Raw genomic sequence first — 57,007 nt, forward strand, 5'->3', positions numbered from 1 at the left:
CTGCGCGCCCGAAGGCTGAATGGCTATAAGTTCATTCGACAAGAACCGATCGGACCGTACACCGTAGACTTCATTTGCCGTGAAGCCCGCTTGATCATTGAGGTGGACGGCGGGCAGCATGCGGACAGCTCGCACGACGCCGTGCGCGATAGGTGGCTGACCGATCGCAACTATCGGATCCTGCGCTTCTGGAATAACGACGTATCGCGCAACTTGGCTGGCGTCCTCGAAACGATTGTCACCGCCCTCGCGGAGGCTCCCCCTCACCCGGATCGCTGACGCGCTCCGGCCTCTCCCCGCAAGCGGGGAGAGGCGAAGAGCAGCACCGTTCGCGACAGCAGGCCGCATCACTCCGCAGCCTCCGCCATATGCCCATGTCCGCCGAGATCCACCACGCGCAGCGTCGTGCGCACCCTCTGCGTGGTGCCGTCCTGGAAGCGGATCATTGTGTCGACGGGGATGTCGGCATCGCCGCGGTAGATGGCGTCGATGATCCCAGCGTATTTCTCGTTGATGACGCTGCGGCGCACTTTTCGCGTGCGGGTGAGCTCGCCGTCGTCGGCGTCGAGCTCCTTGTAGAGCAGCAGGAAGCGCGAGATGCGCTGGGCCGGCGGCAGCGTGGCGTTGACGGTCTCGACTTCCTTCTTGAGCAGCGCATAGACCTCGGGGCGTGAAGCGAGGTCGCTGTAGGTGGTGAAGGAGAGGCGGTTCTTTTCCGCCCATTTCGAGATGATGGAGTAGCGGATGCAGATCATCGCGGCGAGCGCGTCGCGGCCGGCGCCCAGCACCACAGCTTCGGCGATATAGGGCGAGAACTTCAGCTTGTTCTCGATGAACTGCGGCGAGAAGCGCTCGCCGCGCGAGGTCTCGGCGAGATCCTTGATGCGGTCGATGACGACGAGCTGGCGGTTGGCGTTGAAATAGCCGGCGTCGCCCGACAGCATCCAGCCGTCCTTGATGTCGGCAACGCTCGCTTCGGGGTTCTTGTAATAGCCGAGGAACATGTTGGGATGCCGCACCACGATCTCGCCGACGCCGTGGACGTCGGCATTGTCGATGCGGATCTCGACGCTGTCGGCCATCGGCACGCCTGTCGTATCAGGGTCGACCTTGCCTTCGGGATGCAGTGTGTAGGCCCCCAGCAGCTCGGTCTGGCCGTAGAGCGTGCGCAGCGGCACGCCCATGGCCTGGAAGAATTTGAAGGTATCGGGCCCTAGCGCCGCACCGCCGGTCGCGGCCGAGCGCAGGCGGGTGAAGCCGAGCCGGTCGCGCAGCGCGCGGAACAGGATCGCATCGGCAAAGCCCGAACGCTTGCCATCCGCGAGCGCGGCGAGACCCGTCTTCATGCCGACATCGAACAGGCGCTGCTTGAAGGGCGTGGCGTCCATCACCTTGGCGCGGACGTCGGCGGCGATCGATTCCCAGACGCGCGGCGCAAAGAGCACGAATGTCGGCGCGATCTCGCGTAGATCGTTCATCATCGTCTCGGGCTCTTCGACGAAGTTGATCTTCATCCGGCAGAGCAGGCCTTTGCCGAGCACATAGACCTGCTCCATGATCCAGGGCAGCGGCAGCACCGAAACGTATTCGTCGTCGGGGCCCTTCGGATCGAAGGCGAGATAGGTCGCGCAATGTCCGAGCACGCGGCCGGCGGCGAGCATTGCCAGCTTCGGATGCGAGGTGGTACCCGACGTGGTGCAGAGGATCGCGACATCCTCGCCCTTGGTCGCGTCGACGAGGCGATCGTACAGCTCCGGCTCGCGCGCGGCGCGGGCGCGGCCGAGTTCGGCGAATGTTTCCGCCGACATCAGCCTGGGATCGTCATATTTCCGCATGCCGCGCGGGTCGGAATAGATGATGTGCTTCAGCCGCGGCACGCGCTCGGCGAGCGCCAGCAGCTTGTCGACCTGTTCCTCGTCCTCCGCGAAGACGAGCCGCGCCTCGCCATAGGTGAGGAGATAGGCCGCTTCCTCGTCGAGCACGTCGCGATAAAGCCCGAGGCTCAATCCACTGATCGCATGCGTCGCCACTTCGGCCGCGACCCAGTCCGGCCGGTTGTCGCCGATGATGCCGATGACGTCCTCGCGTCCCAGGCCCAATTCGATGAGGCCGAGTGCAAAGTCGCGCACGCGATTGTTGTAGTCATTCCATGTGAAGATGCGCCACAACCCGAGATCCTTTTCGCGCAAGGCGATCTCGCTGCCGTGCTCCCTGGCGTTGAGCCGGAGCATCTTCGGATAGGTGTCGGCCTGCGCAACGCGGCCTGCGTAATCCATCATGCCGCGCTCTCCTGCGCCGGCGGGGCATCATCAGGGTCGACCAGCACCTCGTCCTCTTCGCCGAGATAGGCGCGCCTGACGTGGGGATCGGCGAGGACCGCGGCCGGATCGCCCTCGGCGATCTTGCGGCCGAAATCCAGCACCATGACGCGGTGGGAGATGTCCATCACCACGCCCATGTCGTGCTCGATCATCACCACCGTCATCCCGAACTCCTCGTTCAGGTCGACGACGTAGCGGGCCATGTCCTCCTTCTCCTCGAAGTTCATGCCGGCCATCGGCTCGTCGAGGAGGATCAGGCGCGGTTCCAGCGCCATCGCGCGCGCGAGTTCCACGCGCTTGCGCAGGCCGTAGGAGAGCGTGCCGGCGGGGGCTTTTCGCACCGACTGGAGGTCGAGGAAGTCGATGATCTCCTCGACCTTGCGGCGGTGCGCGAGCTCTTCCTTGCGCGCGCCGGTGAGCCAGTACAGCGAGCCCGTGAGGAAATTGTTCTTTAGGAGGTGATGGCGGCCGACCATGATGTTGTCGAGCACGCTCATGTGGTGGAACAGCGCCAGATTCTGGAAGGTGCGGCCGATGCCGAGCGAGGCGCGGGCGTTCGGCGTCAGGCCGGTGATGTCACGCTCGCCATAGAACAGCTGGCCTTCGGTCGGCTTGTAGCGGCCGGAAATACAATTCACGATCGAGGTCTTGCCGGCGCCGTTCGGGCCGATGATCGAGAACAGCTCGCCCTCCCGGATGGCGAAGCTGACATCGGTCAGCGCACGGACGCCGCCGAATCGCAAGGACACGCCGCGCACTTCGAGACTGGTAGCCACCAAACGAATCCCTCCCGGTGATGGCGCATTCAGCGGCGCTCTTCGTCCGTACGTCGCGGGCAATCCTAGTACGGCCGTACCGGCGAGGCCATGCAGCAGATGGTCTCGACCGGAGCCGCACCGCTCTCGTTCCCGTTTGGGATCAAAAAGCCGCATCGCCCGAGGTGGCCCTCAATAAGGGAAAGCGCTATTGAGAAATGTCTCCCGGCTGACAATTCTGCGACAAAGTTTTTGGGGCGGCCGCGGCCTCCAATCTTTCGTTGGATAGCGGTCGGCATGGTCATGTTGCAGTGCAGCAGAAGAGTGGAGTGATCAGAACGGTGCGGCTGGCTTCGGGATCATGATTTCAGAGGATCAACTGAAGCGCGTCGCCGCCTGGTCGCGCGAGCTCACGCAAGCTGAGATCGAGGTCGCCCGTGCCGGCATCACGGAACGGTCTTACGGCACCGGCGAGACCGTGTTCATGCGCGGCGACACGTTCGACTATTGGGCCGGCATGGTCTTTGGCCTTGCCCGGATGGGCGGGGTCTCGCGCGACGGCAAGGAGACGAGCCTTGCCGGGTTGACGGCAGGGGCCTGGTTCGGCGAGGGCAGTGTGCTCAAGAACGAGCCGCGCCGCTACGACGTGGTCGCGCTGCGCAACAGCCGCGTCGCGCTGATGGATCGCACTGCCTTCATGTGGCTGTTCGAGAACAGCGTCGGCTTCAACCGCTTTCTGGTGCGCCAGCTCAACGAGCGGCTCGGCCAGTTCATCGGCATGCTCGAGGTCAACCGCACGCTCGATGCCACCGCACGCCTCGCCCGCGGCATCGCCTCGCTGTTCAACCCGATCCTCTATCCGGAATCGACCGCTCATCTGGAGATCACCCAGGAGGAGATCGGGGCGCTTTCCGGCATGTCGCGCCAGAACGCCAACCGCGCGCTGAACCGGCTGGAGAAGGAGGGGCTGCTGCGGCTCGAATATGGTGGCGTCACCATTCTTGATGTCGAGCGGCTGCGCGGGTACGGGGATTAGCGCGCATTGGCAGGCGCGTGCAGCGGCCAGAGGTCGGCGCGCCAGCGGATTGCGATCGCCAGCATCGCGATGAAGCCCGCGGCGGCATAGAGCGAGCCCGTCGCGGAATAGCCGATGATGTCGATCAGGCTGCCGGCCGCGAGCAATCCGAGCGGCAGGCCGTAGATCACCATCATGCGGACGCCCATCACGCGGCCGCGCAGATGCGCGCTGGCGGTGCGCATCAGGATCACGGCGGCCGAGATCATCGACATGCTCTGGGCGATGCCGGCGAGCACGAGGCAGGCCATTGCCACCGGCATCGTCCTGATCTCGACGAAGGCCAGCAGCATCGCGTACCAGGCCAGCGTCGCGCCGATCAGAAGCCGGGCAATGCGCAATCCGCCGACCAGGCTGAGCGTGATCGAGCCGATCAGCGAGCCGACGGCAAAACTCGCCGAGAGATAGCCGAGGCCGGTCTGGTCGGTGTGAAAGATTTCGCGCGCGATGTAGGGCAGCAATCCTCCGGTGAAGGGAAAGGCGGTGAGATTGGCCAGGAAGGCGACGCACAGCGCGGCGCCCATGCCCGGACCTTTCCAGGCGTAGACGATCCCTTCTTTCAGCTCGTCCAGGAATTTTGAAACGGCACGGCTGTTCGCCGGCAGATCAGTCGTGACGACGGACCTGTGCGGCCGGGTCAGGCAAGACATGAGAATTGCGGCCACGAAATAAAGGCTCGCGACCGCCGCATAGACGAGTCCAATGCCAAGCACGGCAAACAGTCCGGCGCCCGTCAGCGCTCCGGCAATGCGCGCGCTGTCCTGGGTCGTGCGTGACAGGCCGATTGCGCCGACCAACTGCTCGGCCGGCATGATGTCTGCGAGCAATGCGCTGCGAAGGCCGAGATCGGAGGAGCGGATCAGGCCCATGATCGTCACGATGATCATGACGTTGAACGGCGCCAGACGGCCGGTCAGCGCCAGCACCATGATGGTCGAGGCGAGCACCGTATAGGTAAGGCGCAGCATGACAAGGAGATCGCGATGACCGATGCGGTCACCGATCATCCCGAGCGCCGGTGCAACCAGCGTTCCGACATATTGCAGCGAGGCGAGAATGGTCAGCAGCAGCACCGAGCCGGTCTCGACCAGGATGTACCAGCCCAGCACCAGCGTCTCGATCTCGAACGCCCAGGAGGTGAGCAGGTCGGACGGCCACTGGAAGCGGTAGTTGCGGATGCGGAATGGTGCGAGTGCGGAAGGTCGCAGGCCTGTGCTCACGACGCGATGACGGGTGTCACGGCGATTCCCTTGCCCTTGTTGTTTCTTGTTTCTGTTCGGCAACGTAGCGCTGGCGATGTTCATGTCAATCGGAACTGCCGCAGGCCGCCCGCGCGTCCGGCTCCTAGCTAGCCCATCGTCGCGCTCGCACGCGTTTACAAAAGAGTATCGAAGGGAAACGTCCCGTTACAATGGGCGTGCTTACAATGAACATCGTGCAAGGTGCGTCGCGCCGAGAGCGGAAGGGAGTTCGGGAGGTATGTTGGAACAGATCTCGCGTCGCGGTATTTTCGCGCTCATTGGAGCGGCGGCAGCTCTCGTTGTGAATGAGGCTCGGGTCGAGGCCCAGCCGTTTCCTCCGCCTCCGCCTCCGCCCGGACCGCCGCCACCTCCACCGCCTCCCGGTTTTCGGCCTCCGCCACCGCCGCCACCTCGTCGTCGCCGATGGCGTCGCCCACCGCCGCCTCCACCTTTCCCGCCGCCTCCTCTTCGATAAGAGGCAGGTCGCATCAGCGGGCTGTGGCCGGCTTCCGCTCGGCGAGCGCGGCGGCCATCGCCGAGATCAACGGACGCATGAAATAGGCTTCATCGGCCGGCGAGACGTCAGTGCGCAGGCCGTGCGCGGCGAGCTCGCCCGAGACCGCAGGTCCCACCGAGGCGATCAGCGTGCGCTCGAAGCCTGTGCGCAGCTTCGCTTCGCTGCCATGCGCCTTGGCGGCTTCGATCAGGCGGCGGACCTGGCCGAGATTGGTCAGCGCGATGGAATCGATTCGTCCTTCCGCCATGTCGTCGATGGCGGCGACGATGTTGGAATCTGCTGCCTTGGAATCGTAGATGTAAGGCAGCACGGTATCGACCTCGGCGCCTTGCGCGGCGAGCGCGCCGGTCAGCGTGTTGTGGTCCTTGTCGGGATAGAGCTGGAGGCCGAGGCGGCGTCCCTTCAGGTCGAGCTTGCCCAGCATCTCGATCACGCCCTCGGTGGTCGGCTGCTCCGTGGTCTGCTGCGCCTCGAGCGAGATCTCCCGCAGCGCCTTGCCGGGCTTCGGCCCGCGGGTGAACTTTCGCGATCTGGCGAGGGAAGCGACCAAGGCCTGGTCGAGCCCACGGGTTCGCGCGAGCTTCATGATCCGCCGCAGGCCTTCGCCGGTCATCAGCACGAGATCGTCAAACGGCCTGCCGATGGCGCGGCGAATCCAGGCCTCGACCGGGGCGGGGTCTGGTGCATCCTCGATGGTGAACATCGGGCATTGCACGACCTCGGCGCCTTGCTCGGCCAGAAGCTTGGAAAACTGTGCCTCTTCGCGCGTTTCCAGGATCAGGATGCGGGTGCCGTTCAAGCGGTCGGCCATGGGGATGCTCCGGTCGGTCAAAATTGCAATGGACCATTCATCCTGGCTCCGCGGTTGGGATTGGCGCAAGGGCGGCGTCGGTGATAGAGCAGGGGTCAAATTGCGGGTTGTTCCGCGCACTGCTGCACAAACTTGATCCTGAGCCAATTCTTCAAAAGCCATGCCCGATCATCAATATGTCCTGACCCTGTCCTGTCCGGATCGCCCCGGCATCGTTTCGGCGGTGTCGACCTTCCTGGCGAATTCCGGACAGAACATCCTCGACGCCCAGCAGTTCGACGATGTCGAGACCAAGAAATTCTTCATGCGCGTGGTGTTCACCGCGGCTGATCTCGCCGTGGAGCTTTCAGCGCTCCAGACCGGCTTTGCCGCGATCGCCGAGCGTTTCGGCATGGCGTGGCAGATGCGCGATCGCGCCGCGCATCGCAAGGTGATGCTGCTGGTGTCGAAGTCCGACCATTGCCTGGTCGACATCCTCTACCGCTGGCGCACCGGGGAGCTGGCGATGGTTCCGACCGCGATCGTCTCCAACCATCCGCGCGAGGTCTATGCCGGGCTCGATTTCGGCGGCATCCCGTTCCACCATCTGCCTGTGACCAAGGAGACCAAGCGCGAGCAGGAGGCGCAGATCCTCGATCTCGTCGCCAGGACCGGGACCGATCTCGTCGTGCTCGCCCGCTACATGCAGATCCTGTCGGATGATCTCTCGGCCCAATTGTCGGGGCGCTGCATCAACATCCACCACTCGTTCCTGCCGGGCTTCAAGGGCGCAAAGCCCTACCACCAGGCCCATGAGCGCGGCGTCAAGCTGATCGGCGCCACCGCACATTACGTGACGCGCGACCTCGACGAGGGGCCGATCGTCGACCAGGACGTCGAACGCATCAGCCATCGCGACACGCCGGAAGATCTCGTCCGCAAGGGCCGCGACATCGAGCGCCGTGTGCTCGCCCGCGCGATCCGCTACCATCTGGACGACCGTGTCATCCTCAATGGCCGCAAGACCGTGGTGTTCATGGATTGAGTGACGCCCGTATTGTCGGTCTCGCTGGAAATACCCGCCGCAGATGAACATCAAGCTGATCGTCGAGTCCGGAAATGATTTCGCCGACAACGACAATCACGGCGACCGCGCGATCTTTGGTTGCACCGTGGCGCGGCTTCGCGAGGTATGGCCGGACTGCGAGATTCGCTGGATCACGGCGGAGGCGAACCTGGAGCGGGCACGGGGCGCCGGGGTTACGCCGATTTCCGCGAGCGAGCTTGCCTGTGACGCTGCCAGGACCGCGCTCCTGCGGGATTGCGATCTCGTGCTGGCGACGGGCGGCGGCTATTTCACCGACAGTTTTGCGTCGCACGCCTATAGGGTGCTGGACACGCTCGAAGCCGGTTTGCGGCTCGGCAAGCCAGCGGCGATTCTGAGTTGCGGCTTCGAGCCGACCAGCGACCGGCTCCTCACTGCGAAGATGCTGGCGGTCCTGCCGAAGCTCGGCCTGATCGTGTGCCGCGAGCCGCTTCAGAGTCCCGACGTGCTCCGCTCGGTCGGCGTTTCGGTTGACCGGCTCTGCATCGCCGGCGACGAAGCCGTTGCCTTCGCGTTCGACAGGCGCCCCGCGGCGCTCGGCGGCGGGCTTGGTATCAATCTGCGACGTGCCGATTATGCCGGTGTCGGCCTCGGCACCATCGCCGACCTCCGCGGCACGTTGCATGGCACGATCGCGGCGCTGGACGCGCCGATCGTTTCCGTTCCCATTTCGGCATTCGGTCCCTCTGACGTCGACGCCATCGACAGCGTGGTCGCCGATTTCGTCGACCGGGTCGATGATCGGCGCGGGCTCGGAACACCCGAGGACATCGTGGCGCGTGCCGGCGATTGCCGCCTGGTCATCACCGGCAGCTATCACGCGGCAGTGTTTGCATTGTCGCAAGGCGTGTCGGTGGTGGCGCTCGTCGGCTCGTCACACTATCGGTCGAAGTTCCGCGGTCTGCAGGCCGGGTTTTCCGGCACCGGCATTGAGATCGTCGAGCTGGGGCGGGCGAACACCGCTGCCGCCTTGACGCAAGCCATTGCGAGCGGCTGGCGAGACGCGCCCGCCGTTCGTGCGGATCTGTTGCGCGAGGCCGAGCGACAGGTCGGGCAAGCCCAAGAGGCCTACGAAAGGCTGCGCGGCCTCCTTGCCAAAGGGCGTCCGGCGGGGTTGGCTGCTGAGCTCAACCCTGTGAGGCGTGTTGCAGAGCCGGCATCAAATATGAGACCAGCAAAAATGCCTGAGACGATGCTGTCAAATTCTCTGCCTTCGCTCTCCGCCGGGGAGATCGATACCTTCCGAACGCAAGGCTATCTCGGACCGTTCACCGCCTTCGATCCGCAGCGGATGCAGCAGGCGCGGCAGACCATTCTGGAGCGTGTATTGACCACGCCAACGCGCTATTGCCCGTTCGGCCTGCGCGTCCGCCATCTCGACAGCAGGACCGTCTACGATCTCTGCTCCTCGCCGGAAATCCTCGGTCGCATGGCGTCGTTGTATGGTCCGGATCTCGTGTTGTGGAACTCGAACCTGTTCAACAAGCCGCCGGCCACGCCCGATCGGGTCGAGGAGTATCCCTGGCATCAGGACCACTACAATTGGAACATGGAGCCGGTGCTCAACATCTCGGCCTGGCTCGCAATCGGTGAGGCCACGGAGCAGAATGGCTGCGTGCAGGTGATCCCCGGCTCGCATCGCCAGATCGTTCCGCCGGTGATGGACACCAATCCGGACCTCTCCTTGCGCTTCGGCGGCGTGGCGTCCGATCCTCGCTTCGTCGATGAGACCAAGAAAGTCTCCCTGCCGCTCCGCTCCGGCCAGTTCTTCCTGTTCAACGAGCGTCTGCTGCATCACTCCAATCCGAACCGGACCAACGAGAACCGGCTGGGTTTGGCGATCCGGGTCACCGTGCCGATCGTCAAGGTGAGCGAGCCGTTTCCCTGTGTTTTGCTGAACGGCGAGGACAGGATGGGCTTCAATCGCTATGTCGAGCCGCCGCTCGATGAGCCCGACGCGGACTGGCTGGCCGCGCTGCCACTTAATCACGCCTTCGAGTTCGATCGGCCGATCCCGGGCATGGGCTGGCATCTGCTGGAGAACGACGGGCGCAATCGCTTCGCCTGGACGGGGCTGGAGCCGGCGGCATGGCTCGACTTCCGACCCGCAGGCATCGGCGATCATGTCGTGCGCTGGGAGGTCGTGCATGCGATCTCGCAGGCGGCGGTCGACAATGCCGTGCTGCGGGTCAATGGGATTGCGCTCGAAGTCCGGCGCGGTGAGGAAGGCGGCGTGGTCGTCTTGCAGGCCCGCGTTCCGGAGGTTGTGCTGGGGCGGCGCACTGATCGGATTCGGGTTCAGCTTGACGGCGAGGCGCTGCGCCCCTGCGACGTCAATCAGGGCAGCAGCGACAAGCGCCAATTGGGGCTCGGCGTTCGCCACGTTTCGCTCACCCCGGTCGGTAGCTAGCTAGCGAACCGCGCCGGACGACGTGGCGCCCGTTGCACCCTTCTGCGCCTGCTCTTCCTTCTCGCGATCGGCCGCCGGCAGCAGCCGCTTGCGCTCGCGCTCCTTCATGTAGGCCTCGTATTGCGGTGTGCCTGGCCGTGGCGGCGCGTCCGCCGGCAAGCCGCCGGCCCATTGCGGGACGTAATCGCCCATCCCGGCCGAGAGCTTCTCGTTGACCGTGCCGCAGCCGGACAGCCCCGCGGCAAGGGCTGCGAGGATCAGAAGGGTACGGAAAGGTTTGGGCATTGTGTGGGCGCGCGCGAGTTGGACGCCAGCTTGGGCTGGCGCCGGGAGAGTAGCCTTCAACAAGGTAAAATAGACTTATTCGAGGTAGGTAATCAGCTACCGAGGTGCGGCCGGCCGAGGCCGCGCCGATGTGCGAATTCTCCAGAAGAAAGACGAAATCTTCCATCCCTGCGGTCGGCCACGCCAGTAGACTGCGACGGGCGGCTCGCGACAAATTGGCTTGGTCGGCAGAGGGGCTTTTTCGTTGACAGGTCCATTTTGTTTGTACAATCGTACAAATAAAAGCGGCCAGGATCGGGGCGTTCGGGTTACCCCGGCGTAACCGCGACGTCGCTCCCCGCGTCGGCGATCGGTACGCCCGGCTTGCGCCGAATGGTCGCCGAACGTCCGATTGACAAGCGGGGCGCCGAGGACGCCATGTGGCGCGCGATAGGGCTCGCGCGTGAGCTAAAGTGAGGCAAGGACCGGGCACTCGGTTCGCCGCACAAGAGGTCAGGAATCAAGGGGAGGGACACTCTGATGTTCGAACGCAAACAATTTTCTTGGGCCGCCGCGGTGGCCGCCGTCGCGGGCCTCGTGGCCGTCGCACCGGCCAAGGCCGAGGACAGCGTCAAGGTCGGCCTGATCCTGCCGATGACCGGCGGTCAGGCCTCGACCGGCAAGCAGATCGAGAACGCGATCAAGCTCTACATGCAGCAGAAGGGCGACACCGTCGCCGGCAAGAAGATCGAGATCATTCTCAAGGACGACGCTGCGATCCCCGACAAGACCAAGACCGCCGCGCAGGAGCTGATCGTCAACGACAAGGTCAATTTCATCGCCGGCTTCGGCGTGACGCCGGCAGCCCTTGCTGCCGCGCCGCTGGCGACGCAGGCCAAGATTCCGGAAGTCGTGATGGCGGCCGGCACCTCCATCATCACCGAGCGCTCGCCGTATATCGTGCGCACCAGCTTCACGCTGGCGCAGTCCTCCACCATCATCGCCGACTGGGCGGTGAAGAACGGCATCAAGAAGGTGGCGACGCTCACCTCCGACTACGCGCCCGGCAATGACGCGCTGAACTTCTTCAAGCAGAATTTCACCGCCGGCGGTGGCGAGGTGGTCGAAGAGGTCAAGACGCCGCTCGCCAACCCCGACTTCGCGCCGTTCCTCCAGCGCATGAAGGATGCCAAGCCCGACGCGATCTTCGTGTTCGTGCCGGCCGGCCAGGGCGGCAACTTCATGAAGCAATATGCCGAGCGTGGCCTCGACAAGGCCGGCATCAAGGTAATCGGGCCGGGCGACGTCACCGACGACGACCTGCTGAACAACATGGGCGACGCCGTGCTCGGCACGGTCACCGCGCACCTCTATTCGGCGGCGCACCCGTCGGCGATGAACAAGGACTTCGTCGCGGCCTACAAGAAGGCCTACGGCAACCGTCCGGGCTTCATGGCGGTGAGCGGCTATGACGGCATCCACCTGATCTACGAGGCGTTGAAGAAGACGGGTGGCGACACCAATGGCGACAAGCTGATCGAGGCCATGAAGGGCCAGAAGTGGGAGAGCCCGCGCGGCCCGATCTCGATCGACCCCGAGACGCGTGACATCGTGCAGAACATCTACATCCGCAAGGTCGAGAAGGTCGACGGCGAGCTCTACAACGTCGAGTTCGCGACCTTCGAAGCCGTCAAGGATCTTGGCAAGACGAAAAAATAGGGACGTGTTGTTTGCGTAGCGCGCCACGAACTCGCTGCACCTCTCCCGCTTGCGGGAGAGGTCGGCGCAAAGCGTCGGGTGAGGGCTCTCTTCTCATTGGGAGTCCCTCTGCGGAGACACCCTCACCCCAACCCTCTCCCGCAAGCGGGAGAGGGAGTGCAGCACGGCCCTTCGCCACACTTGAGATGACCTTCGACCCGCGATGACCTCAATCCTCACCAACCTGTTCGATGGCGTAGCCTACGGCATGCTGCTGTTCGTGCTCGCCTGCGGGCTCGCGGTCACGCTCGGCCTGATGAACTTCGTCAACCTCGCCCATGGCGCTTTCGCCATGGCTGGCGGCTATGTCTGCATGGTGCTGGTCAACCGGATGGGCTGGCCGTTCTTCGCCGCGCTGCCGCTCGCCTTTGTTTCGGCTGCCGCGATCGGCATTTTGCTCGAGCGCACGCTCTACCGCCATCTCTATACGCGCAGCCATCTCGACCAGGTGCTGTTCACGATCGGCCTGACGTTCATGTCGGTCGCTGCCGTCGATTACATCCAGGGCTCCTCGCGCGTCTTCATCAATTTGCCGGCCGCGCTGCAGGGCCAGTTCGACCTGTTCGGCGTCGGCATCGGCCGCTACCGGCTGATGATCATTGTGATCTGCGGCCTGCTCACCGTCGCACTTCAGATGGTGCTGGCCAAGACGCGCTTCGGCAGCCGGCTGCGCGCTGCGGTCGATGATCCCCGTGCCGCGAGCGGCCTCGGCATCAACGTGCCGCAGGTGTTCGCTTTCACCTTCGCATTCGGTTGCGGGCTTGCCGGCCTCGGTGGCGCGCTCAGCGCCGAGATCCTCGGTCTCGATCCGTATTTCCCGCTGAAATTCATGATCTACTTTTTGATCGTGGTCACCGTCGGCGGCTCGTCCTCGATCACCGGCCCGTTCCTGGCTTCGCTTCTGCTCGGCATCGGCGACGTCGCCGGCAAGTATTATGTGCCGAAGATGGGCCCCTTCGTGATCTACACCATGATGATCGTGATTCTGATCTGGCGCCCGAACGGCCTGTTCGGCCGCACGGCCGCGCGTTGAGTTTGCCGATGAGCGCTTCTTCTGACGTCGGTTATCACGCCCAGCGCCAGGCGCGCTGGCATTATGGCGAAGCCGCCTTCTGGCTGATCGTGCTGGCCTGCGGCTTTGCATTTCCCAACCGCTATCTGATCATGACCGACATTCTGCGGCTGGCGCTGTTCACGATGTCGCTCGATCTGATCCTCGGCTATGCCGGGATCGTCTCGCTGGGCCACGCCGCTTTCTTCGGCGTCGGCGCCTATGCCGCGGGGCTGCTGGCGCTGCACGGCATCGTCAACGAGCCGGTGCTGGCGCTGATCGTCGCCGGGCTCGCCGCGATGGTGCTCGGCTTTGCCACCAGCTTTCTGGTGATCCGCGGCGTCGACCTGACACGCCTGATGGTGACGCTGGGCATCGCGCTGCTGCTGGAGGCGCTCGCCGAACGCTTCTCCAACATCACCGGCGGCACCGACGGCCTTCAGGGCATCGAGATGCAGCCGATCTTCGGCGAGATCCCGTTCGACATGTTCGGCAAGGCCGGCTTCTTCTATTCGCTGGCCGTGCTGTTCGTGCTGTTCCTGTTCGCCCGCCGCGTCGTGCATTCGCCGTTCGGCCTGTCGCTGCGCGCGATCAAGAACAATCCGCTGCGCGCCGCCGCGATCGGTATTCCCGTCAACCGCCGGCTGATCGCGATCTACACCCTCGCAGCGTTCTATGCCGGCATCGCGGGGGCGCTGTTCACGCAGACCACCGCGATCGCCTCGCTCGACGTGTTCGCCTTCGAGCGTTCGGCCGATCTGATGCTGGTGCTCGTGATCGGCGGCACCGGTTATCTCTATGGCGGGCTGATCGGCGCGGTGATCTTCCGCATGCTCCAGGAATTGTTCTCCACCATCACCCCGCAATACTGGCAATTCTGGATCGGACTCGTGCTGGTCGTGATCGTGCTGGTCGGTCGCCAGCGCCTGCATCGCTGGGCGCTGTACGTGCCGAACCTGATCATCAAGCAGTTTGCGGGCCGCAAGGCGGTCGTCGCCGTGCCGGAGAGCGATGCATGACCATCGCGCTCGAAACCCAGAACCTCGAAAAGCAGTTCGGCGGCCTGCGCGTCACGCGCGATCTGTCCCTGAAGATCGAGCAGGGCGCTCGCCACGCGCTGATCGGCCCGAACGGCGCCGGCAAGACCACCGTCATCAACCAGCTCACCGGCGTGCTCAAGCCGAATAGTGGCCGCATTCTGCTCGAAGGCGAGGACATCACCGATCTGCCCGTGCACAAGCGCGTGCTGCGCGGCCTGTCGCGCACCTTCCAGATCAACCAGCTCTATCCCGACCTGACCCCGCTCGAGACCATCGGCCTTGCCGTTTCCGAACGCCTCGGCCATGGCGGTGACTGGTGGCGGAGGATGGGCACGCGCAGCGACGTCAACGGCGAGATCGCCGATCTCCTGACGCGCTTCCATCTGCTCGACGTCATGAACGAACAGACGGTGACGCTGCCTTACGGCAAGCAGCGCCTGCTCGAGATCGCGGTCGCCATCGCGGCCAAGCCGCGCGTGCTGCTGCTCGACGAGCCCGCCGCCGGCGTGCCCGAGAGCGAGCGTCACGACATTCTCGCCGTCGTCGGCAGCCTGCCGCGCGACGTCACGGTGCTGCTGATCGAGCACGACATGGATCTCGTCTTCTCCTTCGCTGACCGCATCTCGGTGCTGGTCTCAGGTGCGCTGCTGACCGAAGGTCCGCCCGAGCAGGTCGCGCGTGACCCGCAGGTGAAGGCCGTCTATCTCGGCGAGGAGGCGGTCAATGTCTGACCTGCTCGCGATCGACGCCCTGCGTGCTGGCTACGGCGAAGCCGTGGTTCTGCCGAAGATGACGCTGAATCTCGCCGAGGGTCAGGTGCTGGCGCTGCTCGGACGCAACGGCACTGGCAAGACCACGCTGATCAACTCCATCGTCGGCGTCACCCGCCGCTTCTCCGGCACGGTCGCGCTCGCCGGCACCGATGTGACCGCCTTGAGGCCCGACCAGCGGGCGCGCGCCGGCATCGGCTGGGTGCCGCAGGAGCGCAACATTTTCCGCTCGCTGACGGTCGAAGAGAACATGACTGCGGTGGCGCAGCCCGGCCCCTGGACGGTCGAGAGGGTCTACGAGATGTTTCCGCGGCTGAAGGAGCGGCGGGGCAATTTTGGCAACCAGCTCTCCGGCGGCGAGCAGCAGATGCTGGCGATTGGCCGTGCGCTGACGCTTAACCCGAAAGTCCTGCTGCTGGACGAGCCGACCGAGGGCCTGGCCCCCATCATCGTCGAGGAGCTGTTGAAGGCGATCGGGGCCATCACCCGGGCGGGCGGGATCTGCTCGATTATCGTCGAGCAGAATGCGCAAAAGATTCTGGGGCTCGCCGACCGTGTTGTGATATTGGAGCGCGGAACGATCGTCCACGACGCCCCGAGCGCCGCGCTGAAGGCCGACCCGTCGGTCCTGGAGCGCCACCTCGGCGTCGCGGGGGCGGCGGCCCACTAAAAATTCTCGGGAGTTCAAGAATGCAGCGAACCAAAGCCCCCTTCCGCGCCGACGAGGTCGGCAGCCTCCTGCGCCCCGCCAAGATCAAGGAAGCCCGCAGCCGTCTTGAGAAGGGTGAGATCTCGGCCGACGATCTGCGCAAGATCGAGGACATGGAGATCGAGAAGGTCGTGCACAAGCAGGCCTCGGTCGGGCTGAAGCTCGCGACCGACGGCGAATTCCGCCGCTCCTGGTGGCATTTCGACTTCCTCGCCAAGCTCACCGGCTGCGAGCTGTTCCACCCCGAGTCCGGCATCCAGTTCGCAGGCGTGCAGACCCGTCATGACGCTGTCCGCGTGATCGGCAAGCTCGACTTCCCCGACGACCACCCGATGCTGGACCATTTCCGCTTCCTGAAGAAGTCCGCCGACCAGGCCCACGTCACCGCCAAGATGACGATCCCGTCGCCGGCCGTGCTGCACTTCCGCGGTGGCCGCAAGGCGATCTCCAAGGACGTCTATCCCGATCTCGACGCGTTCTACGAGGATCTCGGCAGGACCTACCGCAAGGCCGTCAAGGCGTTCTACGACGCCGGCTGCCGCTATCTCCAGTTCGACGACACTGTCTGGGCCTATCTGTGCTCGCCGGACGAATTGCAGAAGGCGCGCGAGCGCGGCGACACTCCAGACGGTCTCCAGCAGATCTATGCGCGCATCATCAACTACGCGCTGGCCGAGAAGCCCGCCGATATGGTGGTGACGACGCATGTCTGCCGCGGCAATTTCCGCTCGACCTGGATTTCCTCGGGTGGTTACGAGCCCGTGGCCGAGACCATGCTCGCCGGCACCAATTATGATGGCTACTTCCTCGAATACGACAGCGACCGCGCCGGCGGCTTCGAGCCGCTGCGCTTCCTGCCCAAGGGCAACAAGGTCGTGGTGGTCGGTGTCATCACCTCGAAGTTCGGCGAGCTCGAGAAGAAGGACGACATCAAGCGCCGTCTCGAGGAAGCTTCCAAGTTTGCGCCGCTGGAGCAGCTCGCACTGTCCCCGCAATGCGGCTTCGCTTCGACGGAGGAGGGCAACATCCTCTCCGAGGAAGAGCAGTGGGCCAAGCTCGGCCTTGCGGTGGAGATCGCGAAGGAAGTTTGGGGCAACTAGGCTCCGCGGGCTCACTGTCATTCCCCGCGAAAGCGGGGAATCCAGTACGCCGCGGCTTATTGATTCAATCAGTTACGGCTCGGAGTACTGGATCGCCCGGTCAAGCCGGGCGATGACACTTGAGGGTGGAGCTACGGTGTTCCACAGTGATGAGGACACCCGCCCTCACTTCTCCGCCAGATAAACCTCGCCCAGCAGCGACGAGTTCGACCAGGGCACTTGCTTGCTCTTCGTGCTCGAGACCACCTCCGCCCGCACCCGCGTGAGCATCTGCTGCACCTCCAGCCCGGGCGTGCCGATATGGCGTGACAGGGCGGCGGAGAAAGGCGAGTTGGCGCCTTCGCCGTCGAGTGCGACCTGGCCCGGCGCGGTGGCGAACGCGATCAGCGTGCCGGCGCCCAGCGTCGCTCCGGTGCCGAGGCTCGATGGTGCGGCGAGGCCCGAGGCGCCCTCGATGCCGCGATTGGTACCGGCGGACGCGACCTGCTGCGCCATCGGATTGTTGCGGCAGGCATCGAAGATCAGGATGTTGGTGCGGACCTGGTCGTCGAGGCCGGCCATGATCGTGTCCATGTCGATCATCGCCTCCGTCATGCCCGTGCCCGGCTTGAGCTCGACGTCGACGGGAATGAGATAGTTGCGGCCGTCGACCTGCACGCCGTGACCGGCATAGTAGACCACGGCGACCTGCGCCCGCGCAGCCTCGCGCAGGAAGTCGCGCGTCATCTTCTGCATCGCCGCGCGGTCGAGATCGACGCCCTCCGACACGGTGAAGCCGATGTCGCGCAGGCTCCTGGCGACGGCGCGCGCGTCGTTCGGCGGATTGGGCAGCGCCTTCACATGCGCATAGGCGCCATTGCCGATGATCAGCGCCACGCGGATGCCGCGAACGACCGGAGCAGGCGAGGGCGCGGGTGCCGCGCCGGTCTGCTGCGGGGCAGGAGGCGTTGCCGGCTGCGTCGGAGGCGAGGGCGCATCGCGCGGAATCGGCACGGCTGCATCGGTCACCAGCGACAGTCGCACTTTCGCGGTCGCCTGGTTGGACTTGCTGCCGGCATCGGAAGCCACGATCGCGAGCGTCGCCTTGTAGTCCTCGCGTGCACGTGCGTAGTCGCCCTTCGCTTCATAGGCCAGCGCGCGATGGGTGTAGCCCGAGATCAGCACGCTGTTCGGCGGCGTCATGATGTTGACCGGCGGCTTCTCCTTGGTGAGCCGGATCGCCTCGCTTCCATCGGCGATGGCGCGGTCGAGATCGCCCCTGGCACGCCAGATTGCGGTGCGGTTGATCAGCGGCTGCGGCAGCGTCGGATCGAGCCGGATCGCCTGGTTGATGTCGGCGAGCGCCCCGTCGAGGTCGCCGAGCGCTTCCTTCGCGATGCCGCGGTTCTGGAACGAGAACGCCGATCTCGGATCCGACTTGATCGACATGTCGTAGTCGGCGATCGCCTTGGTGTAATCGCCCTTGCCGCGCCAGGCATTGCCGCGATTGTGGAAAATGATGCCGCTTGGCGGGCCAAGCTTCAGGGCATCGTCGAAATCGGTGATCGCGATGTCGTAGTCGCCCTTGTCGTAGTAGGCCGATCCCCGGAGATTGTAGGCCGCCTGGCTCGGCTGGAGCCGGATCGCTTCAGTGGTATCGGCGATGACCTTGGCGTAGTCGCCCTTCTTGTTCCAGCCCACGGCGCGCCAGAAATACACGGTCGCGAGCTGTTCGCCCTTAAACACCTTCAGCGCGATGATCCTGGTGCAGGCGTCGACCATCTGGTCGGCCGGCGTGGTCTCGGTGGTGCAGAGCGGACCGAGCTGGCTGCGCGCCTGCGCGAACGCGGAGGCTGACCACAGTGCGGCAGTAAGCAGGCAGAGCGCGACGAGCAGGCGGCGCATGGTGATCGTCCCGTCAGAGAAGAAGCGCTTGTTTGTTGCCCGGCCGCGCTGAGGGGTTCACCCCATGCACCGTCGCAGGGGCAAGAATTTGATTCCCTATTTCCCCAGTGGGCAGAATTTGTTAAGAGGCAGTCTCAAATCCTCCTGCCCACTGTCGTCCCACTGATGAAAAACGACGAAATCCTGAGCCAGATCACGGAGTTCTGCCGCAAGGCGGGCATGGCGGAATCGACGTTCGGCCGGCGCGCGGTCAACGATGGGAAGCTCGTGCATCGCCTGCGCGAGGGAAAGCGCATCACCATCGACACGCTGGACCGGATCCAGGCCTACATCGCCGCATCGACCACCGGCGGCCTGCCGCCGCCGCGGGGGCTTCAGGTGCCGCCGGAAAAGCGCGATCCGCGCAGCAATTTCCGCTTCTTCGAGAACCGGCAGAAATACCTGTTGTTCGTCCACACCTGCAGCGAGAAGCGGGTGGTTGCCGAGCGCGTTGCGCTGGAACTCACCAGCATCCATCCCCGGCCGCCGGCGCTGCGTGTGTTCGACGCCGGCGTCGGCGACGGCTCGGTGCTGGCGCGCGTCCTGCGCTCGATGCACCAACGCTTTCCTCACATGCCGTTCTACGTCGCAGGCAAGGAGCTCAGCCTGGAGGACGTCCGGCTCACGCTGGACAAGGTCCCGGACCGGCTATTCGAGCATCCGGCCTCGGTGTTCGTTTTCACCAACATGCATTACGCGGAGGCGCCTTGGCTTACGCCGAACTCACCCACGGCTGCCGCCGCCACTGTGTGGCACGATGTGCCGCTAAGGGGAGCCTCATCCGGCGATTTCGAGACGCAGATTGCGGAGCTGAAGCCGTTTCTGGAGCAGAACTGGCGCGCGGCCATCAGCCCGCGTACCGGTATGCCACTGTACGAGCGGCCGGTCGTGCTGGTGCTCTACCGCGAGGACCAGAGGTTCCTGCTGGATTCGACCATTCCGCGGCCGGGCCAGACCGAGGCCAATTTCGACCTTGTCATTGCCTCCCAGCCATACCGTGCTTTGTCCTCGGTCAATTTCCGGGCGAAGCGGATCATCGCACCTCTCGCGCGGGCGTTGCGGCCGGGTGGCCGCCTGATCGGAATTCACTCCCATGGCCAGGATCCGGGCATGGAAATGATCCAGGCGATTTGGCCTGGAGAAAATCCTTTCGCAGTGAGCCGCCATGAGCTATTGCGCGCCGTTAAGTACGAACTCGGATCGTTGGGACGCGACCTGAATTTTAATGTTTACGCGGACAACCGCTCGATCTTCAGGTATGATATGGAAGCTCTGCCCAACGAGGTAACGGGAACGATCGGAACCTCGACGGCCTTTGCAGCGTGGAATGCGGCAGTCTATGTCGCCCAGATTGAGGACGACCGGTTGGCAGATATGACTCAAAACGGCCGCACTCTGGACGCCGCCCGAGACGTGCTGCGGAAGTACAACGGGCTCTGGTTTCTCGACGAGTCCTACGTCATCTCGCGACGGCGTGACTGACATCATCCAAGGTTAAACATCGCAAACGCCCGCCGGCTTAGCGGCGGAACTAAGGGGTTACTGATGCGCGCGTCCTATCTCTTCACCAGCGAGTCCGTGTCCGAGGGCCATCCCGACAAGGTCTGTGACCGGATCTCCGATGAAATCGTCGATCTGTTCTACCGCGAAGGGCCGAAGGCCGGCATCGATCCTTGGGCTATCCGCGCCGCCTGCGAAACGCTCGCGACCACCAACAAGGTCGTGATTGCCGGCGAGACCCGCGGTCCATCGTCCGTCACCAACGAGCAGATCGAGGGCGTCGTGCGCGCCGCGATCAAGGACATCGGCTACGAGCAGGACGGCTTCCACTGGCAGAAGGCGGACATCGAGATCCTGCTGCATCCGCAGTCGGCCGACATCGCCCAGGGCGTCGATGCGCTGCAGCCGGGCGAGGTCAAGGAAGAGGGCGCGGGCGACCAGGGCATCATGTTCGGTTACGCCACCAACGAGACGCCTGATCTGATGCCGGCGCCGATCTTCTACGCCCACAAGATCCTCCGCCTGATCTCTGAAGCCCGCCACTCCGGCAAGGAGAAGGTGCTCGGCCCCGACTCCAAGAGCCAGGTCACCGTGCAGTACGAGAACGGCAAGCCGGTCGCCGTGCGCGAGATCGTGGTCTCGCACCAGCATCTGGTCGAGGACATCTCGTCCAAGCAGATCCGCGACATCGTCGAGCCCTATGTGCGCGAGGCGCTGCCGAAGGACTGGATCACGCCGAAGACCATCTGGCACATCAACCCGACCGGCAAGTTCTTCATCGGCGGTCCTGACGGCGACACCGGTCTCACCGGCCGCAAGATCATCGTCGACACCTATGGTGGCGCGGCCCCGCATGGCGGCGGCGCGTTCTCCGGCAAGGATCCGACCAAGGTCGATCGTTCAGCTGCCTACGCTGCGCGCTACGTCGCCAAGAACATCGTTGCCGCCGGTCTTGCCGATCGCTGCACGCTTCAGCTCGCTTACGCCATCGGCGTGGCGCGTCCGCTGTCGATCTACATCGACACCCACGGCACCGGTAAGGTGTCGGAGGATCAGCTCGAGAAGGCTGCCGCCAAGGCGATGGACCTCACCCCGCGCGGCATCCGCTCCCATCTCGACCTCAACCGTCCGATCTACGCGCGCACCTCGGCCTACGGCCATTTCGGCCGCACGCCGGACAACGAGGGCGGCTTCTCCTGGGAGAAGACCGACCTCGTCGAGCCGCTCAAGCGCGCGCTCTAGTGCACTTGCGTCATTCCGGGGCGCTGCGACAGCAGCGAACCCGGAATCTCGAACTTCCGGATTCCGGGTTCGCTCGTTTCACGGGCGCCCCGGAATGACGAGTCAAACAAACAGGAACCCCCAATGAACGCGAAGCCCGGCTTCACCGATTACATCGTCAAGGACATTTCGCTCGCCGATTTCGGCCGCAAGGAACTCTCGCTCGCCGAGACCGAGATGCCCGGCCTGATGGCCACCCGCGAAGAGTTCGGCCCGAAGCAGCCGCTCAAGGGCGCGCGTATCGCCGGCTCCCTGCACATGACGATCCAGACCGGCGTGCTGATCGAGACGCTGGCCGCACTCGGCGCCGACATTCGCTGGGTCTCCTGCAACATCTATTCGACGCAGGACCACGCCGCCGCGGCGATCGCGGCCGCCGGCATTCCGGTGTTCGCGGTCAAGGGCGAGACGCTGAAAGATTACTGGGACTACACTGCAAAACTGTTCGACTGGCACGGCGGCGGTCACCCGAACATGATCCTCGATGACGGCGGCGACGCCACCATGTACGTCCATCTCGGTCTGCGCGCCGAGAAGGGCGACACCGCCTTCCTCGACAAGCCCGGCTCCGAGGAAGAGGAAGTCTTCTTCGCGCTTCTGAAGAAGCAGCTCAAGGAAAAGCCGAAGGGCTATTTCGCCGCGATCGCTGAGAGCATCAAGGGCGTGTCCGAAGAGACCACCACGGGCGTGCATCGTCTCTACGACATGCAGAAGGCAGGCACGCTGCTGTGGCCGGCCATCAACGTCAACGACAGCGTCACCAAGTCGAAGTTCGACAACCTCTATGGCTGCCGTGAATCGCTGGTCGACGGCATCCGCCGCGGCACCGACGTGATGATGTCGGGCAAGGTCGCGATGGTTGCGGGCTTTGGCGACGTCGGCAAGGGCTCGGCCGCCTCGCTGCGCCAGGCCGGCTGCCGCGTGATGGTGTCGGAAGTCGATCCGATCTGCGCGCTGCAGGCCGCGATGGAAGGCTACGAGGTCGTGACCATGGAAGACGCCGCCCCGCGCGCCGACATCTTCGTCACCGCCACGGGCAACAAGGACATCATCACCATCGAACACATGCGCGCGATGAAGGATCGCGCCATCGTCTGCAACATCGGTCACTTCGACAACGAGATCCAGATCGCGGGTCTGCGTAACCTGAAGTGGACCAACATCAAGCCGCAGGTCGACGAGATCGAATTCCCCGACAAGCACCGCATCATCATGCTGTCGGAGGGCCGCCTCGTGAACCTCGGCAACGCCATGGGCCATCCGTCCTTCGTGATGTCGGCCTCCTTCACCAACCAGACGCTGGCGCAGATCGAGCTTTACGCCAACAACAAGGACGGCAAGTACAAGAAAGAAGTCTACGTGCTGCCGAAGTCGCTGGACGAGAAGGTCGCACGCCTGCATCTCGCCAAGATCGGCGTCAAGCTCACCGAGCTGCGCAAGGACCAGGCCGACTACATCGGCGTGAAGCAGGAAGGTCCGTACAAGAGCGACCACTACCGGTACTGATCTGTTGATCACTCGATCATCGACGCAAAGCCCCGGAGCGATCCGGGGCTTTTTTGTTTCGGCCCGTGTGCTTGATGCCGAAGGCAAACGCGTTGGTGATCGAGAGTTTGCTCATGGCCAGCGTGGCCAACGGAGTCTATCCCACCAAGGTCGAGTTCAATTCCGAGCCGATCCGCCTGACTTTCGATGCCTCGAAGGCGGTTTGGGGTGACAAGTACTCGCACTTCGTGGACGTCTGGGTCGTCTGTCGCTACTGGCAGCCCGTAGGGCGGATTAGCGCCAGCGTAATCCGCCATCCACGCCGCGAGCATCACCTGCGTGATGGCAGGTCACCGCTTCCTTCCTTGCCGGCGGCCAGGTCGCCACCGCAGAGAACCAGCAGCCGCCGGGAACGAAGGCGCGACGATAGTTGGGCATGTTGGGTACGATAGCGCAGGAGCCGGCGATGTCGTAGTCATGGCGGATTACGCGACGCTAATCCGCCCTACGGGCTACTCTGCTGCAAACGGCTTTAGCGCTGTGCAAGTGTTCACTCGTGAGAGCACCGACGTGTCTCTCATCCAAGGACCAATCAACAGCGGTGCTGTGGAACAAAAATTTCTCCCCGGCGTCAACAACCTTGGAGTAAACATACTCGGTCGAGGAGATGCAGGAGCAATCGGAGGTCTGGTTGGGGCGTCGGATTCGGCTGTACGTAGTCGCAAATGAGCGCGTCAAGATGATGTCCTCAGGTAAGTCTATGGCGGATGATACGAGAAAGAGCCCGTCTGAAGTTGTAAGATTATGTAAGAACGAACTGGCTGCTTCGGGCTTTACTGATCGAAAGGAGAGGACGATTTGGCGGCGGACAAATCTGAAATTCGATGTTCTCAAGTTCGATTTTATTCCACGTGCACGCAGCGAGAAGTGGCGAGTGCCTCCGGGGTCATTCGGTATTGAGCCAAGCTGCCTCTTCCCCTTCCTGCCGCGCGCAGGACATGCGCCAACCGACGGGCTCCAACCCGAAAAGGGTTTTGGCCAGGTCCGCCTATCGATCCGGGACGAAATATCGCAACGAGCAGATAAGGCTCCCAAGATTTGGTGCGCGAGCGACGAAGCTGCCGTAAAGGACGTTCTCGATACCATCAACAATAAGGTTCTTCCGTTCTTCCATCGGTTCGAGGACCCGGAAGAATTGTTCCGAACCCTTCTCGAAGATGAAGACGCCATTGGTCGTGAGGGCATCTGGGATTTCGGCAAGAAGCGATCTCCAAAGCGCCTTCTATACACGGGATTTGCCGCAATCGAGTGTGGCAAGTGGGATTTGGCAGTTTCCAGTCTGCTATCCTGCAAAGAGAAGGTTATGGAAATTCCGGAACCTGTAGGCCGATCGGTTCAGACGGAATACGTGCCTTACATTGAAGAGGGGATAGACTGCGCCAAGAACAAGTGCGCATGGAATTACGGTGCGGTGACACCGGTGGGGGTATTACGGTGACCTTGTTGGACTGCACCCCTGAAGTGAGCCACGATAATTCCAGTGACTGCGCTCAGGTGCATATCGCGCTGCCCGTCTGCAAGGTCGGCTCTCTGGAGCAGGGATTGCGCGCGCATCGCCCGCGGCGACTGGCTAGCCGCGTTTCAAGTGTGCAATGATGGCATACTACCACTGTTTTGCCCGACGCATCAAGCGATATTCGAAAAAGACGAAATTTCATCGATCTGAATCGGCGCCCACGGGCGGCGCGGCTGGTCACGAAAGCTAACCCGCTCCGCGGATGCGGCGGGCCTTTCCGCTTCGCGGGCGATTTGCCCGACGCTGCAATGACCTAACCGAGTAGCCCCAGTGCCGGCGAGCAATCGCGCTTCTACTGTGCATGGGGTTGTTTTTCATTTTGCAAGCACCGCATCATCATGCTGTCGGAAGGCCGCCTCGTGAACCTCGGCAACGCGATGGGCCATCCGTCCTTCGTGATGTCGGCGTCCTTCACCAACCAGACGCTGGCGCAGATCGCGCTGTTCGCCAAGTCGGACCACTACCGCTACTGAGACGCTGGTTCTATTGATCTCGACGCAAAGCCCCGGAGCGATCCGGGGCTTTTTTGTTTCGGCGCATGGAATTCAACTGCCGTCGCAGTTTCTGCACGGCCGATTGCCGATTGACGGCCAGCAGGGGCGGGCGGACAATCCCCGGTGGCGGAGGAAACAATGCAACAAGAACATTTCGACGTGCTGATCGTCGGTGCCGGTCTGTCCGGCATCGGCGCGGGCTATCATCTTCAGAGCAAGTGCCCCACCAAGAGCTACGTCGTCCTGGAGGGGCGCGATTGCATCGGCGGCACCTGGGACCTGTTTCGCTATCCCGGCATCCGCTCCGACAGCGACATGTTCACGCTCGGCTATTCCTTCAAGCCTTGGACGGACCCGAAGGCGATCGCGGACGGGCCGCAGATCCTGAACTATGTGCGCGAGACCGCAGCCGAGAACGGCATCGAGAAGCACATCCGCTTTCGCCATCGCGTCAAGCGCGCGTCCTGGTCCACGCCGGATGCGCGCTGGACCGTCGAGGCCGAGCGGATCACGGGCGAGGGCGCGACGGAGCTTGTGCGCTTCACCTGCAATTTCTTATTTCTGTGCCCGGGCTATTACAAATACGAGGCGGGCTACACGCCGGAGTTTTCGGGCGTTGCGGATTTCGCCGGCCGCATCGTGCATCCGCAGAAATGGACCGAGGACATCGACTACGCGGGCAAGCGCGTCGTCGTGATCGGCTCGGGCGCGACCGCGGTGACGCTGGTGCCGGAGCTCGCCAAGAAGGCCGCGCAGGTTACCATGCTGCAGCGCTCGCCGACCTATGTGGTGTCGCGCCCCGCGCAGGATCCGTTCGCCAACAAGCTGCGCCGCAATCTTCCCGCGCGGCTGGCCTATCATCTGATCCGCTGGCGCAACGTGATGTGGGGGATGTTCTTCTTCCAGCTCAGCCGGCGTCGGCCTGCGAAGGTGAAGGACCTCATCCTCAAGGGCGTCCAGATGGCGCTCGGCCCCGACTACGACGTCGCGACCCATTTCACGCCGCGCTACAATCCCTGGGACCAGCGGCTGTGCCTCGTGCCTGATGGTGACCTGTTCAAGGCCATCCGCGAGCAGCGCGCCTCCGTCGTCACCAGCGAGATCGACGCGTTTACGCCCGGAGGCATCCGCCTCAAGGACGGCAGCGAGCTTGTGGCCGACATCATCGTGACGGCGACGGGGCTGGTGCTCCAGGTCGTCGGCGGTCTCGAGATCAGCGTCGACGGCCGCGCCGTCGATTTCGCCAAGACGCTGACCTACAAGGGCATGATGTATGCCGACGTGCCGAACATGGCGTCGGCCTTCGGCTACACCAACGCGTCCTGGACGCTGAAATGCGATCTCACCTGCGAATATATCTGCCGGCTCATCAACTACATGGATCGGCACAATTTCCGCCAGTGCATGCCGCACAACGACGATCCCACCATCACCGCGCAGCCGTCACTTGATTTCACCTCGGGCTACGTGCAGCGCTCGGTCGCGAAGATGCCCAAGCAGGGCTCGAAGCAGCCGTGGCGGCTGTATCAGAACTACGCGCTCGACATTGTGTCGTTGCGCTTCGGCCGGATCGACGACGGCGTGATGCAGTATTCCTGATCGTCACCGTCGTCTGCACGTCGTGATCGCGAGAGCGAGCACCACGCCGCCGCCGCCGATCCCGAACAGGACCAGATCGTCGCCGCGGGTCTGCACGTAGATCCAGGAGACGCCGTAGGCTGCCGCCGCCTGGAATAACGCAAAGCTGGTGGTGGCGTGGCTCCATGTCGCGCACTGCCGTGCCCCGGCTGAAGAAGCAGTTTGCGCTGCTGCAGAAGAGCGTCACGGCGCGCTGAGCCGCTGCGCGCCTGGCAATGCGTTGTTTTGCGTATACGGCCGCAGGGGTGAATCGGCGATGGTTCCGGAACGGTTAACGCCGATTTAACGGATGAGTCCTAGCCTGTCTCGGCCGGGGTTACTCGCAAGGCCGAGGTGAGCCCAATGGAAGCCCAGAAGATCGCGGTCGACGCCGTCGTCGCGCTGACCGATTGCGACCGCGATGCCGTCATCGCCTTCATCCGTCGGCTCTATCTCGCCGGCGTGACCGACCCCAAGCGCCTGACCTTCAAGGGTCTGCAGGCGCTGTCGCGGGCGTGACACCCGCGCCCACCATCAAATCTACTTTGCCCCGACGGTTGGATCGCTGATTCGGATCGAGGTGACGCGGTCCTGCCGCACCTCGAATGAGAACGGCCATGGCCCATAGGTCCAGAGCTCAGTCTTATCGAGTCCGCTTGGGCCGACATGGAACGGGCTTCCGAGCTGCGCCAGGAGTTTCTCCGTGGCGTCGCCGAGATTGATTTGGTTGAAGCTGTAGCCGGCGACTGGCGCCTCGCCGCTGATCTGGAGCGCGATGACGCGGTTCGCCTTCAAGGTTGCGGCGAGATAGGGATGCTGATCGGCCTTGCCGAGGAAGTACACGTAATTTGTGACGTCGTTCGCGGGCGGCAGCTTGCGGTGCGGCTCGCCGAGCACGGCCTTGAGTGATTCCTCCGAGATGCCAACGCCGAGCGCCCCCATGCGCTGACAGGCGAAGCTGAGCAAATCAGGATCGGGCGGGGCAACGCGCTTACCGGCTTCGACCTTGCAGGCGAATCCCTGCCCGGCCCGCAGCCACTGGCCGCGGAGCGCCGGATCCGGCGTCTTGCCCTGCTGCGGTCGCGGCGAAGCGCCCTGACCGTTCACAGATGCGGACATTCCAAGCAGAAACAGCGCGAGCGCGCAGCCCGCCAACAACCGCCAGATCCCCAAGACGCACCCCGACTTCCCAACCCGTTGGACCAGGATAACATGCCGGGAACCGGCCGCAACGTCGGGATTGACGTGGAGGCAGCCGCGATTTGTAATTGTGCACGGCACGGCTCGGGACCGCCCCAATCACAACCTGCGGAACAGCCTCAGGATGCACGCCAATATCTTGCCGCTCGGGCCGGCTCGGAGTAGATGACGTCCCCGGCTGGGTTACTCGGGATTTGGGGAAATGCTGAAACAGCTTTTTGCACCGCAACTTGTCATTTTGTATGTGCTTGCGGCTTCGACGATCTACGTTCACTTCCGCGGCAAGCAGCGACTGCGCTTCGCGCGCCAGCTTGGCGATCACTCGACCTATCTCGCCCCCTACAATGTGCTGATGTATGCAGGCTCGGCCGTGCCGAACAGGCCTGTGATCTCGGTCGAGCAGTTTCCGGAGCTGAAGCCGCTCAGTGAGAACTGGGAGACCATTCGCGACGAGGCCGTGCGCCTGTTCGACGAGGGCTTCATTCGCGCGGCTGCAAAGAACAACGACTGGGGCTTCTACTCGTTCTTCAAGAGCGGCTGGAAGCGGTTTTACCTGAAATGGTATGATGATTTCCTGCCGTCGGCGAACACGCTGTGCCCGCAGACGGTGGAGCTGCTCAAGTCGATCCCGAGCGTGCATGGCGCGATGTTCGCGATGCTGCCGCCGGGCGGCAAGCTGGGCGCACACCGCGATCCCTTCGCCGGCTCGCTGCGCTATCACCTCGGCCTCGTCACGCCGAACTCGAACAAGTGCCGCATCCTGGTCGACGGCGTCGAATGCGTCTGGCGCGACGGCGAGGCCTTCATGTTCGACGAGACTTTTATCCACAGCGCGGAGAATGCGACCGACGTCAACCGCATCATCCTGTTCTGCGACGTCGAGCGTCCTATGAAGTACGGCTTCATGACCGCGATCAACCGCTGGGTCAGCCATCACATCGTCAAGGCGTCGGCAACGCAGAACGTCGACGGTGAGAGTGTCGGCGTGCTCAACAAGGTGTTCGGCAAGCTCTACGAGATCCATCTCGGCAGCCGCAAGGTCAAGGAGTGGAACCGCAACGTCTACTACACGCTGAAATACTCGCTGACGGCACTGATCCTCGGCCTCATCGTGTTATCTGCGCTGCGGTGAAGTCGGTGCGTAGGGTGGATTAGCGAAGCGCAATCCACCATTCGATGTATCAACAATTGGCGCTTCCCGCGTGGCGCGATGCGTTGGCGGATTACGCTGCGTTAATCCGCCCTACGAAAAACCCCGGAGCAAGCTCCGGGGTTTTGTTTTTGTAGACCTCGCCGTGAAGTCACACCGGCTTGGCGCCGGTGTTGATGATCGACCCCACATGCTGGCCGCGTAGCGCCGCTGTGATGCGGCCGGGAACGAGGCCGTTGACGACCTGCACGTGCGCAATGTGCCGTGCGTTCGCCATCACCTCCAGCAGCGCGGGATCGAACGGCAGCGTGCCCTTCAGCTTTGCGAGTTCGGCAAAGCCGGTCTCTTTCAGTAGCTCCGCTTTCTTGCCATCGGCGCCATTCGGGTCGGTGGTGTAGACGCCGTCGACATCCTCCACGATCGTGAGGCCGGCGGCGCCGAGCGCATCGGCGAGCAGGAAGGCGCCGGTGTCGGCCCGATGCAGCGGGATACGCGAGGTCGGGAACTCATGATGGTGATAGGGTGGGAAGGCGCTACCGACGACCGCGCGCGCTGCCTGGAGATGGATCGCGAGCTGGCTCGCGATGGTGGGATGCTCGACATAGGAGACGCCTTCGGGCGCGAGCAGGCTCGCGAGGATATGACCGTTCTGGCCGGCCTCGCTGGCCGCGAGCGGCGCCAGCGAGCCGACGGGAAGGCCGAGGTCAAGGCCGACGCTGTAGAGATGGCGGGCGCGGATGCCGGCGCCGGTCAGGATCAGCAGGCGATGCTCCGGCAGCAGCGCGCGCAGCTCGTCGACGAGCGGAAGGATCGCCTCGTGACCGCGATCCATGATGCGGCCGCCGATCTTGATGACCTGTAGCCAAGGCAGCAGCTTGATCGGGCGGTTGCCGGCAACGGGGCGGGTGAGATTGCCGTCGAGCAGGGTCTGGCGCGCGAGCGGCGAGGCGACGTGCTTGATCTGGTTGGTGTCAGCCATGACGATGCTCTCTTCAGCTCGCGGTGATGATGGTGCCGACATGCTCGCCCGCGAGCGCGCGGGTGAGATTGCCGGGCACGAGGCCGTTCACGATCTGCACTTCGCGGACGTGGCGCGAGGCGGTGAGCAGATCGAGCACCGGGAATTCCAGGATCGAATCCTGAAGGCCCTTGGCCTTCATCTCGGCCACCGAAATCTTCGGGATGAAGGTGGCGTTCTTCGACGTCTTGGGGTTCGCGGTGTAAAGGCCGTTCTCGTCCTTCACATAGATCATCGCCTTGCAACCGAATTGCTCGGCGACGAGGAAGCAGCCGGCGTCGGTGCGGTAGGGCGGAATCACGCCCTCGGCGGCGGGTCGCATCCAGAGGCTATAGGGCGGCATGCCGCTGAAGATCACCGCGTTCACTTCGGCAAGGAACAGCGGCACGGAGGAGAGCCCGGCGCTGGAGACGGCGGAGATGCCGTGCTTGGCAAGCAGCTGCCCAAGCATCGCGGCGTTCTGATCGGCGACGGAGGCGCCGAGTTGCGACAGCACGCCGGCCGGCAGGCGAAGTCCGGCCGCAATCGAATAAAGATGCCGCGCGCGGGTGCCGGCGCCGGTGCCGATCAGGAGCTTATGCGCCTTGCGGGCCGCGACGATCTCTTCGACCACAGGATACACCGCGGCGCGGCCGCGATCGATCATGCTCTGGCCGCCGATCTTGATGACGGTTGCATCGGGGAGGATGCGGAAGTCCGAAGCCTTCTCTGCTGCTGCGACAAGCTGTGGGTCGGTGAGCGAGCGCTGCATCAGCAGCCCTTCAAGCTCGGTGGTTGTGGTCGACATCAGAGACATCCTCATTGTCAATGCGTTCTCTACGGCGGACGCTCCGGCCCTGACCGAGGCACGAGTCTTGCTGGATAGTTCGGCCCATGGCAACAAGATTGCCGCGATTTAGTAGCCCAAAATGGAGCAGGCGATGGCCTCCTTGCCGACCGCGAACACCGAGATAGCGCAGTTCTTCCGCCAGTGGCTGGAAACCTTCTCAGGCTATGTCCGCGAGGTCGACTACGCTTCGGCACGACCGCTGTTTCATCCTGACGTGCTCGCCTTCGGCACGCATAATGATGTCATCCCCGGCCTCGATCAGTGGGTCACCACGCAATGGAATAACGTCTGGCCGAAGACGAGCGACTTCCGCTTCGTGCTCGACCAGACCGCGATTCTGGCGTCGCCGGATGGCACCATGGCAACCGTGATCGCGCCGTGGACGAGCACGGGTTTTCATCCCGACGGCAGTTCGTTTCCGCGGCCGGGGCGGGCGACCATGGTGTTCTCCAAAACTGCCGACGGTTGGCTGTGCGTGCATTCCCACATGTCGCTCAACCGCGGTGTGCCGCAGACAAGCCACGCCAACCGGCCGGTGAAGGCCTGGTAGAAATGCGAAAGGCCTCGAACGCGTTCGGGGCCTTTCGATTTCGGGATGTCCTGCGCCTACTCCGGCTGTCCGATCGACACCTTCAGCGTGCCGACGCCGTCGACGCCGCATTCGAGCTTGTCGCCGGGCTGGAGCTGCGACACGCCGGCCGGCGTGCCCGTCATGATGATGTCGCCGGCGGCGAGCTTCACCTGCTGCGAGAGCTGCCAGATCGTCTCCGGCACGTTCCAGATCATCTGCTCGAGGTCGCCGGTCTGGGCTTCCTTGCCGTTCACCGTGAGCCAGATCTTGCCCTTGGAGGGGTGACCGATCTTCGAGGCCGGCTGCACTGCGGAAGCGGGCGCGGAGCCGTCGAACGACTTGCCGATCTCCCAGGGACGCTCCTTCTTGCGCGAGGCGATCTGCAGGTCGCGGCGGGTGAGGTCGATGCCGACGGCGTAGCCGTAGACATGGTCGAGCGCCTTGTCGGCAGGAATGTTGAGGCCGCCGCTCTTGAGCGCGACGATCAACTCGACCTCGTGATGAAAGTCCTTGGTCAGCGGCGGATAGGGGATGGTCGCGCCATCGGGCACCAGCATGTCGGCGTGCTTGGCGAAGAAGAACGGCGGGGCGCGCTCGTCATTGCCCATCTCGCGGATGTGCTCGAGATAATTGCGGCCGACGCACCAGATGCGGCGCACGGGATAACGGCCGCTCTCCCCGACGACGGGAAGGGAAGCCTGGGGCGGAAGCGGGATGACGTAGGAGGCGGCGTTCATGGAGCGGTCTCGCTGCTCTTGGTGGGGTGAGGGGAACTCTATGCGGTTGCGCTGATCGGCGCCAGAGCGCCGGCGTCGTGATGTTGCAGGCGGAAGAACGAGGCGTAGCGGCCGGAGCGGCGCAAGAGCTCGTCATGGCGGCCCTGCTCGACGATCTCGCCGCCCTCGACCACCAGGATCGCGTCGGCGTGCATGATGGTGTGCAGGCGATGCGCGATCACGATGGTGGTGCGGTTCTGGCAGAGATGCTCGATCGCCTCCTGCACCTGCTTCTCGGATTCGGAATCGAGCGCGGCGGTGGCTTCGTCGAGCAGGATGATCGGCGCGTTCTTGATCAGCGCGCGCGCCACGGCGATGCGCTGGCGCTGGCCGCCGGAGAGCTGCGTGCCGTGCTCGCCGACCGGCGTGTCGTAGCCGAGCGGGAAGCTCATGATGAAATCATGCGCGCAGGCCGCCTTGGCGGCGTCGGTGATCTGGTCTTCGGTTGCGCCCGGCTTGCCGAAGGCGATGTTGTTGCGGATGGTGTCGCGGAACAGATAGACGTCCTGGCCGACATAGGCGGTCTGCGCCCGCAGCGATTTGCGGGAGACCGCGCCGATCGACTGGCCGTCGATCACGATGTCGCCTTGCGTCACCTCGTAGAAGCGCAGCAGCAGCGAGAGTACCGTCGACTTGCCGCCGCCGGAGGGACCGACCAGCGCGGTGACCTTGCCGGGCTCGGCAACAAAACTCATCCGGTTGAGCACGATCTCGCCGTTGCGATAGGAGAAGCTGACATCGCGCAGCTCGATCCGCGCATCGGACAGTTTCAGCGCCGGCTTGTCGTCGTCGGAGTGCTCGCTCGCAGGGCTGTCGACGATCTCGAGCAGCATGCGCGCGCCGACGAGCTGGCTGTTGAGGTCGATGTTGAGCCTTGCCAGCCGCTTGGCGGGCTCAGTTGCCATCAGGAAGGCGGTCATGAAGGAGAAGAACGCGCCGGGCGTGGCGTTGAGCGCGACCACGGAATAGCCGCCGTACATCAGGCAACCGGCGACCGCAAAGCCGCCCAGCATCTCCATCAGCGGATTGGAGCGGTTGGCGACGCGGGCCATCTTGTTGGCGTTGCGCTCGACGATCGCGATGTTCTCGTCGATGCGCTTCTGCATGGTCTCTTCGAGCGTGAACGCCTTGACCGTGCGGATGCCTTGCAGCGATTCCTGCATCGTCTCCATGATGTCGGCGGTGCCGGTGAACTGGTTGTAGGCGAGCCCCTTGATGCGCTTGACCAGCTTGCGCAGCACCAGCATCGCCGGCGGCACCACGACGAGGCCGATGAACGACATCACCGGATCCTGCCACACCATTACGCCGATCATGGCGAGCAGCATCAGCAGATCGCGCCCGATCGCGTTGACCAGCATGTTGAGCACGTCGGTGATGGACTTTGCGCCGGCCGTGAGCCGTGCCAGGAATTCGGACGAATGCCGTTCGGAGAAGAAGCCGATGCTCTCGCGCATCAGTTTTGCGAACAGCTGGCGCTGGTTGGTGGCGAGGATGGCGTTACTGATCTTGGTCAGGATCACCATGTGGCCGTAGGTCGCCACGCCCTTGATGAAGAGCAGGATCACCGTGATGCCTGAGAACATCGCGATGCCCGGGATGTTCTTGTCGACATAGGCCTGGTTGATGACCTGGCCGAGCACATAGGTCGCGCCCGCGGTCGATCCGGCGGCAAGCGCCATCAGCGCGAAGGCGACGAGGTAGCGCCGCCAGTAGACGACCCCCTGTTCCGTGACCAGGCGGCGGATCAGGGCCGCTGCCGCATAGGGATCGTCGGTGATTTTCTTTGGAAACTGGGCCATCCGTAGTCCATTGACGGCACAGGGAAAAGCCTGCCCGCGCGTCAGGGATCGAACGGCCTCTGTGCCCGCTAAAGCCGGGCTTTTCAAGCCCAATTAAGGGCTTGCGTCTGGATGGAATCTAGGCCGAGGCGGCGTGGCGGAGCTCGCCGTGGCGCTCGCGGTACAGCTTGTCCTCCCAGGCCAGCGCGTGGGCCGCGATAGTCTCGAGGTCGTCATATTGCGGCTTCCAGTCGAGCAGGCTGCGGATGCGGCTGGTGTCGGCGACCATGGTCATGATGTCGCCGGGCCGGCGCGGAGCATACTGGACGGCGAAGCTGCGGCCCGACACCCGGCGCACGGCGTCGATGGTCTCCAGCACCGAATAGCCGCGGCCATAGCCGCAATTCAGCGTCGTCGAGGCGCCGCCATTGCGCAGGTAAGCCAGCGCCGAGCGGTGGGCCTGCGACAGGTCCGTGACGTGGATGAAGTCGCGAATGCAGCTGCCATCCTGGGTCGGATAGTCGGTGCCGAACACGTCGATCTTGGCGCGCTGGCCGGTTGCGGCTTCCACCGCGATCTTGAGCAGATGCGTGGCGCCGACGGTGGCCAGGCCAATGCGCGCCTGCGGATCGGCACCCGCGACGTTGAAGTAGCGCAGAGTCACATACTGCATGCCGTAGGCGGCAGCGACATCGTGCAGCATGATCTCGGTCATCAGCTTCGACGAGCCGTAGGGCGACAGCGGCCGCGTCGGCGCGTGCTCGGGCACCGGCACCAGGTCCGGATTGCCGTAGACGGCGGCGGTCGAGGAGAAGATGAAGCGGCCAATGCCGCGCTTCACCGCCACGTTGAGCAAATTGCGCGCGGTCATGAAATTGTTGCGGTAATAGCCGAGCGGATCGCGCATCGACTCCGGCACGACCACCGAGCCCGCGAAATGGATGATGCTCTCGATGTTGTGCTGGGCGATCACGCCTTCGAGCAGGTTCTCGTCGCCGGCGTCGCCAATGAACAGCGGCACGCCTTCGGGCAGATAAGCCGAGAAACCGGTCGAGAGATCGTCGATCACGACGACGTCCTCGCCGGCTTCCGCCAGCGCCAGGACCGTGTGACTTCCGATATAGCCGGCGCCGCCGGTGACTAGCACAGTCATGATCTCACCCGTCTTCGATCAACGCGGGATGCTAGCGTCTGCGTGGTGAAGAGGGGGTATCGGCGGCCCTGAACTGGTCACTATGCTTAATGTTGCGTATAGGGGGCTTTCGAAACGGAGCGTGACGTGGCGAACTCCCCCGGCGATCTCGAAGTGATCGTGCCAAATCTGCACAGGCGCTATTCCGGGGTCACCGCGACCAACCGGATGGTGGCGCCGCGGCTGGCAAAGCTGTACCGCGCCGCATGGTTCGGCTCCGACGCGCCGAAGGGGATATCGCGCCTGAGCGCTGCCGGTCTACTGAAACTGTGGCGTCGCAAGACGCCGCTGATCTGGCACGCCCGGCGCAACAACGAGATGATCGCAGGCGTCGTGCTGCGCGCGCTCGGCTGGCCGTTCAAGCTGGTCTTTACCTCGGCGGCGCAGCGGCATCACAGCTGGATCACGCGCTGGCTGATCCGGCAAATGGACGCGATCATCGCGACGTCGGACATCTCGGCGTCGTTCCTGAAGGTGAAGGCGACCGTGATCCCGCATGGCGTCGACACCGACGTCTATGCGCCGCCGCCGGATCGTGCCGCGGCCTTCGCGGAGGCCGCGCTGCCAGGCCGCTACGCCATCGGCTGCTTCGGCCGCGTGCGTGCGCAGAAGGGCACCGACGTGTTCGTCGATGCGATGTGCCGCTTGCTGCCGCGCTATCCGGATTTCACGGCCGTCATCGTCGGCCAGGTCACGGCAGAGCAGACGCCCTTTGCGAACGACCTGAAGAAGCGCATCGAGGCCGCCGGCCTGCAATCGCGCATCGTCATCACCGGCGAGTTGCCGATCGAGGCGGTGCAGCGCTGGTATCAGCGGCTGACGATCTACGCCTTCACCTCACGCAACGAAGGCTTTGGGCTGACACTGATCGAGGCGATGGCGGCGGGTAGTGCGCTTGTTGCCTCCCGCGCTGGTGCGGCTGAGTTGGTGGTCGATGACGGGGTGACGGGCGTGCTGATCCCGACTGGTGATGTTGATGCGTTGGCGGCCGCGTTAGACCTGCTGATGCAGGATATCGCTGCTGCAACCGCGATGGGCGAGCGGGGACGCCAGCGCGTGCTCGCAAAGTTCAGCCTCGATGCCGAAGCGGCGCGGATCGGCGAGGTCTATGGTTCGCTGAGCTGAAGCGCCTCTTGCAGGTCTGCAAGACAAGAATCGCGAAAACAACCCCATGCACAGTAGCGGGGGCCAGTAGAATCAATGATTTGACCATGGGGGATTGCATGCTGCGGATTTTACGAAATCAATTTGACTCGTCGGGCAAAACACTGGCATGATGTCATCATCGGCGAAGCCTCCACGGCCTCACGTCTCCGCCCTTACCCCCGTTTCCCTCAGCACCCTTTCCGCAATCCCCACCACCTCGCTCGCCGCGATGTCCCGCATGCACCGGTGGTCGTTCATCCTGCAGATCGTGCTCTGGCACGGCTGGCACGACAGCACGCTCTTGTCCTGGACGACGGTGGCAGCAAGGCCATTCAACGGAGCCCAGAGGTAGGGGCTGGTCGGGCCGAAGATGCCCATGGTGGGCGTGCCGAGCGCGGCCGCGATGTGCATCAGGCCAGAATCGTTGGAGATAGCGACGCCGGCTGCGGCCATGGCCAGCACGCCGTTGCGCAGATCGTTGCCGGTGAGGTCGCGGACGCCAAGGCTACCAGCGGCGACGATCTCCTGGGCGAGACCCTTTTCTCCGGGGCCGCCGACCACCCAGACCTCCAGGCCGCGCTCGACCAGCAGGCGGGCGGCTTCGGGATAGGAGGTCCAGCGCTTGGAGACGCCGACCGAGCCGGGGGCGAGCGCGACGGCAGCGCCGGCGCTGAGGCCGTTGGCCTGCCGCCAGCGGACGATCTCCTCGGCCGGGACGCGCAATTGCGGCACCGGCCATTCCGGGGGCAGGGGGGCGCCATCGGGCTGGGCCAGCGCGGCGTTCTTGTCGATGAAGCGGGGCAGCTTCTTCTCGCCCCAGCGCCAGCGGTTGAGCAGGCCGAACCGGAACTCACCGACGAAGCCGACCCGTTCGGGGATGCCGGCCAGCGCGGGCGCAATGGCCGCCTTCCAGGTCCGGGGCAGCACCAGGGCGGTGCCGTAGTTTCGCTCGCGCAGGAGCTTTGCCAGGGCGAACTGGCGGCCCACCGCGAGCCGGCTGCGCGGCAGGTCCCATACGATTCCCTGGCGTACGCCGGGCATGTAATCGACCAGCGGGGCGCAGAGCGACGTCGTGAGGAGATCGACCGGCCGGTTGGGCCAGCGCTCTTTGAGGACCCGGACCACGGTGTGATTCCGGACGAAATCGCCGATCCACATGTAGGGAACGATCAGGATCGGGCGGGTGTCGCTCCGATCTGCATCTCTACTAAGTTGCGAATCTATGTTCATTCGTTAATAGGACCGGGGCGCGCTGATGTGGCGGTTCGGTTAGCCGCTCCGGGCCGGCAGGTAAAGCCGCTCCAAGCGCCGAGCCCAAAACCGCTTACACTTTGGCGGATCATGCGCTAGGGCAGGACCGGGCCGCAAAATTCGGGCAGGGATTACGGAATGTTGCTGGTGACCGGCGGGGCCGGTTTTATCGGATCGAATGTCGTGGCCGCGCTCAATGACGCTGGCCGCAGCGACGTGGTGGTGTGCGACCTGCTCGGCAGCGAGGGCAAGTGGCGCAACCTCGCCAAGCGCCAGCTTGTGGATATCGTCCCGCCGACCGAGTTGCCCGACTGGCTGAAGGGCCGCAAGCTCGATGCTGTCGTCCATCTCGGGGCGATTTCCGAGACCACCGCCACCGACGGCGATCTCGTGATCGAGACCAATTTCCGCTTCTCGATGCGCCTCTTGGACTGGTGCACGGCGAACGCGGTGCCGCTGATCTACGCCTCTTCGGCGGCGACCTATGGCGACGGCGAGACGGGCTTCGGCGACGACGCTTCGCTGCCGGCGCTGAAAAAATTGCGGCCGATGAACCTCTACGGCTGGAGCAAGCACCTGTTCGATCTCGCGGTCGCCGGGCGCGCAGCAAACGGCGATCCGCTCCCGCCGCAATGGGCGGGCCTGAAATTCTTCAACGTGTTCGGCCCCAACGAATACCACAAGGGCACGATGATGAGCGTGCTGGCGCGCCGGTTCGACGACGTCAAGGCGGGCCGCGTCGTGCAATTGTTCAAGTCGCACCGCGAGGGCATCGCCGATGGTGACCAGCGCCGCGATTTCATCTATGTCGACGACGTCGTGCGCGTGATCATGTGGCTGCTGGCGACGCCGTCGGTGTCCGGCCTGTTCAACGTCGGCACCGGCAAGGCGCGCAGCTTCAAGGACCTGATGCTGGCTGCCTATGCCGCGCTCGGCACCAGGCCCAACATCGACTATGTCGACATGCCCGAGAGCATCCGGGGCAGCTACCAGTACTTCACCCAGAGCGAGGTCGATCGTCTCCTCCGCGCCGGCTATAACGGCGGCTTCACGACGCTCGAGGATTCGGTGAAGGCCTATGTCGTGGATTATCTCGACCGGCCCGACCGCTTCCGCTGAGGCTTTTTGATCATGGCGACGCCCATTCTCGATTTCGATTCCCTCGCGCAAACCATCAGTGGCCGTACGGTGCTCTGCATCGGCGACATCATGCTGGACGAGTTCGTCTATGGCGAGGTGTCGCGGATTTCGCCGGAAGCGCCGACGCCTGTGATCGTGGCCCAGCGCAGCGAGATCCATATCGGCGGCGCCGGCAACGTCGCGCGCAATGTCGCCTCCCTCGGTGCACGCTGCATCTTCGTCGGCCTCGTCGGCGAGGATGATTCCGGCAAGCGGCTCGCCTCGGCGCTGGCCGAATATGGTGCAATCGAAAGCGTGCTGGTGTGCGATCCGTCGCGGCCGACCACGCGCAAGGTCCGTTTCGTCTCCGAGCATTTTTCCACGCATATGCTGCGCGCGGACTGGGAGCAGGCGGCGCCCGCCTCCGACGCGGTCGAGACCGCGCTGATCGACGCCATCCTGCCGCAGATCGCGCGCGCCGACATCGTGCTGCTCTCCGACTATGCCAAGGGCGTGCTGACCGCGCGCGTGATCCGTCACACCATCGATGCTGCGCGAAAGCTCGGCAAGCGCGTGATCGTCGATCCCAAGAGCCTGAACTGGGCGATCTATCGCGGTGCCACGCTGCTCACGCCCAATCGCAAGGAATTTGCGGAAGCAACCCGCAGCCGCGCCGACACGCCGCAGAGCATCGTCGATGCCTCAGAGGACGTGATGCGGCTGGCCGATTGCGAGGCGATCCTGGTCACGCAAGGCGAGCACGGCATGACGCTGGTGCCGCGCACAGGCGATGCCGTTCATGTTCCGGCTGTCCCAGTGAAGGTGCGCGACGTCTCCGGCGCCGGTGATACCGTCGCCGCCGCACTCGCGGTCTCGCTTGCCGCAGGCGCGGATTGGGATACGGCGCTGCGCATGGCCAATGCGGCTGCTTCCGTGGCCGTCGGCAAGCAGGGCACCGCGAGCGTGAGCGCGGCCGAGCTGCGGCGAAAGATCCTGCCGCACGCCTATCTTGCCGCCGAGGAGAAGATCGTGCTCGAGCCCGGCGCGCTCGAGGCGCAGCTCGCCGAATGGCGCCGGCAAGATTTGCGCGTCGGCTTCACCAATGGCTGCTTCGACATCCTGCATCCCGGCCACGTCAAGGTGCTGACGGCGGCGCGCGGCGCCTGCGACCGCCTGATCGTCGGCCTCAACAGCGACGCCTCGGTGCGCCGGCTGAAGGGCGCGGATCGCCCGGTCCAGGACGAACGTGCGCGCGCGGAAGTGCTGGCAGCGTTAGAGGCCGTCGATCTCGTCGTCATCTTCGAAGAGGACACGCCGATCGACCTGATCACGCGCATCAAGCCCAGCGCGCTGGTGAAGGGCGGCGACTACACCCGCGAGCAGGTGGTCGGTCACGAGGTCGTCGAAGCCGCGGGCGGGGTGGTCGTGCTGGTCGACATCCTCCAGGGCTTCAGCACGACCGCGCTGGTCCATCGCGCGCGGGGAGGGGGTCAGTGACGGGTCAAGTGACGGCGCTGGCCCGGGAGACGACCCTCCAGATGCTGTGGCGGCGCTTTCGCAGCCCGGCGGCCTGGAGCGAGACGGTCGACCTGTTCGCGATCCTGACCGTGGCCTCGCTGCCCTGGTCGACCTCGCTCGTGGCGATTTTCAACGCCGTGTTCCTGGTCTGCATGGTGCCGTTTCTCGATGTCCGCGCGTTCGCGCAATCGCTGAAGCGGCCGATCTCTGCGGCGCCGATCGCGCTGTTCGTGCTCGCGCTGGCGGGCACGCTGTGGTCGGACGCGGCCTGGGGCGCGCGCCTCTATGCCGTGGGGCCGACCGTCAAGCTGCTCGTGCTTCCCGTTCTGCTCTACCATTTCGAGCGGTCGCCGCGCGGCAACTGGATGTTCATCGCCTTCCTGGTGTCCTGTGCGCTGCTGTCGGTGATGTCGTGGCTGGTGGCCTTCTACCCCGGCCTGTCGCTGAAACCGGGCGATGATCCCCTCGAGCGCGGCATCTTCGTCAAGAATTACATCGACCAGAGCCAGGAATTCACGCTGTGCGCGGTCGCGCTCGCCTATCCCGTGATGATGCTGTTGCGCGAGAAGCGTTATTGGCTCGCCGGCCTGCTCACGGCTCTGGCGCTGAGCTTCCTGGTCAATATGGCCTTCGTGGTGGTCTCGCGCACCGCGCTCGTGACCGTGCCCATCATGCTCGCCGTGTTCGCGCTGCTGCATTTGAGGTGGCGCAGCATCGCCATCATCTGCGTTGCCCTGATCGCCGGCGCCGCCGTTGCCTGGCAGGCCTCACCGCAACTGCGCAAGACCGCGGACACATTCTCCCGTGACTATCGGCTCTACATGGAGGAGAACGTTCCGACGTCGATGGGCGAACGTCTCGAATATTGGCGGCATTCAGCACAGTTCTTCGTGCAAGCTCCGCTTGCGGGACATGGGACCGGCTCCTCGCAGGGATTGTTCGAGCGGGCCGCCAAAGAGCCGTCATGGGTTCCAGGCGTCAGGGTCTTTCCGAATCCGCATAACCAGACGCTGCACGTCGCCGTGCAGTGGGGCGTCATCGGCATCGTCGTTCTCTACGCGATCTGGATCGCTCATTTCCTGCTGTTTCGCGGCGACGGCTTTGCGAAATGGATCGGTTTGCTGGTCGTGGTCCAGAACGTCTTCACCTCGCTGTTCAACTCCCATCTGTTCGATTTCCACGAGGGCTGGATGTACGTCATCGGCGTCGGCGTCGCCGGCGGCATGGTGATCCGGGGACAACAGGCCGAGGCGAAGATGGGGGAAGCCGGTTCCTGAACGGCCGCGCGGCTGGCAAGTCTTGTTAAGATGGGTTATCAGCGCGGTCAGGTTGCACCCAACGGGATATTCATCGGTCGGCGGATGACGCGTCTTTCGCATCTCACTTTGCGCAATTTCATGATCGCGCTCCACGACCTGCTGGCGACCGCGGCGGCGCTGTTCACGGCGTTCTATCTGCGTTTCGAGGGCGGCGAGGGCTTCTACGACCGCCTGCCGCTGCTGCTCCAGATCCTGCCTTATTTCCTCGCCTTCAGCGTGGTCGTGTTCTTCGTCTTCAACCTGACCACGACGAAATGGCGCTTCATCTCGCTGCCCGACGCGCTGAACATCATCCGCGTCGCAACCGTGCTGACGGTGGCGCTGCTCGCGCTCGACTACATCTTCGTCGCCCCCAATGTCCGCGGCGCCTTCTTTCTCGGCAAGGTGACGATCGTCCTCTACTGGTTCCTCGAGATCGCTTTCCTCAGCGCGCTGCGGATGGCCTACCGCTATTTCCGCTATACGCGGGTGCGGCGTCACGCTCGCACCGAGGATGCCGCGCCGACGCTGCTGATCGGCCGCGCCGCGGATGCCGAGGTGCTGCTCCGCGGCATCGAGAGCGGGGCCATCAAGCGCATCTGGCCGGTCGGCGTGCTGTCGCCGTCGAGCTCGGATCGCGGCCAGCTGATCCGCAACCTGCCGGTGCTCGGCGGCATCGACGATATCGAGGACGTCATCGGCGACTTGGCCAAGCGCAACAAGGCGATCGCGCGCCTCATCATGATGCCGTCGGCGTTCGATCCGGAGGCGCATCCGGAATCGATCCTGATGCGGGCGCGCAAGCTCGGCGTCATCGTCAACCGCATGCCCTCGCTCGAGAGCGGCGATACGCCGCGCCTCACCGCCGTCGCGGTCGAGGACCTGCTGCTGCGGCCGAGCGAGAAGATCGACTATGCGCGGCTGGAAGCGCTGATCAAGGGCAAGGCCATCATCGTCACCGGCGGCGGCGGCTCGATCGGTTCGGAGATCTGCGAGCGCGTCGTCGCCTTCGGCGCCGCGCGCCTGCTGATCGTGGAAAATTCCGAGCCGGCACTCTACGCGGTCACGGAAGCGCTCGCCGCGCACGGCGCACTTGCCGAGATCGAGGGACGGATCGCCGACATCCGCGACCGCGAGCGCATCATGCGCCTGATGGCCGAGTTCAAGCCCGACATCGTGTTCCACGCCGCAGCCCTCAAGCACGTGCCGATCCTCGAGCGCGACTGGAGCGAGGGCGTCAAGACCAACATCTTCGGCTCGATCAACGTGGCCGATGCCGCGCACAGCGCCGGTGCGGGAGCCATGGTGATGATCTCGACCGACAAGGCGATCGAGCCGGTGTCGATGCTCGGCCTCACCAAGCGCTTCGCCGAGATGTACTGCCAGGCGCTCGATCATGACCTTGCGGCCGGCAGCGGCGGCGGCAAGCCGCCGATGCGGCTGATCTCGGTCCGGTTCGGCAATGTGCTGGCCTCGAACGGCTCGGTGGTGCCGAAGTTCAAGGCCCAGATCGAGGCCGGCGGCCCCGTCACCGTGACCCATCCCGACATGGTCCGCTACTTCATGACCATCCGCGAGGCCTGCGATCTCGTCATCACCGCAGCGACGCATGCGCTCGGAACGCAGCGTCCCGACGTCTCGGTCTACGTGCTCAACATGGGCCAGCCGGTGAAGATCGTCGATCTCGCCGAGCGCATGATCCGCCTCTCCGGCCTGCAGCCCGGCTACGACATCGAGATCGTGTTCACCGGCATGCGGCCGGGCGAGCGCCTGCACGAGATCCTGTTCGCCTCCGAGGAGCCGACCCGCGAGATCGGCGTTGCCGGCATCATGGCCGCCCAGCCGAACGAGCCGCCGATGCAGACGCTGCGCAAATGGATCGCGGCGCTCGAGCAGGCGATCGCGCGCGACGATCGCGCCACGATCAAGACCATCCTGAAGGATGCGGTTCCGGAATTCGGGTCGACCGCGGCCTGACCATGCAGTCCCATGGCAAGGTCTTTGGCAAGGTCGTCGTCGCGAGCCAGCACTACCCGCCGGATCCGAGCACGACCGCGGCGATCATGGCCGAGATCGCCTGCCGTCTCGCCGCGGAGCACGAGGTCGTGGTGCTGTCGGGCTCGCCGGGTGCGCTCCCGGCCTCGCAGACCGGTCCGGGCAAGCCGCGCGTCGTGGCCGTCAGGAACCGGATGGCGGGCAAGGCGGCGCTGCTGCGGCGCGGCGCGTCCGAACTGCTGTTTGCGGCGCGCATTTTCTTCGCGCTGATCCGGCAGCTCAAGGCGGGGGACGTCGTGCTCACCGTGACCGCGCCGTTCATGCTGCCTTACGCCGTTGCCGCAGCGGCGTGGCTCAAGGGTGCGCGCTCGGCGCTGATCTTGCACGACCTGTTCCCCGACGTGCTGGTGATGGCGGGACTTCTGAAGCCCGGCTCGATCGTGGCCCGGACGATGCGCGCCGCCAACAGCCTGATGTTCCGCGCGCTCAATGCCGTGATCACCATCGGCCGCGACGCCGAGGGGCCGCTGCTGAGCTATTCCGGGATGCGGCGGAACAAGATCCGCTTCATCCCGAACTGGGCGACGCTCGTGCCCGCGCTGCGCCCGTTGTCGCCGGACAATCCATTCCGAACAGCGCTCTCCGCGCGCTTCGTCGTCGGCCTGTCGGGCAATCTCGGCTTCACGCATGATCCCGAGATCGTGTTCGAGGCGGCGCGGCTCCTGAAGGGCGAGCCGGACATCCACTTCCTGCTGTCCGGCTGGGGCATCGGCTTCGCGCGGCTGAAGCAGTTGCAGGCGGACGCAAACCTCTCCAATGTCTCCTTCGTGGGGCGCGTCGAGGATGCCGAGCTCGAGGCGTTTCTGGCGTCTGCCAATCTCTGGATCATTCCGTACCGGAAGGACGTTGCGGGGGTGTCGGTACCGAGCCGGTTCTACAATCTGCTGGCGGTCGGCCGTCCCGTGGTGCTGGTCTCCGAGCCGGAGGCCGAGGCCGCGTTGACGGTGGTGGAGAACGGGCTCGGCTGGGTGGTGACGCCGGGCCGGGCCGATCAGCTCGCAGACGCGATCCGTGCGGCGTCCCGATCCGACGACGGCGCTCTTGCCGAACGCGCGGTGAAGGCGGCTTCGAAGTTCGACCGGACGACCGCGATGAACGCCTATGCCGGGCTGATCGATGAATTGCTGCGCAACCCCGACCTCTCGGAGCGACGATGAACGAGCGCAAGCCGGTTGTGCTGGTCACGGGAGCGAGCGGCTTCGTCGGCCGTCATGTCGCGCCCGCGCTGGCGAGCCAGGGATGGTCGGTCCGCCGCGCGGTCCGCAGCCCGGAAGGCAAGGACGACGAGGTCGTGATCGAGACGATCGGTCCTGAAACCGATTGGCAGGCCGTGCTCGATGGCGTCGACGCCGTCGTCCACCTTGCCGCGCGCGTGCATCACAAGCACGAGGAGCACGCGGTCCAGCTCTACCGCAACGTCAACATCGCCGGCACGCTGCACCTGGCGCGCTCCGCGGCGACGGCCGGCGTGCGTCAGTTCATCTTCGTCAGCACCGTTCTCGTGCACGGCCGCAGCAATGAGGGCCGCGCACCGTTCAGCGAGGACGACATCCTGACGCCGCGCGGCCTCTACGGGATGTCCAAGGCCGCGGCCGAGGCCGGCTTGAGGACGCTCGCGCGCGACAGCACCATGAGGATCTCGGTGATCAGGCCGCCGCTGGTCTACGGCGCCGGCGCCAAGGGCAATTTTGCGCTGCTGACACGTGCGGTGAATCTGGGGCTGCCGCTGCCCTTTGGCGCGATCCACAATCACCGCGCCTTTCTGGCCGTGCAGAACCTCTCGTCGTTCATCCTGCGCCGGCTCTCTCACCCGGATGCGGGGAGCAATTTCGAGATCTTCCTGGTTGCCGATAAAGAGCAGGTCTCGACGCCCGAATTCATCGCACGCCTGGCCAAGGCATCCGGCAAGAGCCCGCGGCTGTTCGGCATGCCGCCACACCTGCTCAGCACGCTTCTCAGCGTGCTCGGCCGGCAGGACACGCATGACAGCCTGATCGGCTCGCTCGAGCTCAACGTCTCCAAGGCGATCGCAACCGGCTGGCAGCCGCAGGTCTCGCTCGACGAGGGCTTGCGGCTCGCCCTGATGGCTCAGGACGCCTGAGGGCGGGAGAAGCGGCGCAGCACGAAGCCGATCGCGATCGCGCCGGCGAGCAGCGAGACGATCGTGATGGCCATCGCGCCGGCGCGGACGGTGACGATGGCGAGCCCCGCCAGCACGAGATTGAGCGCGAACACATCGCCGATCACGCGGCGGACGGTGAAGCCGTTGTCGGTCGCGCGCTGATAGAAATGTGAACGGTGCGCCGACCAGAACTGTTCGCGGCGCGCGATGCGGCGAAACAGCGTGATGGTGGAATCGGCGAGATAATAGGCCGGCAGCAGCAGCGCCGCGGCCGGCTGTCCGTGCCAGGCGAGCTCCAGCAAACACCAGCCGAGCAAGAGGCCGATCGGCAGGCTGCCGACATCCCCCAAGAACACTTTTGCCACCGGCTTGTTGAACGGCGCAAAGCCGAGCGTGGCGCCGCACAGGGCCGTGGCGAGCAGCGCGGCCGGCCACGATAGCTCGCCGAGCCAGCCCAGCAGCAGCAGCGCTGCGGTGACCGGCACCACTTCCGCCACCGTCATCAGATCGAGCCCGTCCATGAAGTTGACGAGGTTCACGAACCAGATTCCGGCGAAGAGGATGAGGCTGCGCTCCAGGGCGAGCGGCATCGCAGGCACGATGCGTGCGGTCTCGGGCGCGGTGAACACGACCGCGCCGACGCAGGCTGCTTGCAGCACGAGTCGCACCGGCACCGGCAGCGACACGATGTCGTCGGCGAAGCCGACCAGCGCGATCACGATCGTTGCAATGACCAGTACCGGCGGGATCGCGACATGCGCCGAGGCCCCCCACGCGGCTGCGACGACGAGCGTCGCCGATATCACCGCGATGCCTGCGCCTTGTGGGGTCGGGATACGGTGCGAGGACCGTGCATTCGGCCGCGCCAGCGCATAGCGCTGGAGCAGGGGACGGCTGGTCCAGGTGATGACGGCCGATATCAGCGCGGCGATCGCAACGGCAAGCAGCGAGGGCATGACGGCGAGGGCGTCGGTGGCCGGGCTCACTCCGGCACTCCGAGCGGCGCCGAGCCCTGCGCGGCCTTTTCCGCGCTGAGGATCCAGACGAGGCCGCCGAACGCGCCGACGATGAAGGAGACTGCGCCGAACAGCAGCGAGATGTTGACGCCTTCGTTTGGCGCGAGCCCGGCGAAGCCGAAGGCGAGGCCCATGGTCGCCTCGCGCACGCCCCAGCCGGCGATCGAGATCGGCATCAGGGTGATCAGCATGACCGGCGGAATCAGCAGGAAGACCTGGCCGAAGCTGACCGGGGCGGCGATCGCCTGCACCACGCACCAGGCGATGACGACGGCGAGCACGTGGACGGCGAACGACAGGATCGCGATCGCGGGCCCGCGCCGGGCGTTGAAGATCACGCGGTTCGCGATCACGGCGCAGGCATGGATGTGGTGGGTGGCCCACCAGGTCTTCAGCCACCGCCATTTCAGCGCACCGAAGACCAGGAAGCCGATGCCGCCCGCCAGCGCCACGGCGTCGAGCAGCAGCAGCGCCGAGCGTCCGTGCGGATCGGTGATGAGCTGGTAGCTCCAGGGCAGGCTCGCGCCGATGACGATCGCAAGCGCGACGAGGCCGATGGCGCGATCGACGAAGATCGAATAGGTGGCTGCACGCCATCCGGCGCCGGCGCGCGCGACCAGCCACAGCCGGACGGCGTCGCCGCCGATCGCGGACGGCAGGGTCTGGTTGAAGAAGGAGCCGATCACGTTGTAGCGCATCGCGCGGCCGAGCTCGAGCGGCGCGCCGCATTCGGCGCTGACCTCGCGCCAGCGCAGCACGCCGACGAAGATCTGGAGGAACGTGACCGCGATCGCCATGGCGATCCAGAACAGGCTGGTCGCAGTGAAGCGCGACAACAGTTCGGTCAGATCGACCTTGCGCAGCGCCAGATAGAGCAGCGCTCCGGAAATCAGGATCTTGGCCGTCGACAGCAGGATTCGGCGCATCTCGCCCGCATGATCAGGGTTTGCGAAGATTGAGGCAACCCGACGCGAGGCGCCGAATTCGGCCGCTTTGGTATGGTTTTGGCGTCGATCTTGCAATAGCGGTTAATAGGGAGCGGTCATAAGGAGCGGTCATGAACGGCCGCGGGGCTATTGCGCCCCCCGCGATACCGGCTAAAGAGGCGGCGTGGGCACAGGATCGGATTTTTGGGTCCCCTTGGGAACAGGATGACGGATCAGGCGATTTTGGTCACGGGGGCCGCCGGCTTCATCGGCTTTCACGTCGCCCGGCAGCTTCTCGGCGAAGGCCGGCCCGTCGTCGGGCTGGACAATCTCAACAGCTATTATGATCCGGCGCTGAAACAGGCGCGCCTGGAACTGCTGCAAGAGGATTCGGGATTTTCCTTCGTCAAGGCCGATCTCGCCGACCGGGAGACGATCGCGGCGCTGTTCGCGCGCCACCGGTTTACCGAGGTCGTGCACCTGGCGGCGCAGGCCGGCGTGCGCTACTCGATCGACCATCCGCAGGCTTACGCCGATTCCAACCTCCAGGGTTTTCTCAACGTGCTGGAGGGCTGCCGCCACAACGGCTGTCGTCATCTCGTCTACGCTTCGTCATCCTCCGTTTACGGCGCCAACACGAAACTGCCATTTTCCGTGCAGGACCGGACCGATCATCCGGTGAGCTTCTATGCCGCGACCAAGAAGGCGAACGAGGTGATGGCGCAGTCCTACAGCCATCTCTACCGGCTGCCGGTCACCGCCTTGCGCTTCTTTACCATTTACGGTCCGTGGGGACGGCCCGATATGGCCATGTTTCTGTTTGTGAGCGCCATCATGGCTTCGAGGCCGATCCGGCTCTTTAACCATGGCAAGATGCGCCGCGACTTCACCTATATTGACGACGTGACCCGTGTCGTGTCCAAGCTGATCGATCGGGTGCCCGCCGATGACCCGGCTGCCGCAAATGCGCCGTCGAAGGTCTACAATGTCGGCAACCATCACCCGGAAGAGCTGATGCATGTGGTCGGACTTCTGGAGCAGGAGCTGGGTCGGACGGCGATCAAGGAATTGCTGCCGATGCAGCCCGGAGACGTTTTGGAAACGTTCGCGGATGTCGAGGATCTGATGCGCGACACCGGCTTTGCCCCGTCAACGCCGATCGCGCACGGGGTTCGTAATTTTGTCACCTGGTATCGGGACTACTTCAAGGTTTGAGATGACGATGGATAAACGCATCATCCCCCTGATCATGTGCGGCGGTGCCGGCACGCGGCTGTGGCCGGCCTCGCGCGAGGTGCGCCCCAAGCAGTTCCTGCCGCTGTTCGGCACACGCTCGACCTTCCAGGACACGCTGCTGCGCGTTTCGGATGCCGCGCTGTTCGATCGTCCTGTCGTCATCACCAATGCGTCCTATCGCTTCATGGTGCTGGAGCAGCTCGCCGAGATCGGCATCGAGGCCGACGTGATCCTCGAGCCGATGCGGCGCGACTCCGGTCCCGCGATCGCAGCAGGCGCGGTGTTCGCGCAGAACCGCGCCAGCGATGCGATCGTGCTCGCGCTCGCAGCCGACCACGTCGTGCAGGACAACGCCGCCTTCGTCGCCGCCTGCCGCGAGGGCCTCACGGCCGCCAGCGCCGGGCGCATCGTGACCTTCGGCGTCAAGCCGGAACGGCCGGCGACCGAATACGGCTATATCAGCCCGGGCGAGGTGATATCAGGCACGGTGCACGCGGTCGCGCGCTTCGTCGAGAAGCCGGATGCGGTGAAGGCCGCTGATTACGTCAGTTCGGGCTACTTCTGGAACAGCGGCAACTTCATGTTCCCGGCCACCGTTCTTCTCGACGAATACCGCAAGGTCGATGCGGCAAGCGTGGAGGCGATCGCCGATGCGGTCACCAATGCTGGCCGCGACCTCGGCTTCGTGACGCTGGAGCCGCAGGCGTTCGGCTCCGCCAAGGCGATCTCGATCGACTATGCTGTGATGGAGAAGACCGCGCGCGCCGCGGTCGTGCCGGTGTCCTGCGGCTGGTCCGACGTCGGCTCCTGGCTCGCGGTGTGGGAATTGTCGGAGAAGGACGCGCAAGGCAATGCCGCGCACGGCACCGCCGTGTTCGAAGACTCCCGCAATTGCAACGTCACCACCGATGCCGCCCTGGTCGCGCTCGAAGGCGTCGACGATCTCGTCGTGGTGGCGACGGCGGATGCCGTTCTCGTCTCGCGCCAGAAGGATGCCAATGGCCTGAAGCGTCTGGTGACCAAGCTGAAGGCGGTCGCACCGAAGGTCACCGAGGAGCATCTGAAGGTGCATCGGCCCTGGGGTAGCTATCAGTCGGTCGACAATGGCGAGCGCCACCAGGTCAAGCGCATCGTGGTCAAGCCCGGCGGGCGGCTGTCGCTGCAGAAGCACCATCATCGTGCCGAGCACTGGATCGTTGTCCGTGGCGCGGCCCGCGTCACCGTCAACGAGACCGTCAAGACGGTGCACGAGAACGAGTCCATCTACATCCCGATGGGCGCGGTGCACCGGATGGAGAACCCCGGCAAGATCATGCTGGAGCTGATCGAGGTCCAGACTGGAAGCTATCTCGGGGAAGACGACATCATCCGGATTGAAGACGACTATCAAAGGTCGTAACCAGCAGGCCCCGAATCACGCGACCCGGGCCGAAAGAGCAGTATCTTTCAGTGGCTTAAGGCTCGGGGAACGTGTAACTTTTTGAATCAAATCGTGTCCGGTCAATGAGGCCGGCATTCGCCACAAATGTGGCACCCGTGCTAGAAGCGGCCCGGGGATTTGCGTTGAATCGGGGTTTGCTCAGATGAGTTCCAAAGGGTCAGCACCTGCCAAGGCAGGCTTGCGCGTCGGCGTCATTGGCGCGGGCGTGATGGGCAGCAACCACGCGCGCGTGCTCGCGGGGTTGCCCGGCGTCACCCTCGTCGGTGTGGTCGATCCGTCTCCGGCGCACCTTGCGCGTACCACCGAGCTTGCCAGCTGCCAGGGCTTCGAGACCGTCGACCAGCTCTTCGCCGCAGGCGTCGATGCCGTCACCATCGCCGCGCCGACCCATCTGCATCACGAGGTCGCGCTCGCCTGCATCGCCAAGAACATCCACGTGCTGGTCGAGAAGCCGATCGCCTCCACGGTCGCGGAAGGCCGCGAGATCGTCGCCGCCGCGCAGAAGGCCGGCGTCACGCTGATGGTCGGCCATGTCGAGCGCTTCAATCCGGCGGTCGCCGCCGTCAAGCAGGCGATTGCGGGCGAGGACATTCTCTCCATCGCGATCACGCGCGTCGGCCCGTTCCCGCCGCGCATGTCCAATGTCGGCGTCGTCATCGACCTCGCCGTGCATGACATCGACCTGATCCGCTGGTTCACCGAATCCGACATCGTCGAGGTGCAGCCGCAATTGTCGAGCGCGGTCGCCGAGCGCGAGGACATCGCGCTGTTGCAGTTCCGCACCGCCAACGGCGTGCTCGCCCACATCAACACCAACTGGCTGACGCCGTTCAAGGCGCGCAGCGTCACAGTCGCGACCCGCGGCAAATACGTGATGGGCGATCTGCTCACGCGCCAGGTCACCGAATGTTTCGGCTTCAAGCCTGACGGCAGCTATTCGATGCGGCATCTGCCTGTCGGCCATGACGAGCCGCTCCGCGCCGAGCTGATCGCGTTCCTCAAGGCCGTGCGCCATGGCGAGGTTCCGGCGGTCACCGGCGACGAGGGCGTCGCCAGCCTCGAGATCGCGACGCAGTGCCTGGAGACGCCATCGCGTCCTGCCGCGACGTCGCCCGCCCGCAAGGGCCCGCGTCGCATCGCCGGCTGATCCCTCTCCATGTCGGCTTCTCCAACTTCGCAAGACAATCAGCAAGGCGCCAAGAATCAGGCCATGAACCAGCATCTGCGTTCCGAACCCATTCCCTTCATCGACGTCGCCTCGCAGCGCCGCCGGCTCGGCGCTTCGCTCGATGCGGCCGTCAAGCGCGTGCTCGACCATTGCCAGTTCGTCAACGGCCCTGAAGTCGCCGAGCTCGAGAAGCAGCTCGCGGCCTATTCCGGCGCCAAGCATGTGATCGGCTGCGCCAGCGGCACCGACGCCATCCTGATGGTGATGATGGCGAAGAATGTCGGGCCCGGCGATGCCGTGTTCTGCCCATCCTTCACCTTCATCGCGACGGCGTCGCCGGTGGCGCGGACCGGCGCGACGCCTGTCTATGTCGACGTCGATGAAGCGACCTTCAACATGAGCCCGGAATCGCTCAAGCGCGGTATCGCGACCGCGCGCAAGGCCGGCCTCAAGCCGGTCGCGGTGATTCCGGTCGATCTGTTCGGCCAGCCTGCCGATCACGATGCCATCGCCGAGATCGCCAAGGCCGAAGGCCTGCTCGTGCTCGACGACGCCGCCCAGGGCTTTGGTGCGAGCTACAAGGGCCGCAAGCTCGGCACCTTCGGACTTGCCACCGCAACCAGCTTCTTCCCGGCAAAGCCGCTCGGCTGTTTTGGTGACGGCGGCGCGATCTTCACCGATGACGACGAGCTCGCCGCGACCTTGCGCAGCATCCGCGTGCACGGGCAGGGCGTGGACAAATACGACAACGTCCGCCTCGGGCTGACCGGCCGGCTCGACACCATGCAGGCCGCGGTCCTGATCGAGAAGCTGAAGATCTTTGATGACGAGATCGCCGCCCGCAACAGGGTTGCGGAGCGCTACGCGCGTGGGCTGTCGAATGTCGTTACCGTGCCGCGTCTGGCGCCCGGCAACACCTCGGTCTGGGCGCAGTACACCATCCGCCTGCCGAAGGGGACCGACCGCGACGGCTTTGCCGCCGCGCTGAAGGCCCAGGGCGTGCCGACCGCGATCTACTACGGCAAGTCGATGCATCAGCAGACCGCCTACAAGCAATATCCGGTCGCCGAGGGTGGCCTGCCTGCTTGCGAGAGCCTGTCGCAGGACGTCATCAGCCTGCCGATGCATGCCTATCTGACCGAAGCCGACCAGGAGCGAATCATCGCGGCCGTGCGCGGCGCGATTGCGGGCTGATTTTGCTTTTCTTCCCCTCTCCCCCTGTGGGAGAGGGTGGCTCGCCGCGTAGCGGCGAGACGGGTGAGGGGTTTGTTTCCGCACGGAATGCGCGGAGACAAACCCCTCACCCCAATGAGCTTGTGTCTACTCGCGGCGCTGCCCTCTCCCACAAGGGGAGAGGGCACAGCAATGCGCATCGCAAGATGCAATCGACCTCTGTTCGATAAGCCTCTAAAACAGACGCATGCTCGGACGCATCTTCACGGTTGGTGGTTACACGCTGCTCTCGCGATTGACGGGATTTGCCCGCGACATCATGCTCGCGGCGATCCTCGGCGCCGGCCCCGTGGCCGACGCCTTTTTCGTGGCGCTGCGGCTGCCCAATCACTTCCGCGCGATCTTTGCCGAGGGCGCCTTCAACGCCGCCTGGGTACCCGCCTATGCGCATGTCCATGGCGAGCGCGGGGAGGGGGCGGCAAGACTGTTCGCCGACCGCATCTTCACGCTGCTGCTGGCCTCGCAAGTGGTGCTGCTGATCGTCGCCTGGCTGTTCATGCCGCAGGCCATGAGCTTGCTTGCGCCCGGCTTCAGCGAGGATGCCGAGCAGCGCAAGCTCGCGATCGAGCTGACCCGGATCACCTTTCCCTATCTGCTGTTGATCACGCTGGTGACGCTCTATGGCGGCATGCTCAACGTGATGCAGCGCTTTGCCAGCGCCGCGGCCGCATCGATCTTCCTCAACGTCGCGATGATGATGACGCTGGCGCTCGCCGCCTGGTTTCCGACCGCGGGCCATGCCGCCGCCTGGGGCGTCCTGATCTCGGGCTTCCTGCAATATTTCCTGCTCGCAGGCGATCTCGCCCGCCATGGCGGCCTGCCGCGCTTTGCGCCGCTGAAGCTCGACGAGGACGTGCGTGGTTTCTTCAAGGCGCTCGGGCCGGCGACGCTGGGCTCGATGGGCACGCAGGTCGCGCTGTTCGCCGACACCATCATCGCGACCTTCCTGCCCGCCGGCGCCCTGTCGGCGCTGTACTACGCCGACCGCCTCAACCAATTGCCGATCGGCGTCATCGGCATCGCCATCGGCACCGTGCTGCTGCCGGAGATGTCGCGGCGGATCACCGCCAACGACCATGACGGCGCGATGAAGGCGCAGCGCCGCGCCTTCGATTTCACGCTGCTGTTCTCGATCCCGTTCGTCGCCGCCTTCCTCACCGTGCCCGATGAGATCATGCGCGCGCTGTTCGCCCGCGGCGCGTTCTCGAAGGCCGATGCCGCCGCCGCCGGCGCCACGCTCGCCGCCTACGCGATCGGCCTGATTCCCTTCGTGCTGATCCGCAGCGCAGTCGCGACCTTCTATGCCCGCAAGGACACCGCGACGCCGGTGCGGGCGTCGCTGACCGGCATCGCGGTCAACGTCGCGCTGAAACTCGCCCTGATGGGATCGCTCGCGCAGATCGGCCTCGCTCTGGCGACTGCCGTCGGCGTCTGGACCAATCTGTTGCTGGTGCTGTTCTTCGCCGTGCGGCGCGGCTTTCTCGTGCCGGACCGCGCCTGGCTGATGTCGCTCGGCAAATTTCTGCTGATCGGCCTCATCCTCGCTGCCGCGTTCTGGCTGATCGCGAGGGTCAGTGGTTCTGCGTTGGGCGTGATGCACTTCCACGATGAGCTGACGCTCGTCCTGCTCGCCGTCGGAGGCACGATCGTCTACGCGCTCGCGATTATCATGCTGTTCGGCCGCCGCTGGCTGGTGTCGCTCGTGCGCAGCTAGCCGTGCTGATCGCTTATCTGGACGTTTTGCTCACGCCCCAACGACCGTCAGGGGTCTGGATCAAGAACACCTTTTGCCCGGGACCTGCCAGTTCGATCGTCTTGTCATCAATCCATGCGACGAATTTGGATCTTGAGGGTATGCGTGTCTTGCTCGCTTTGGACGTCCATACTGCGAGCGGCTTTTCTTTTCTGGCATCCAGGATCGTAAAATTTGATGCCGTCAGGCCATCCTCGCCATATTCCACGGTGAGTGCCCACTCTCCGCCGGGCGAGAATTGCGGAAATGCATCTCCGAAATTCTGCTCGCGACCGGTTCTTCCGTCGATGGCTTTGCATTCGCCTGCGTCTACGCCATGATCGCAAACGACAAAGATATGGCTCGCTGGGTAGAAATCTGCGAGCCCGAAGCCGAAGCCTCCTTCAGAAGCACCGCTTCCTTTCTTGTTGTCGAATATTTTTCGGCTGCCGTCGTCCATACGAAGAACAAGGGTCTCATCTCGCATAGCAGCAAGAGGGCCGGCCAACGCGATGCACTTCTTGTTGAACTCCGCCGTTGAGTTCGGTGAAAACAATTCGCTGCAGGTTTTGGCCCTCGCCGCGGGCGAAGGATTATCCGTTGGATTAGGAGGTTGCTGTGCGCCAGATGGCGGAGGCGCAGCGATCAAAATGGCGATGCTTGCAAATATAAAAACTGAGTTGCGCATCTGGCGTCTGTTGCTGGTGACAGTTTACCCAACTGATCTCCCGTAGCAGAAGCCAAGTGCACTGTCACAGCAATCTGGCTGTGACTGGCTGATCTCGCTGGACCGCGCTAGGGCGGAGCGGGGCACTCGCCTCCAAGATGCAGCCGACCTCCGCACATCTCTTGATTTTGCGTGATCGCCGTGCTATGGGCATCTCATGATCAAATCGTCGCGCAAACTCAACTGCAACCACATGACCCGCTTCGGCTGGGCCGTGGGAGGAGTCGCGCGCTAGAATTCGACGACGACATCTTTTCCACCAGGCCCCGCCGGCATCGGACGGGGCCTTTTGTTTGGCCACGCTCCCTGCCGGCACAACAGCAGGAGCGTCCGATGCCACCTCAACTGACGAATATTTCCCCCGTGATCGAGGGCGACCCCGCAAGGCGTAGCCTCAACCTCTCTATCGTGTCGGCGAAGAGCGCGGTCGACCAGGCTTTGGCAGCACGTCTCAAGGCGTCCGCGGCGGCGCTGGACAACGCCTTGTCGGCAAAGAACGCTGCTGGTCCAGAGGCCGCATCGACGCCAAGCGTCCTCGGCCTGCTCAGGCGGTCCTGGCTTGCGTTTCGGCAGCGGCGCCGGAGCCCACGGCTCGCCTTGCAGGACCTGAGCGACAGGGAGCTGCTGGATATCGGCCTGACGCGTGGCGAGGTCGACAGCCTCACACCACAGCGGTCGATAGACAGGCTGAGAGACAACACGCGGTATCTGTTGAGCCGCGGTGGGATGTAGAAGATCAACTGCGAGACGTGGACATGCGCTCTGAGAACAAGCGGCGGTCAGTACGGCCGCTTGCTTCTCAGGTGTGCGCTGCAGTGCGAGGCCGTGACGGAGCGTGCTGAAGACATCCGCGGGGGCATCGATCTTCACAGGGAAATGACCGCGCTGCGACCCTTCGGACCGAGCCCGCTCCGAGCGCAAGGGCACCGGACAATGTTTCGCAGTCGACGCCGGCCTAAACCCGTTTGCCTTGCCACTTTTTCCACGGCAATATGCCGGCAAAACAACCATGCGGACGTGGAGATCAAATGGCAGCCCCTATCAAGTTCGGCGTCGGCCAGAGCGTGTTGCGCAAGGAGGATGACGCGCTCATCCGCGGCAAGGGCCGCTATACCGACGATTATGCGCCGCAGGCCGCGCTGCGCTGCCTGATGCTGCGTTCGCCGCATGCGCATGCCAAATTCACCATCGATGCGAGCCGCGCCCGCGGCTTGCCGGGCGTTGCCTTGATTCTGACCGCTGCCGACGTCGCCGATCTCGGCGATCTGCCCTGCCTGTTCAATCTCGAGACCGACCCGTTCAAGGGGCCTCCCTATCCGATCCTCGCCAGGGACGAGGTGCGGCATGTCGGCGATTCCATCGCCTTCGTGGTCGCCGAGACCATCGACCAGGCCCGCGACGCGATCGAGGCGATCGAGGTCAAATGGAGCCCGCTGCCTTCAGTGACCGGCGTCGTCAACGCCGTGAAGAAGGGCGCAGCCTTGGTCTGGCCGGACAAGGCCGGCAACGTGCTGTTCGATGTTTCGATCGGCGACAAGAAGGCGACCGAAGCCGCCTTCGCCAAGGCACATGCGGTCGCCGAAATCGCCATCGTCAATCCGCGCGTGGTCGCAAGCTTCATGGAGACGCGCGCGGCGGTCTGTGAATACGACGCCAAAAATGATCACCTGACCCTGACGATCGGCAGCCAGGGCAGCCACCGGCTGCGCGACATCCTGTG

At 64.4% G+C, this 57,007-nt stretch carries 49 protein-coding genes and 2 pseudogenes (2 of these 51 running past the window's edge); 33 read left to right on the top strand and 18 right to left on the bottom strand.

Translation table 11 applies throughout. The annotated features are described in order from the left end of the window. On the top strand, positions 1-279 hold the 3' portion of the coding sequence (locus AC1RR3_RS10030; protein WP_492821918.1) for an endonuclease domain-containing protein. 87 nt of this gene lie to the left of the window's left edge; 279 of the gene's 366 nt are visible here — the last part of the coding sequence; its start codon lies off the left edge, out of view; the stop codon is at positions 277-279. Between the two features lie 68 nt (positions 280-347). Here AC1RR3_RS10030 and AC1RR3_RS10035 read toward each other — a convergent pair whose 3' ends face one another. Then, a complete protein-coding gene (locus tag AC1RR3_RS10035) occupies positions 348-2,279 on the bottom strand; it encodes a long-chain fatty acid--CoA ligase (RefSeq protein WP_492821920.1) in 1,932 nt (643 codons plus the stop codon). Then, positions 2,276-3,097: an ABC transporter ATP-binding protein gene (locus AC1RR3_RS10040; protein ID WP_492821922.1), complete on the bottom strand. Its 822-nt coding sequence runs from the start codon at positions 3,095-3,097 to the stop codon at positions 2,276-2,278. The genes AC1RR3_RS10035 and AC1RR3_RS10040 overlap by 4 nt, the downstream gene beginning before the upstream one ends. A 340-nt stretch (positions 3,098-3,437) precedes the next feature. Here AC1RR3_RS10040 and AC1RR3_RS10045 point away from each other — a divergent pair, with 340 nt between their 5' ends. Further along, a complete protein-coding gene (locus AC1RR3_RS10045; protein ID WP_492821924.1) occupies positions 3,438-4,112 on the top strand; it encodes a Crp/Fnr family transcriptional regulator in 675 nt (224 codons plus the stop codon). Here AC1RR3_RS10045 and AC1RR3_RS10050 read toward each other — a convergent pair. The 3 genes from AC1RR3_RS10050 to AC1RR3_RS10060 form a co-directional block, all read right to left on the bottom strand. Then, positions 4,109-5,371, bottom strand: a complete 1,263-nt coding sequence (locus AC1RR3_RS10050) for an MFS transporter (protein ID WP_492821926.1) — start codon at positions 5,369-5,371, stop codon at positions 4,109-4,111. The genes AC1RR3_RS10045 and AC1RR3_RS10050 overlap by 4 nt on opposite strands. A 296-nt stretch (positions 5,372-5,667) precedes the next feature. Continuing rightward, the gene (locus AC1RR3_RS10055; protein ID WP_492821928.1) at positions 5,668-5,829 is read right to left on the bottom strand and encodes a hypothetical protein; all 162 of its coding nucleotides are present in this window, start codon (positions 5,827-5,829) and stop codon (positions 5,668-5,670) included. 51 nt (positions 5,830-5,880) lie between these two features. Next, entirely contained in the window at positions 5,881-6,720 is an 840-nt protein-coding gene (locus AC1RR3_RS10060) for a uroporphyrinogen-III synthase (protein ID WP_492821930.1), read from the bottom strand. A gap of 160 nt (positions 6,721-6,880) precedes the next feature. On the opposite strand from AC1RR3_RS10060, the gene purU reads away from it, so the two are divergent. Both purU and AC1RR3_RS10070 read left to right on the top strand, forming a co-directional pair. Continuing rightward, positions 6,881-7,744, top strand: coding sequence for a formyltetrahydrofolate deformylase (gene purU / locus AC1RR3_RS10065; RefSeq protein WP_492821932.1), 864 nt, complete (start codon positions 6,881-6,883; stop codon positions 7,742-7,744). Between the two features lie 43 nt (positions 7,745-7,787). Continuing rightward, the gene (locus AC1RR3_RS10070; RefSeq protein WP_492821934.1) at positions 7,788-10,214 is read left to right on the top strand and encodes a phytanoyl-CoA dioxygenase family protein; all 2,427 of its coding nucleotides are present in this window, start codon (positions 7,788-7,790) and stop codon (positions 10,212-10,214) included. On the opposite strand, the gene AC1RR3_RS10075 is transcribed toward AC1RR3_RS10070, so the two are convergent. Beyond that, positions 10,215-10,499: a hypothetical protein gene (locus AC1RR3_RS10075; RefSeq protein WP_492821936.1), complete on the bottom strand. Its 285-nt coding sequence runs from the start codon at positions 10,497-10,499 to the stop codon at positions 10,215-10,217. Positions 10,500-11,018: 519 nt separating this feature from the next. On the opposite strand from AC1RR3_RS10075, the gene AC1RR3_RS10080 reads away from it, so the two are divergent. The 6 genes from AC1RR3_RS10080 to AC1RR3_RS10105 all read left to right on the top strand — a co-directional run bounded on the left by AC1RR3_RS10080 (position 11,019) and on the right by AC1RR3_RS10105 (position 16,906). Next, positions 11,019-12,197 (top strand): ABC transporter substrate-binding protein, encoded by a 1,179-nt coding sequence (locus AC1RR3_RS10080; protein ID WP_492821938.1) that lies wholly within the window; start codon positions 11,019-11,021, stop codon positions 12,195-12,197. Between the two features lie 202 nt (positions 12,198-12,399). Next, positions 12,400-13,269: a branched-chain amino acid ABC transporter permease gene (locus AC1RR3_RS10085; RefSeq protein WP_492821940.1), complete on the top strand. Its 870-nt coding sequence runs from the start codon at positions 12,400-12,402 to the stop codon at positions 13,267-13,269. Positions 13,270-13,277: 8 nt separating this feature from the next. Next, on the top strand, positions 13,278-14,306 hold the full coding sequence (locus tag AC1RR3_RS10090) for a branched-chain amino acid ABC transporter permease (RefSeq protein WP_492821942.1): 1,029 nt from the start codon (positions 13,278-13,280) through the stop codon (positions 14,304-14,306). Beyond that, positions 14,303-15,058: an ABC transporter ATP-binding protein gene (locus AC1RR3_RS10095; protein ID WP_492821944.1), complete on the top strand. Its 756-nt coding sequence runs from the start codon at positions 14,303-14,305 to the stop codon at positions 15,056-15,058. The genes AC1RR3_RS10090 and AC1RR3_RS10095 overlap by 4 nt, the downstream gene beginning before the upstream one ends. Next, positions 15,051-15,767, top strand: coding sequence for an ABC transporter ATP-binding protein (locus AC1RR3_RS10100; RefSeq protein ID WP_492821946.1), 717 nt, complete (start codon positions 15,051-15,053; stop codon positions 15,765-15,767). The genes AC1RR3_RS10095 and AC1RR3_RS10100 overlap by 8 nt, the downstream gene beginning before the upstream one ends. Positions 15,768-15,787: 20 nt before the next feature. Then, complete coding sequence (locus AC1RR3_RS10105; protein ID WP_492821948.1) at positions 15,788-16,906, top strand: cobalamin-independent methionine synthase II family protein; 1,119 nt, start codon at positions 15,788-15,790, stop codon at positions 16,904-16,906. Between the two features lie 165 nt (positions 16,907-17,071). Here the strand turns inward: AC1RR3_RS10105 and AC1RR3_RS10110 are convergent, their stop codons facing one another. Continuing rightward, positions 17,072-18,790 carry a caspase family protein gene (locus AC1RR3_RS10110; protein WP_492821950.1) on the bottom strand — a complete coding sequence of 573 codons (1,719 nt, stop codon included), beginning with the start codon at positions 18,788-18,790 and terminating at the stop codon, positions 17,072-17,074. 165 nt (positions 18,791-18,955) lie between these two features. On the opposite strand from AC1RR3_RS10110, the gene AC1RR3_RS10115 reads away from it, so the two are divergent. The 6 genes and pseudogenes from AC1RR3_RS10115 to AC1RR3_RS10140 all read left to right on the top strand — a co-directional run bounded on the left by AC1RR3_RS10115 (position 18,956) and on the right by AC1RR3_RS10140 (position 26,764). Then, complete coding sequence (locus AC1RR3_RS10115; protein WP_492821952.1) at positions 18,956-20,311, top strand: hypothetical protein; 1,356 nt, start codon at positions 18,956-18,958, stop codon at positions 20,309-20,311. 63 nt (positions 20,312-20,374) lie between these two features. Further along, on the top strand, positions 20,375-21,571 hold the full coding sequence (gene metK / locus AC1RR3_RS10120; protein WP_492821954.1) for a methionine adenosyltransferase: 1,197 nt from the start codon (positions 20,375-20,377) through the stop codon (positions 21,569-21,571). Between the two features lie 123 nt (positions 21,572-21,694). Further along, positions 21,695-23,116 (top strand): adenosylhomocysteinase, encoded by a 1,422-nt coding sequence (gene ahcY / locus AC1RR3_RS10125; protein WP_492821956.1) that lies wholly within the window; start codon positions 21,695-21,697, stop codon positions 23,114-23,116. A gap of 739 nt (positions 23,117-23,855) precedes the next feature. Continuing rightward, complete coding sequence (locus AC1RR3_RS10130) at positions 23,856-24,593, top strand: hypothetical protein (protein WP_492821958.1); 738 nt, start codon at positions 23,856-23,858, stop codon at positions 24,591-24,593. 401 nt (positions 24,594-24,994) lie between these two features. Beyond that, a pseudogene (locus AC1RR3_RS10135) lies at positions 24,995-25,141 on the top strand (adenosylhomocysteinase); the annotation flags it as partial. Between the two features lie 162 nt (positions 25,142-25,303). Then, positions 25,304-26,764 (top strand): flavin-containing monooxygenase, encoded by a 1,461-nt coding sequence (locus AC1RR3_RS10140; RefSeq protein ID WP_492821960.1) that lies wholly within the window; start codon positions 25,304-25,306, stop codon positions 26,762-26,764. A gap of 3 nt (positions 26,765-26,767) precedes the next feature. On the opposite strand, the pseudogene AC1RR3_RS10145 reads toward AC1RR3_RS10140, so the two are convergent. Further along, positions 26,768-26,935: pseudogene (locus AC1RR3_RS10145) on the bottom strand (YbfB/YjiJ family MFS transporter); the annotation flags it as partial. A gap of 210 nt (positions 26,936-27,145) precedes the next feature. Between AC1RR3_RS10145 and AC1RR3_RS10150 the strand changes: the two are divergent. After that, positions 27,146-27,301 carry a hypothetical protein gene (locus AC1RR3_RS10150; protein WP_014493894.1) on the top strand — a complete coding sequence of 52 codons (156 nt, stop codon included), beginning with the start codon at positions 27,146-27,148 and terminating at the stop codon, positions 27,299-27,301. A gap of 21 nt (positions 27,302-27,322) precedes the next feature. Here AC1RR3_RS10150 and AC1RR3_RS10155 read toward each other — a convergent pair whose 3' ends face one another. Beyond that, on the bottom strand, positions 27,323-27,901 hold the full coding sequence (locus AC1RR3_RS10155) for a hypothetical protein (RefSeq protein WP_492821964.1): 579 nt from the start codon (positions 27,899-27,901) through the stop codon (positions 27,323-27,325). A 283-nt stretch (positions 27,902-28,184) separates the two neighbouring features. Here AC1RR3_RS10155 and AC1RR3_RS10160 point away from each other — a divergent pair, with 283 nt between their 5' ends. Continuing rightward, entirely contained in the window at positions 28,185-29,114 is a 930-nt protein-coding gene (locus AC1RR3_RS10160; protein WP_492821966.1) for an aspartyl/asparaginyl beta-hydroxylase domain-containing protein, read from the top strand. A gap of 169 nt (positions 29,115-29,283) precedes the next feature. Here AC1RR3_RS10160 and AC1RR3_RS10165 read toward each other — a convergent pair whose 3' ends face one another. Continuing rightward, positions 29,284-30,111, bottom strand: coding sequence for an amino acid kinase family protein (locus tag AC1RR3_RS10165; protein ID WP_492821968.1), 828 nt, complete (start codon positions 30,109-30,111; stop codon positions 29,284-29,286). 13 nt (positions 30,112-30,124) lie between these two features. Then, positions 30,125-30,937, bottom strand: coding sequence for an amino acid kinase family protein (locus AC1RR3_RS10170; RefSeq protein WP_492821970.1), 813 nt, complete (start codon positions 30,935-30,937; stop codon positions 30,125-30,127). A 133-nt stretch (positions 30,938-31,070) separates the two neighbouring features. Here AC1RR3_RS10170 and AC1RR3_RS10175 point away from each other — a divergent pair, with 133 nt between their 5' ends. Next, on the top strand, positions 31,071-31,529 hold the full coding sequence (locus AC1RR3_RS10175; protein ID WP_492821972.1) for a YybH family protein: 459 nt from the start codon (positions 31,071-31,073) through the stop codon (positions 31,527-31,529). 56 nt (positions 31,530-31,585) lie between these two features. On the opposite strand, the gene AC1RR3_RS10180 is transcribed toward AC1RR3_RS10175, so the two are convergent. From AC1RR3_RS10180 to galE, 3 genes are all read right to left on the bottom strand, one after another. Beyond that, entirely contained in the window at positions 31,586-32,287 is a 702-nt protein-coding gene (locus AC1RR3_RS10180) for a fumarylacetoacetate hydrolase family protein (protein WP_008144139.1), read from the bottom strand. A gap of 38 nt (positions 32,288-32,325) precedes the next feature. Then, entirely contained in the window at positions 32,326-34,128 is a 1,803-nt protein-coding gene (locus AC1RR3_RS10185) for an ABC transporter ATP-binding protein (protein WP_492821974.1), read from the bottom strand. Between the two features lie 118 nt (positions 34,129-34,246). After that, positions 34,247-35,260 carry a UDP-glucose 4-epimerase GalE gene (galE, locus tag AC1RR3_RS10190; protein WP_492821976.1) on the bottom strand — a complete coding sequence of 338 codons (1,014 nt, stop codon included), beginning with the start codon at positions 35,258-35,260 and terminating at the stop codon, positions 34,247-34,249. 126 nt (positions 35,261-35,386) lie between these two features. Between galE and AC1RR3_RS10195 the strand changes: the two genes are divergently transcribed. Further along, entirely contained in the window at positions 35,387-36,424 is a 1,038-nt protein-coding gene (locus AC1RR3_RS10195; RefSeq protein WP_492821978.1) for a glycosyltransferase family 4 protein, read from the top strand. 180 nt (positions 36,425-36,604) lie between these two features. On the opposite strand, the gene waaF is transcribed toward AC1RR3_RS10195, so the two are convergent. Next, entirely contained in the window at positions 36,605-37,675 is a 1,071-nt protein-coding gene (gene waaF, locus AC1RR3_RS10200; RefSeq protein WP_492821980.1) for a lipopolysaccharide heptosyltransferase II, read from the bottom strand. Between the two features lie 159 nt (positions 37,676-37,834). On the opposite strand from waaF, the gene rfaD reads away from it, so the two are divergent. The 6 genes from rfaD to AC1RR3_RS10230 all read left to right on the top strand — a co-directional run bounded on the left by rfaD (position 37,835) and on the right by AC1RR3_RS10230 (position 45,787). Continuing rightward, positions 37,835-38,815, top strand: coding sequence for an ADP-glyceromanno-heptose 6-epimerase (gene rfaD, locus AC1RR3_RS10205; protein ID WP_492821982.1), 981 nt, complete (start codon positions 37,835-37,837; stop codon positions 38,813-38,815). A 12-nt stretch (positions 38,816-38,827) separates the two neighbouring features. Continuing rightward, entirely contained in the window at positions 38,828-40,312 is a 1,485-nt protein-coding gene (gene rfaE1, locus AC1RR3_RS10210) for a D-glycero-beta-D-manno-heptose-7-phosphate kinase (RefSeq protein ID WP_492821984.1), read from the top strand. An 8-nt stretch (positions 40,313-40,320) separates the two neighbouring features. Then, a complete protein-coding gene (locus AC1RR3_RS10215) occupies positions 40,321-41,610 on the top strand; it encodes an O-antigen ligase family protein (protein ID WP_492823133.1) in 1,290 nt (429 codons plus the stop codon). An 84-nt stretch (positions 41,611-41,694) separates the two neighbouring features. Beyond that, on the top strand, positions 41,695-43,608 hold the full coding sequence (locus AC1RR3_RS10220) for an SDR family NAD(P)-dependent oxidoreductase (RefSeq protein WP_492821986.1): 1,914 nt from the start codon (positions 41,695-41,697) through the stop codon (positions 43,606-43,608). Positions 43,609-43,610: 2 nt separating this feature from the next. Beyond that, positions 43,611-44,843 carry a glycosyltransferase family 4 protein gene (locus AC1RR3_RS10225; RefSeq protein WP_492821988.1) on the top strand — a complete coding sequence of 411 codons (1,233 nt, stop codon included), beginning with the start codon at positions 43,611-43,613 and terminating at the stop codon, positions 44,841-44,843. Next, complete coding sequence (locus AC1RR3_RS10230) at positions 44,840-45,787, top strand: NAD-dependent epimerase/dehydratase family protein (RefSeq protein ID WP_492821990.1); 948 nt, start codon at positions 44,840-44,842, stop codon at positions 45,785-45,787. The genes AC1RR3_RS10225 and AC1RR3_RS10230 overlap by 4 nt, the downstream gene beginning before the upstream one ends. On the opposite strand, the gene AC1RR3_RS10235 is transcribed toward AC1RR3_RS10230, so the two are convergent. Next, positions 45,775-46,794, bottom strand: coding sequence for an MraY family glycosyltransferase (locus tag AC1RR3_RS10235; protein ID WP_492821992.1), 1,020 nt, complete (start codon positions 46,792-46,794; stop codon positions 45,775-45,777). The two genes, AC1RR3_RS10230 and AC1RR3_RS10235, sit on opposite strands and share 13 nt — an antisense overlap. Then, a complete protein-coding gene (locus AC1RR3_RS10240) occupies positions 46,791-47,750 on the bottom strand; it encodes a lysylphosphatidylglycerol synthase transmembrane domain-containing protein (RefSeq protein WP_492821994.1) in 960 nt (319 codons plus the stop codon). The genes AC1RR3_RS10235 and AC1RR3_RS10240 overlap by 4 nt, the downstream gene beginning before the upstream one ends. A gap of 225 nt (positions 47,751-47,975) precedes the next feature. Here AC1RR3_RS10240 and AC1RR3_RS10245 point away from each other — a divergent pair, with 225 nt between their 5' ends. The 5 genes from AC1RR3_RS10245 to murJ all read left to right on the top strand — a co-directional run bounded on the left by AC1RR3_RS10245 (position 47,976) and on the right by murJ (position 54,542). Beyond that, the gene (locus AC1RR3_RS10245; RefSeq protein WP_492821996.1) at positions 47,976-48,965 is read left to right on the top strand and encodes an SDR family NAD(P)-dependent oxidoreductase; all 990 of its coding nucleotides are present in this window, start codon (positions 47,976-47,978) and stop codon (positions 48,963-48,965) included. Between the two features lie 7 nt (positions 48,966-48,972). Beyond that, positions 48,973-50,385 (top strand): mannose-1-phosphate guanylyltransferase/mannose-6-phosphate isomerase, encoded by a 1,413-nt coding sequence (locus tag AC1RR3_RS10250; protein ID WP_492821998.1) that lies wholly within the window; start codon positions 48,973-48,975, stop codon positions 50,383-50,385. A 184-nt stretch (positions 50,386-50,569) separates the two neighbouring features. Next, the gene (locus AC1RR3_RS10255; protein ID WP_492822000.1) at positions 50,570-51,574 is read left to right on the top strand and encodes a Gfo/Idh/MocA family oxidoreductase; all 1,005 of its coding nucleotides are present in this window, start codon (positions 50,570-50,572) and stop codon (positions 51,572-51,574) included. Between the two features lie 63 nt (positions 51,575-51,637). After that, positions 51,638-52,789, top strand: a complete 1,152-nt coding sequence (locus tag AC1RR3_RS10260) for a DegT/DnrJ/EryC1/StrS family aminotransferase (protein WP_492822002.1) — start codon at positions 51,638-51,640, stop codon at positions 52,787-52,789. Between the two features lie 226 nt (positions 52,790-53,015). After that, a complete protein-coding gene (gene murJ / locus AC1RR3_RS10265; protein WP_492822004.1) occupies positions 53,016-54,542 on the top strand; it encodes a murein biosynthesis integral membrane protein MurJ in 1,527 nt (508 codons plus the stop codon). Positions 54,543-54,555: 13 nt separating this feature from the next. On the opposite strand, the gene AC1RR3_RS10270 is transcribed toward murJ, so the two are convergent. Then, positions 54,556-55,248: a hypothetical protein gene (locus AC1RR3_RS10270; RefSeq protein ID WP_492822006.1), complete on the bottom strand. Its 693-nt coding sequence runs from the start codon at positions 55,246-55,248 to the stop codon at positions 54,556-54,558. A 372-nt stretch (positions 55,249-55,620) separates the two neighbouring features. Between AC1RR3_RS10270 and AC1RR3_RS10275 the strand changes: the two genes are divergently transcribed. Both AC1RR3_RS10275 and AC1RR3_RS10280 read left to right on the top strand, forming a co-directional pair. Next, entirely contained in the window at positions 55,621-56,019 is a 399-nt protein-coding gene (locus AC1RR3_RS10275) for a DUF1127 domain-containing protein (protein WP_492822008.1), read from the top strand. A 296-nt stretch (positions 56,020-56,315) separates the two neighbouring features. Beyond that, positions 56,316-57,007, top strand: partial view of a xanthine dehydrogenase family protein molybdopterin-binding subunit gene (locus tag AC1RR3_RS10280; protein ID WP_492822010.1) — the start only. Its footprint extends 1,618 nt past the window's final position; only the first 692 of its 2,310 coding nucleotides appear in the window; its start codon is at positions 56,316-56,318; the stop codon falls past the right edge of the window.

It is taken from the genome of Bradyrhizobium sp. GW821-FHT13H05 (genome assembly GCF_058804065.1).

Coding starts and splice junctions, on each gene's coding strand:
- AC1RR3_RS10170 (WP_492821970.1), bottom strand. CDS start 30,937: ATGTCGACCACAACCACCGAGCTTGAAGGGCTGCTGATGCAGCGCTCG.
- waaF (WP_492821980.1), bottom strand. CDS start 37,675: ATGAACATAGATTCGCAACTTAGTAGAGATGCAGATCGGAGCGACACC.
- AC1RR3_RS10085 (WP_492821940.1), top strand. CDS start 12,400: ATGACCTCAATCCTCACCAACCTGTTCGATGGCGTAGCCTACGGCATG.
- AC1RR3_RS10275 (WP_492822008.1), top strand. CDS start 55,621: ATGCCACCTCAACTGACGAATATTTCCCCCGTGATCGAGGGCGACCCC.
- AC1RR3_RS10075 (WP_492821936.1), bottom strand. CDS start 10,499: ATGCCCAAACCTTTCCGTACCCTTCTGATCCTCGCAGCCCTTGCCGCG.
- AC1RR3_RS10185 (WP_492821974.1), bottom strand. CDS start 34,128: ATGGCCCAGTTTCCAAAGAAAATCACCGACGATCCCTATGCGGCAGCG.
- AC1RR3_RS10155 (WP_492821964.1), bottom strand. CDS start 27,901: ATGTCCGCATCTGTGAACGGTCAGGGCGCTTCGCCGCGACCGCAGCAG.
- AC1RR3_RS10160 (WP_492821966.1), top strand. CDS start 28,185: ATGCTGAAACAGCTTTTTGCACCGCAACTTGTCATTTTGTATGTGCTT.
- AC1RR3_RS10060 (WP_492821930.1), bottom strand. CDS start 6,720: ATGGCCGACCGCTTGAACGGCACCCGCATCCTGATCCTGGAAACGCGC.
- AC1RR3_RS10150 (WP_014493894.1), top strand. CDS start 27,146: ATGGAAGCCCAGAAGATCGCGGTCGACGCCGTCGTCGCGCTGACCGAT.
- AC1RR3_RS10110 (WP_492821950.1), bottom strand. CDS start 18,790: ATGCGCCGCCTGCTCGTCGCGCTCTGCCTGCTTACTGCCGCACTGTGG.
- AC1RR3_RS10245 (WP_492821996.1), top strand. CDS start 47,976: ATGACGGATCAGGCGATTTTGGTCACGGGGGCCGCCGGCTTCATCGGC.
- AC1RR3_RS10105 (WP_492821948.1), top strand. CDS start 15,788: ATGCAGCGAACCAAAGCCCCCTTCCGCGCCGACGAGGTCGGCAGCCTC.
- AC1RR3_RS10230 (WP_492821990.1), top strand. CDS start 44,840: ATGAACGAGCGCAAGCCGGTTGTGCTGGTCACGGGAGCGAGCGGCTTC.
- AC1RR3_RS10080 (WP_492821938.1), top strand. CDS start 11,019: ATGTTCGAACGCAAACAATTTTCTTGGGCCGCCGCGGTGGCCGCCGTC.
- AC1RR3_RS10035 (WP_492821920.1), bottom strand. CDS start 2,279: ATGATGGATTACGCAGGCCGCGTTGCGCAGGCCGACACCTATCCGAAG.
- AC1RR3_RS10255 (WP_492822000.1), top strand. CDS start 50,570: ATGAGTTCCAAAGGGTCAGCACCTGCCAAGGCAGGCTTGCGCGTCGGC.
- AC1RR3_RS10165 (WP_492821968.1), bottom strand. CDS start 30,111: ATGGCTGACACCAACCAGATCAAGCACGTCGCCTCGCCGCTCGCGCGC.
- AC1RR3_RS10140 (WP_492821960.1), top strand. CDS start 25,304: ATGCAACAAGAACATTTCGACGTGCTGATCGTCGGTGCCGGTCTGTCC.
- AC1RR3_RS10175 (WP_492821972.1), top strand. CDS start 31,071: ATGGCCTCCTTGCCGACCGCGAACACCGAGATAGCGCAGTTCTTCCGC.
- AC1RR3_RS10270 (WP_492822006.1), bottom strand. CDS start 55,248: ATGCGCAACTCAGTTTTTATATTTGCAAGCATCGCCATTTTGATCGCT.
- AC1RR3_RS10240 (WP_492821994.1), bottom strand. CDS start 47,750: ATGCGCCGAATCCTGCTGTCGACGGCCAAGATCCTGATTTCCGGAGCG.
- AC1RR3_RS10100 (WP_492821946.1), top strand. CDS start 15,051: ATGTCTGACCTGCTCGCGATCGACGCCCTGCGTGCTGGCTACGGCGAA.
- AC1RR3_RS10090 (WP_492821942.1), top strand. CDS start 13,278: ATGAGCGCTTCTTCTGACGTCGGTTATCACGCCCAGCGCCAGGCGCGC.
- AC1RR3_RS10095 (WP_492821944.1), top strand. CDS start 14,303: ATGACCATCGCGCTCGAAACCCAGAACCTCGAAAAGCAGTTCGGCGGC.
- ahcY (WP_492821956.1), top strand. CDS start 21,695: ATGAACGCGAAGCCCGGCTTCACCGATTACATCGTCAAGGACATTTCG.
- AC1RR3_RS10180 (WP_008144139.1), bottom strand. CDS start 32,287: ATGAACGCCGCCTCCTACGTCATCCCGCTTCCGCCCCAGGCTTCCCTT.
- AC1RR3_RS10070 (WP_492821934.1), top strand. CDS start 7,788: ATGAACATCAAGCTGATCGTCGAGTCCGGAAATGATTTCGCCGACAAC.
- rfaE1 (WP_492821984.1), top strand. CDS start 38,828: ATGGCGACGCCCATTCTCGATTTCGATTCCCTCGCGCAAACCATCAGT.
- galE (WP_492821976.1), bottom strand. CDS start 35,260: ATGACTGTGCTAGTCACCGGCGGCGCCGGCTATATCGGAAGTCACACG.
- metK (WP_492821954.1), top strand. CDS start 20,375: ATGCGCGCGTCCTATCTCTTCACCAGCGAGTCCGTGTCCGAGGGCCAT.
- AC1RR3_RS10250 (WP_492821998.1), top strand. CDS start 48,973: ATGGATAAACGCATCATCCCCCTGATCATGTGCGGCGGTGCCGGCACG.
- rfaD (WP_492821982.1), top strand. CDS start 37,835: ATGTTGCTGGTGACCGGCGGGGCCGGTTTTATCGGATCGAATGTCGTG.
- AC1RR3_RS10225 (WP_492821988.1), top strand. CDS start 43,611: ATGCAGTCCCATGGCAAGGTCTTTGGCAAGGTCGTCGTCGCGAGCCAG.
- AC1RR3_RS10045 (WP_492821924.1), top strand. CDS start 3,438: ATGATTTCAGAGGATCAACTGAAGCGCGTCGCCGCCTGGTCGCGCGAG.
- murJ (WP_492822004.1), top strand. CDS start 53,016: ATGCTCGGACGCATCTTCACGGTTGGTGGTTACACGCTGCTCTCGCGA.
- AC1RR3_RS10260 (WP_492822002.1), top strand. CDS start 51,638: ATGAACCAGCATCTGCGTTCCGAACCCATTCCCTTCATCGACGTCGCC.
- AC1RR3_RS10130 (WP_492821958.1), top strand. CDS start 23,856: ATGGCGGATGATACGAGAAAGAGCCCGTCTGAAGTTGTAAGATTATGT.
- purU (WP_492821932.1), top strand. CDS start 6,881: ATGCCCGATCATCAATATGTCCTGACCCTGTCCTGTCCGGATCGCCCC.
- AC1RR3_RS10220 (WP_492821986.1), top strand. CDS start 41,695: ATGACGCGTCTTTCGCATCTCACTTTGCGCAATTTCATGATCGCGCTC.
- AC1RR3_RS10115 (WP_492821952.1), top strand. CDS start 18,956: ATGAAAAACGACGAAATCCTGAGCCAGATCACGGAGTTCTGCCGCAAG.